At 63.4% G+C, this 57,671-nt stretch carries 48 protein-coding genes and 2 tRNA genes (2 of these 50 cut by a window edge); 15 read left to right on the top strand and 35 right to left on the bottom strand.

The features are described 5' to 3' along the window. The 3 genes from E8E75_RS19990 to E8E75_RS19980 form a co-directional block, all read right to left on the bottom strand. Positions 1-327, bottom strand: the start of a protein-coding gene (locus E8E75_RS19990; RefSeq protein WP_120654272.1) for a branched-chain amino acid ABC transporter substrate-binding protein. Its footprint begins 795 nt before the window's first position; only the first 327 of its 1,122 coding nucleotides appear in the window; it begins with the start codon at positions 325-327; its stop codon lies off the left edge, out of view. Between the two features lie 518 nt (positions 328-845). Further along, positions 846-2,129 carry an FAD-binding oxidoreductase gene (locus tag E8E75_RS19985; protein ID WP_280359656.1) on the bottom strand — a complete coding sequence of 428 codons (1,284 nt, stop codon included), beginning with the start codon at positions 2,127-2,129 and terminating at the stop codon, positions 846-848. 12 nt (positions 2,130-2,141) lie between these two features. After that, entirely contained in the window at positions 2,142-3,632 is a 1,491-nt protein-coding gene (locus E8E75_RS19980) for an aldehyde dehydrogenase family protein (RefSeq protein WP_153918088.1), read from the bottom strand. Positions 3,633-3,839: 207 nt separating this feature from the next. Here E8E75_RS19980 and E8E75_RS19975 point away from each other — a divergent pair, with 207 nt between their 5' ends. Both E8E75_RS19975 and E8E75_RS19970 read left to right on the top strand, forming a co-directional pair. After that, positions 3,840-4,733, top strand: a complete 894-nt coding sequence (locus tag E8E75_RS19975; protein ID WP_120654269.1) for a LysR family transcriptional regulator — start codon at positions 3,840-3,842, stop codon at positions 4,731-4,733. 196 nt (positions 4,734-4,929) lie between these two features. Continuing rightward, positions 4,930-5,949 carry a DUF1338 domain-containing protein gene (locus E8E75_RS19970; RefSeq protein WP_120654268.1) on the top strand — a complete coding sequence of 340 codons (1,020 nt, stop codon included), beginning with the start codon at positions 4,930-4,932 and terminating at the stop codon, positions 5,947-5,949. A gap of 100 nt (positions 5,950-6,049) precedes the next feature. Here the strand turns inward: E8E75_RS19970 and azu are convergent, their stop codons facing one another. Beyond that, positions 6,050-6,499: an azurin gene (azu, locus tag E8E75_RS19965; RefSeq protein ID WP_120654267.1), complete on the bottom strand. Its 450-nt coding sequence runs from the start codon at positions 6,497-6,499 to the stop codon at positions 6,050-6,052. Between the two features lie 123 nt (positions 6,500-6,622). On the opposite strand from azu, the gene E8E75_RS19960 reads away from it, so the two are divergent. From E8E75_RS19960 to E8E75_RS19945, 4 genes are all read left to right on the top strand, one after another. Next, positions 6,623-7,246, top strand: a complete 624-nt coding sequence (locus tag E8E75_RS19960) for a LysE family transporter (RefSeq protein ID WP_120654266.1) — start codon at positions 6,623-6,625, stop codon at positions 7,244-7,246. Positions 7,247-7,497: 251 nt separating this feature from the next. Further along, on the top strand, positions 7,498-8,085 hold the full coding sequence (locus E8E75_RS19955) for a TIGR00730 family Rossman fold protein (RefSeq protein ID WP_120654265.1): 588 nt from the start codon (positions 7,498-7,500) through the stop codon (positions 8,083-8,085). 58 nt (positions 8,086-8,143) lie between these two features. Then, on the top strand, positions 8,144-8,515 hold the full coding sequence (locus tag E8E75_RS19950; RefSeq protein WP_120654264.1) for a DUF393 domain-containing protein: 372 nt from the start codon (positions 8,144-8,146) through the stop codon (positions 8,513-8,515). A gap of 5 nt (positions 8,516-8,520) precedes the next feature. Next, positions 8,521-8,967, top strand: a complete 447-nt coding sequence (locus E8E75_RS19945; RefSeq protein ID WP_120654263.1) for a GNAT family N-acetyltransferase — start codon at positions 8,521-8,523, stop codon at positions 8,965-8,967. Between the two features lie 65 nt (positions 8,968-9,032). On the opposite strand, the gene E8E75_RS19940 is transcribed toward E8E75_RS19945, so the two are convergent. From E8E75_RS19940 to E8E75_RS19910, 7 genes are all read right to left on the bottom strand, one after another. Further along, positions 9,033-9,881, bottom strand: coding sequence for a mechanosensitive ion channel family protein (locus E8E75_RS19940; RefSeq protein WP_120654262.1), 849 nt, complete (start codon positions 9,879-9,881; stop codon positions 9,033-9,035). 188 nt (positions 9,882-10,069) lie between these two features. Then, positions 10,070-11,005, bottom strand: coding sequence for a transglutaminase family protein (locus E8E75_RS19935; RefSeq protein ID WP_153918090.1), 936 nt, complete (start codon positions 11,003-11,005; stop codon positions 10,070-10,072). Continuing rightward, a complete protein-coding gene (locus tag E8E75_RS19930) occupies positions 11,005-13,500 on the bottom strand; it encodes a circularly permuted type 2 ATP-grasp protein (RefSeq protein WP_153918092.1) in 2,496 nt (831 codons plus the stop codon). Before E8E75_RS19930 ends, E8E75_RS19935 begins: the two co-directional genes overlap by 1 nt. Positions 13,501-13,598: 98 nt before the next feature. Further along, complete coding sequence (locus tag E8E75_RS19925; protein WP_280359655.1) at positions 13,599-16,886, bottom strand: transglutaminase family protein; 3,288 nt, start codon at positions 16,884-16,886, stop codon at positions 13,599-13,601. Positions 16,887-17,271: 385 nt separating this feature from the next. After that, positions 17,272-18,381 carry an SO2930 family diheme c-type cytochrome gene (locus tag E8E75_RS19920; RefSeq protein ID WP_153918094.1) on the bottom strand — a complete coding sequence of 370 codons (1,110 nt, stop codon included), beginning with the start codon at positions 18,379-18,381 and terminating at the stop codon, positions 17,272-17,274. Next, positions 18,378-19,607, bottom strand: coding sequence for a parallel beta-helix domain-containing protein (locus E8E75_RS19915; RefSeq protein ID WP_120654257.1), 1,230 nt, complete (start codon positions 19,605-19,607; stop codon positions 18,378-18,380). The genes E8E75_RS19920 and E8E75_RS19915 overlap by 4 nt, the downstream gene beginning before the upstream one ends. 183 nt (positions 19,608-19,790) lie before the next feature. Continuing rightward, positions 19,791-22,076, bottom strand: a complete 2,286-nt coding sequence (locus E8E75_RS19910) for a YgiQ family radical SAM protein (RefSeq protein ID WP_153918096.1) — start codon at positions 22,074-22,076, stop codon at positions 19,791-19,793. A 211-nt stretch (positions 22,077-22,287) separates the two neighbouring features. Between E8E75_RS19910 and E8E75_RS19905 the strand changes: the two genes are divergently transcribed. Then, entirely contained in the window at positions 22,288-24,195 is a 1,908-nt protein-coding gene (locus E8E75_RS19905; protein ID WP_280359654.1) for a diguanylate cyclase, read from the top strand. Positions 24,196-24,288: 93 nt separating this feature from the next. On the opposite strand, the gene alr is transcribed toward E8E75_RS19905, so the two are convergent. From alr to rnr, 8 genes are all read right to left on the bottom strand, one after another. Further along, complete coding sequence (alr, locus tag E8E75_RS19900) at positions 24,289-25,365, bottom strand: alanine racemase (protein WP_153918098.1); 1,077 nt, start codon at positions 25,363-25,365, stop codon at positions 24,289-24,291. A 71-nt stretch (positions 25,366-25,436) separates the two neighbouring features. Then, positions 25,437-26,831: a replicative DNA helicase gene (dnaB, locus tag E8E75_RS19895; RefSeq protein WP_120654253.1), complete on the bottom strand. Its 1,395-nt coding sequence runs from the start codon at positions 26,829-26,831 to the stop codon at positions 25,437-25,439. A 113-nt stretch (positions 26,832-26,944) separates the two neighbouring features. Beyond that, complete coding sequence (rplI, locus tag E8E75_RS19890) at positions 26,945-27,391, bottom strand: 50S ribosomal protein L9 (protein ID WP_120654252.1); 447 nt, start codon at positions 27,389-27,391, stop codon at positions 26,945-26,947. A 21-nt stretch (positions 27,392-27,412) separates the two neighbouring features. Then, a complete protein-coding gene (locus tag E8E75_RS19885; protein WP_120654251.1) occupies positions 27,413-28,306 on the bottom strand; it encodes a hypothetical protein in 894 nt (297 codons plus the stop codon). A gap of 36 nt (positions 28,307-28,342) precedes the next feature. Continuing rightward, positions 28,343-28,573 (bottom strand): 30S ribosomal protein S18, encoded by a 231-nt coding sequence (gene rpsR / locus E8E75_RS19880; RefSeq protein ID WP_016495030.1) that lies wholly within the window; start codon positions 28,571-28,573, stop codon positions 28,343-28,345. Between the two features lie 28 nt (positions 28,574-28,601). Continuing rightward, positions 28,602-29,009: a 30S ribosomal protein S6 gene (gene rpsF, locus E8E75_RS19875; RefSeq protein WP_120654250.1), complete on the bottom strand. Its 408-nt coding sequence runs from the start codon at positions 29,007-29,009 to the stop codon at positions 28,602-28,604. A gap of 209 nt (positions 29,010-29,218) precedes the next feature. Then, positions 29,219-29,965: a 23S rRNA (guanosine(2251)-2'-O)-methyltransferase RlmB gene (gene rlmB, locus E8E75_RS19870; RefSeq protein ID WP_120654249.1), complete on the bottom strand. Its 747-nt coding sequence runs from the start codon at positions 29,963-29,965 to the stop codon at positions 29,219-29,221. Continuing rightward, positions 29,962-32,709 carry a ribonuclease R gene (gene rnr, locus E8E75_RS19865; RefSeq protein WP_153918100.1) on the bottom strand — a complete coding sequence of 916 codons (2,748 nt, stop codon included), beginning with the start codon at positions 32,707-32,709 and terminating at the stop codon, positions 29,962-29,964. The genes rlmB and rnr overlap by 4 nt, the downstream gene beginning before the upstream one ends. A 208-nt stretch (positions 32,710-32,917) precedes the next feature. On the opposite strand from rnr, the gene E8E75_RS19860 reads away from it, so the two are divergent. Beyond that, positions 32,918-33,004: transfer RNA gene (locus E8E75_RS19860), tRNA-Leu, on the top strand. 108 nt (positions 33,005-33,112) lie between these two features. Further along, positions 33,113-33,199: transfer RNA gene (locus E8E75_RS19855), tRNA-Leu, on the top strand. 114 nt (positions 33,200-33,313) lie between these two features. Here E8E75_RS19855 and E8E75_RS19850 read toward each other — a convergent pair. The 13 genes from E8E75_RS19850 to E8E75_RS19790 all read right to left on the bottom strand — a co-directional run bounded on the left by E8E75_RS19850 (position 33,314) and on the right by E8E75_RS19790 (position 48,368). After that, positions 33,314-35,248, bottom strand: a complete 1,935-nt coding sequence (locus E8E75_RS19850) for a methyl-accepting chemotaxis protein (RefSeq protein WP_120654247.1) — start codon at positions 35,246-35,248, stop codon at positions 33,314-33,316. A gap of 155 nt (positions 35,249-35,403) precedes the next feature. Continuing rightward, entirely contained in the window at positions 35,404-36,699 is a 1,296-nt protein-coding gene (locus E8E75_RS19845; protein ID WP_120654246.1) for an adenylosuccinate synthase, read from the bottom strand. 103 nt (positions 36,700-36,802) lie between these two features. Next, a complete protein-coding gene (locus E8E75_RS19840; RefSeq protein WP_120654245.1) occupies positions 36,803-37,987 on the bottom strand; it encodes an ATP phosphoribosyltransferase regulatory subunit in 1,185 nt (394 codons plus the stop codon). A gap of 34 nt (positions 37,988-38,021) precedes the next feature. Further along, positions 38,022-38,207, bottom strand: coding sequence for a DUF2065 family protein (locus E8E75_RS19835; protein ID WP_077523748.1), 186 nt, complete (start codon positions 38,205-38,207; stop codon positions 38,022-38,024). 107 nt (positions 38,208-38,314) lie between these two features. Further along, complete coding sequence (gene hflC, locus E8E75_RS19830; RefSeq protein WP_120654244.1) at positions 38,315-39,184, bottom strand: protease modulator HflC; 870 nt, start codon at positions 39,182-39,184, stop codon at positions 38,315-38,317. Further along, a complete protein-coding gene (hflK, locus tag E8E75_RS19825; protein ID WP_120654243.1) occupies positions 39,184-40,353 on the bottom strand; it encodes an FtsH protease activity modulator HflK in 1,170 nt (389 codons plus the stop codon). Before hflK ends, hflC begins: the two co-directional genes overlap by 1 nt. 96 nt (positions 40,354-40,449) lie before the next feature. Further along, positions 40,450-41,751 carry a ribosome rescue GTPase HflX gene (hflX, locus tag E8E75_RS19820; protein ID WP_153918102.1) on the bottom strand — a complete coding sequence of 434 codons (1,302 nt, stop codon included), beginning with the start codon at positions 41,749-41,751 and terminating at the stop codon, positions 40,450-40,452. A 12-nt stretch (positions 41,752-41,763) separates the two neighbouring features. Beyond that, entirely contained in the window at positions 41,764-42,018 is a 255-nt protein-coding gene (gene hfq, locus E8E75_RS19815; RefSeq protein ID WP_003453015.1) for an RNA chaperone Hfq, read from the bottom strand. 99 nt (positions 42,019-42,117) lie between these two features. Next, positions 42,118-43,092, bottom strand: a complete 975-nt coding sequence (gene miaA / locus E8E75_RS19810; protein ID WP_153918104.1) for a tRNA (adenosine(37)-N6)-dimethylallyltransferase MiaA — start codon at positions 43,090-43,092, stop codon at positions 42,118-42,120. 2 nt (positions 43,093-43,094) lie between these two features. Then, complete coding sequence (gene mutL, locus E8E75_RS19805; protein WP_153918106.1) at positions 43,095-44,972, bottom strand: DNA mismatch repair endonuclease MutL; 1,878 nt, start codon at positions 44,970-44,972, stop codon at positions 43,095-43,097. Then, entirely contained in the window at positions 44,969-46,405 is a 1,437-nt protein-coding gene (locus E8E75_RS19800; protein ID WP_153918230.1) for an N-acetylmuramoyl-L-alanine amidase, read from the bottom strand. The genes mutL and E8E75_RS19800 overlap by 4 nt, the downstream gene beginning before the upstream one ends. Before the next feature lie 8 nt (positions 46,406-46,413). Then, positions 46,414-46,881 (bottom strand): tRNA (adenosine(37)-N6)-threonylcarbamoyltransferase complex ATPase subunit type 1 TsaE, encoded by a 468-nt coding sequence (tsaE, locus tag E8E75_RS19795; protein WP_120654238.1) that lies wholly within the window; start codon positions 46,879-46,881, stop codon positions 46,414-46,416. Beyond that, the gene (locus tag E8E75_RS19790) at positions 46,869-48,368 is read right to left on the bottom strand and encodes an NAD(P)H-hydrate dehydratase (protein ID WP_120654237.1); all 1,500 of its coding nucleotides are present in this window, start codon (positions 48,366-48,368) and stop codon (positions 46,869-46,871) included. The genes tsaE and E8E75_RS19790 overlap by 13 nt, the downstream gene beginning before the upstream one ends. Before the next feature lie 68 nt (positions 48,369-48,436). On the opposite strand from E8E75_RS19790, the gene queG reads away from it, so the two are divergent. After that, positions 48,437-49,507, top strand: coding sequence for a tRNA epoxyqueuosine(34) reductase QueG (gene queG, locus E8E75_RS19785; protein WP_153918108.1), 1,071 nt, complete (start codon positions 48,437-48,439; stop codon positions 49,505-49,507). Between the two features lies 1 nt (position 49,508). On the opposite strand, the gene orn is transcribed toward queG, so the two are convergent. Further along, on the bottom strand, positions 49,509-50,051 hold the full coding sequence (gene orn / locus E8E75_RS19780; protein ID WP_120654235.1) for an oligoribonuclease: 543 nt from the start codon (positions 50,049-50,051) through the stop codon (positions 49,509-49,511). 95 nt (positions 50,052-50,146) lie between these two features. Here orn and rsgA point away from each other — a divergent pair, with 95 nt between their 5' ends. Beyond that, positions 50,147-51,178 (top strand): small ribosomal subunit biogenesis GTPase RsgA, encoded by a 1,032-nt coding sequence (gene rsgA / locus E8E75_RS19775; RefSeq protein WP_153918110.1) that lies wholly within the window; start codon positions 50,147-50,149, stop codon positions 51,176-51,178. A gap of 64 nt (positions 51,179-51,242) precedes the next feature. Here the strand turns inward: rsgA and motB are convergent, their stop codons facing one another. After that, a complete protein-coding gene (gene motB / locus E8E75_RS19770; protein ID WP_120654233.1) occupies positions 51,243-52,292 on the bottom strand; it encodes a flagellar motor protein MotB in 1,050 nt (349 codons plus the stop codon). A gap of 10 nt (positions 52,293-52,302) precedes the next feature. Continuing rightward, positions 52,303-53,154, bottom strand: coding sequence for a flagellar motor stator protein MotA (gene motA, locus E8E75_RS19765; RefSeq protein ID WP_120654232.1), 852 nt, complete (start codon positions 53,152-53,154; stop codon positions 52,303-52,305). Between the two features lie 117 nt (positions 53,155-53,271). Here motA and E8E75_RS19760 point away from each other — a divergent pair, with 117 nt between their 5' ends. From E8E75_RS19760 to E8E75_RS19745, 4 genes are all read left to right on the top strand, one after another. Further along, the gene (locus E8E75_RS19760) at positions 53,272-54,795 is read left to right on the top strand and encodes an HDOD domain-containing protein (protein ID WP_153918112.1); all 1,524 of its coding nucleotides are present in this window, start codon (positions 53,272-53,274) and stop codon (positions 54,793-54,795) included. Between the two features lie 45 nt (positions 54,796-54,840). Next, entirely contained in the window at positions 54,841-55,656 is an 816-nt protein-coding gene (gene rhdA, locus E8E75_RS19755) for a thiosulfate sulfurtransferase (protein ID WP_120654230.1), read from the top strand. Positions 55,657-55,678: 22 nt separating this feature from the next. Beyond that, on the top strand, positions 55,679-56,542 hold the full coding sequence (asd, locus tag E8E75_RS19750; RefSeq protein WP_120654229.1) for an archaetidylserine decarboxylase: 864 nt from the start codon (positions 55,679-55,681) through the stop codon (positions 56,540-56,542). Positions 56,543-56,731: 189 nt separating this feature from the next. Continuing rightward, positions 56,732-57,671: the 5' portion of a molecular chaperone gene (locus E8E75_RS19745; protein ID WP_153918114.1), read on the top strand. It continues 887 nt past the right edge of the window; only the first 940 of its 1,827 coding nucleotides appear in the window; it begins with the start codon at positions 56,732-56,734; the stop codon falls past the right edge of the window.

The raw sequence follows: 57,671 nt of genomic DNA, 5'->3' as shown, positions 1-57,671 counted from the left end.
GGTGGAGGAGGAGCAGAAGTGACCGACAACGGCGATGGCCTTGTCCTGGTCGACGAGACGGTTGGCAACGGCCACGGCCTGTTTCGGCTCGCAGGCGTCGTCGGCTTTCACCAGTTTGATCTTCTCACCGTTGATACCACCGGCGGCGTTGAGATCTTCGGCGGCCTGGGAAGCACCGCGCCAGTATTGTTCCCCAAACGAGGCGTTCGCGCCGGTGTGCGGCCCGGCTACGCCAATGACTACATCAGCCTGTACAACGGAAGAAATGCCCAGCGCGGTGGTAACCGCCAGAGCCAGAAAGCCTTTTCTGAAAATCTTCTGCGACATGGAGTTTTGCTCCTGAGGTTTTTAGGGTTAGCGCTCGTGTTCAGCAAGTGGCGTGCCATTAATTCTTGTAGTTGCTCCGCGCCCTGAAAGGCTGTTCCCACCTCCTCGATTTATTATTTTTATTCTTTTAAATCAATGACTTCCAAATCGAACCGATTAATTTCCGGACGTGTCTGGAAGCTGCACGGCATCAGTGTGCCAGCAGATTCGCTAACAATAGACTCGCGGTACTTATTTGCACATCACTGGTGCGCGAATTTTCCCACTCCGCACTGTTACCGTTCCCCCAATCCTGCAAGAAAATTCCCATCGCCCGAAAGCAGTGCAGGCATTTTTTTTGCGATCTGCATCACGAGCCCAGCGAACCCAATGCACATCGCTCACTTCGACGAAGCGCTGAATGACGGCTTTTCGCAGGGTGGATATCGCTTCTTCATTGCCACCATCCGATGCCAGCCCTGACGCACCATGGTGGACCGGTGAAGCGCGGTCCACCCTACTCCATCCCGCCCTTCCTATCAGATCACCACACGCAGGCACTGCCCCGCGTGGTAGAGCGAAAAACCTGCTTCGTAGAGCGAACTGCGCAACCCTACCGCCGCTACCGCACGCATGGGCTGGAAGGGCATCGGCAGGACCGTTTCGTCACCACTGAGCAGATAGTCGGCGAACGCCTTGCCTACCACGCTGCCGGTGGTCACTCCACGACCGTTGTAGCCGGTGAAGGCCAGCAGTCCCGGCGCCGGCTCGTAGAGGCGCATGAGATGGTCGGGAGTGAAGTCGATACAACCGGTCCAGGTGAACTCCCAGTCCACCTTGCCCAGATACGGGAAGTAGTGGCGCTGGATGCGATCGGCCCAGGCGCGCAGGAACCAGTCCGGCTTGCGCGAGCCATTACCCAGGCTGCCGAGCAGCAGGCGTCCGGCGGCATCGCGGCGGATGCTGCTGAGCACCTGCCGGGTATCCCACGAACCCTGGCCGCCCGGCAGGATGCGCGCGGCGGCCTCACCCGAGAGCGGCGTGGAAGCCACCTGGTAGTAATAACCGGGGAAGAAGTGGCGGCGCAGTTCGGTCCACTCGCCTTCGGTGTAGGCATTGGAAGCGATCACAACCTGCGGGGCGACGGCCACGCCGTGCTCGCTGATCACACACCAGTCGGCGCCCTGGCGCTCCAGGCGCAAAACCTTCGAATGCTCGAAGAGCTGGCCGCCGAGGTATTTCACCGCACGGGCCAGGCCACGGGTGTACCCCATCGGATTGAGGGTCCCGGCGCGGCGATCGAGCAGCGCGGCGGCAATCCTGTCTGTGCCGGTGGCGTCGCGGCAGGCGTTGCCGGTCAGCAGCTCAACCGGCGCGCCACGGCGCTGCCATTGCTCGCAACGGCTGGCGAGATCGGCCTGGCCACGAGCGTTGTGGGCCATATGCAGAGTGCCCTCGCGGCGCAACTGGCAGTCGATGCCATAGCGGTCCACCAGGGAGAAAACCAGTGACGGTGCGGCACCCAGGGTGCGATTGAGGCGCTCGCCAACCGTGCGACCGAGGCCGGCCTCGATCTCATCCGGCGGAATCCACATGCCGGCGTTGACCAGCCCGACGTTGCGCCCGGAGCCGCCGTGGCCAGCGGTATGAGCTTCCAGCAGGCAGACACGCTTACCCGCTTCCAGTAGGTGCAAGGCTGCGGAGAGGCCGGTGAAGCCGGCCCCTATCACACAGACATCGACCTTGACCTCGCCGTGCAAGACCGGGCTTTCCGGCAGTTGTGGCGTCAGATATTCCCAGAGGCATTCCTGGCGCAGGGTCATGGAGTGCAATCCTTAGTCGAAGGTGATGCCCTGGGCCAGCGGCAGCTCGTGAGAGTAGTTCACGGTGTTGGTCTGGCGGCGCATGTAGGCCTTCCAGGCGTCCGAGCCGGACTCGCGGCCACCTCCGGTTTCCTTCTCGCCACCAAAGGCACCGCCGATCTCCGCGCCACTCGGGCCGATGTTGACGTTGGCGATGCCACAGTCGCTGCCCACCGCCGACTGGAACAGCTCGGCTTCACGCACATCGGTGGTGAACGCACAGGACGACAGGCCCTGGGGCACGGCGTTGTTGAGGGCGATGGCGTCTTCGAAATCGCTGTAGCCGACCACGTAGAGAATCGGGGCGAATGTCTCGTGGCAGACCACGGCACTCTGGCCGGGCATTTCAACGATGGCCGGTGATACGTAATAGGCGTTGGGGTAACGATCGGCCAGCTGGCGCTCGCCACCGAACACCGTGCCGCCTTCGGCGCGAGCCTGCTCCAGCGCACGCTGCATGCCCTCGAAGCTCTGCTTGTCGATCAGCGGACCGACCAGGTTGCCCTCCAGCGGATGGCCGATGCGCACCTTGGAATAGGCAGCCTTCAGGCGCTTGACGATCTCGGCCTTCACTGATTCATGGGCGATCAGGCGGCGCAGGGTGGTGCAGCGCTGGCCGGCAGTGCCAACGGCGCTGAAGAGAATGGCGCGTACCGCCAGGTCGAGATCGGCGCTAGGGGCAAGGATCATGGCGTTATTACCGCCCAGCTCCAGCACGCTGCGGGCGAAGCGCGCCGCAACTCGAGGAGCGACTTCTCGGCCCATGCGGGTGCTGCCGGTGGCGCTGACCAGCGCCACGCGCGGGTCATCCACCAGGGCTTCGCCGGCTTCGCGAGCGCCGATCACCACCTGACTGAGGTTGGCCGGAGCGTCACTGAAATTCTTCGCCACGCGCTCGAACAGCGCCTGGCAGGCCAGCGCGGTGAGCGGAGTCTTCTCCGAAGGTTTCCACACCACCGGGTTGCCGCATACCAGCGCCAGCGCGGTGTTCCACGACCAGACGGCAACCGGGAAGTTGAACGCGCTGATGACACCGACCACACCCAGCGGATGCCAGGTTTCACGCATGTGGTGGCCGGGGCGCTCGGAGGCGATGGTCAGCCCGTATAGCTGGCGCGACAGGCCGACGGCGAAGTCGCAGATGTCGATCATTTCCTGCACCTCGCCCAGACCTTCCTGGGTGATCTTGCCGGCTTCCCAGGAAACCAGTTCCCCCAGCTCGGCCTTGTACTGGCGCAGCACTTCACCGTACTGGCGGATCAGCTCGCCGCGACGCGGCGCCGGCACCTTGCGCCAGGCGTGGAAGGCTTCGGCTGCGCGAGCGATCTTCGCTTCGACTTCCGCGCGGCTTTCAAGGCGCACGGTACCGATGCGGCTACCGTCGATGGGCGAATGAACGGCGTGATCGCCTTGTTGGTAGAGGGATGAATCGACACCGAGGCGGTCAAGCAGTGCGGCAACCATGGGAACTCCTGTTTCGGCAAGTAATGGCGCGATCGCTGTAGGAGCCAGCGTGCTGGCGAAGGCTTCGCGAGCGAGCTCGCTCCTACCGGTTCAGCGCTGAATCGGAATGGCACCAGTAATAGCCGCGAAAAGGTCTTGCCAACAAACGACCTTTCCGACACATATCATTCCGTTTACTCATGTACCGGCCCGCCCCGAGAAAACCCGATGCTCAAACGCCACATGCCCTCGATCACCGCCCTGCAATGCTTCGAAGCGGTGGCCCGTCACCTCAGTTTCACCCGCGCCTCAGAGGAGCTGAACCTGACCCAGAGTGCGGTGAGCAAGCAGGTGGCGCAGCTGGAAGAACTGCTCCAGCACCTCCTGTTCCGCCGCGTACGCCGGCGCCTGCAGCTGACCCCGGCGGGCTCGCTGTACCTGACCGAAGTGCGCAAGATCCTCGCCCAGGTGGAGATGTCCACCCACTACATGCTGTCCTACGGCGGCGATACCGAAGTGCTGCGGGTCGCCACCCCGCCCACCTTCGGTGCGCGCTGGCTGATTCCGCGACTCAAGGGCTGGCGGCTGCGACACCCGAATGTGCACCTGGACCTGCGCAATGAACTGGAACCCAATGCCCTGGTCCAGGGGCGTTGCGACGTGGCCTTCTACTTCGGCCATGGCGCGCTGCCTGGCGCCGAGTGCATCCGCCTGTTCAGCGAGGAAGTGGTACCGGTCTGCGCCCCCGGCGCGATGCCGAAGCAGCCTTTCACCGAGCCGACTCAGCTCACCGAACTGGTGCTGCTGCAGAACGCGACCCGCCCGGAAGCCTGGCATGAATGGTTCCAGAGCCAGGACCGGCACACCGAACACAGCTACCACGGGCCACGCTTCGACACGTCCTATATGTGCATCCGCGCCGCCCAGGCCGGCTGCGGCGTAGCCCTGCTGCCGCGATTCCTGGTGGAGGAAGAGTTGCAGGAAGGCAAGCTGGTGATCCCCTGGAATCACCCCATGCCCAGCCGCAATGCCTACTACCTGGCTTACGCCGAGCACGCAGCGGAAGTGCCGAAGGTAAAGGGTTTCGTGCGCTGGATGCTGGAGCAGATGGATCAGGAGTAACGAGCGCTGGCTTGTCAGGAAATTTGCGAACTTCTCTTCCGTAGGGGCGAATTCATTCGCCCCTACATTGAATGCACGTACCACAGCGCGACGCATTCAGGAAAAAACGGAATGAACCCGCCGGATTTTTTCGTTTGCCCCACCGCCGCCGGGCTGCTTGGATAGGCTCACCTTTTCTCCATCCCGGAATCGTTCCATGTCCACCAACCAACGCCTTTTTGCCCTGGTCGCCAGCGTGATCGGCGAGCCCGCCGCCCGCTGGGTCGAAGCCCATGTGGAAATCCCCACGAGCCTGTCTGCCTTTCCATTCAGTAACGCCGCCGTGCACCGCGCCTGGCTGGCCGAGGCACTGAATCTCTGCCTGTTCCACAAGCTGGTGGAGGCGGTGCCCATTGGTCGTACTTATGTGGAAGAGCAAAAAGCCAAAGGCCGCCAGGTGGTGTTCGATCACGGTGCCATCCGCACCGTCGACTGGCCGGATAACGGCGCCCTGCCCCGTGGCCGCCTGGCCTTCGCCCGGTTGCTGGAGCCCCTGGGGTTCGCCGATGTGCGCACCTATCCGCTGACCCGACTGAAGATGACCGGTTATGCCTACCGGCAGATGGACCTTCCCGAGGACATCGCCCAGTTCTTCGTCTCAGAACTCCATCCGGGCCGCTTCGGCGAGAGCTTCCAGCTGGCGGTGAGCCGCGTGGTGGGCGACAGCCGCGACCCGCTGGACGCCAGCCACAAGGCCATCCTCGACACCCTCTGGCGCCAGCGCCAATGCAGCGAGGCCGAGGCTCGGCACCTGCTACCCGCGCTCTATCGCGCCTTTGACCGTCAGCACGGTGTGGTGCAAGAAAGCGACTACCAGTTGCTGCGCGACGAAAGCGTGGAAATGGCCTGGATCGCCACTGAGGGCAACATGTTCAATCACCTCACCGACCGGGTCGCCAACCTGCAGTCGGTGGTCGATGAGCAAAATGCCAAGGGCCGGCCGATGAAGGCCAGCATCGAAGTCTCGGCGTCCGGCCGGGTGATGCAAACCGCCTACCGCGCCGTGCAGGTACAGCGCGACTTCATCGACGCCAACGGCCGGACCGTGCAGCGGGAGGTGCCGGGTTCATTCGTGGAATTCATCCAGCGCGAGCTCGATCCGGAAGAGGCCCGACTGGACCTGAACTTCGACAGCGGCAATGCCCAGGGCATCTTCAAGATGACCGCAGGCCAGTAGGGGCGAATTCATTCGCCCCTACAGAGATGTACGCCCGCGCTCGCTCCAGAAACAAAAAAAGGCCGCTACACGGAGCGGCCTTTTTTGCGTTCACCTGAGGTCAGTCGACCAGGGCCAGGGTACCCTTCATCATCGACACGTGCCCCGGGAACGAGCAGAAGAACTCGTAGCCCTCACCGGCAGTCAGCTTGGACACGTCGAAGGTCACACTGGCGCTCTCGCCACCGCCGATCATCTTGGTGTGGGCGATGATGCGGGGGTCGTCGGCCTTGATGTAGTCCTTGTCGAGGCCGGCGGTCATGCCTTCGGTGGCAATGGCCTGGGCATCGGTGGTCTTGCTCAGCACCCAGTTGTGGCCCATTACGTTCTTGGCCAGCTTGCCCGAGTGCTTCAGGTTCACGGTGAAGGTTTTGCAACTTTTGCTGACCTTGATCTCTTTGGTATCGAAAGTCATCTGGTCAGTGCCTTGCACATCCACGGTACATTCAGCAGCCAGCAGAGGTGCACTGGCCAGGGCCAGCACGGATGCAACGACGAGCTTGCGAATCATGGGAGTCTCCTTGGCAGAAAGGGCAGAAATGCCCAAGAAGGGAGACTGCACCATTTATCCACGAGTTCCCATATCGTGCGGCAACAGGCCGCAACCCGTCTGAAACAAGGAATTTCAAGACTCATGTTGTCCTTCTTCATCGCTGCGATGCTTCTCGGATTCGTCTTCAACGCAGCACCCGGCGCGGTGTTCAGCGAAACCCTGCGCCGCGGCCTGCGCGACGGTTACAAGCCCGCGCTGATGGTGCAGATCGGCTCGCTGGTGGGCGATGCCACCTGGGCCGCGCTGGGCCTTACCGGCCTCGCCCTGTTGCTGGACAGCGCCACCGTGCGCTACCCCCTGACCATCGCCAGTGCCCTGTATCTGGGTTGGCTCGGCTTGCAGTCGCTGCGTGACGCCCATCGCCCGCCGCAGCCCTCGACCGAAGAGCAAGGTGCCAGCGGCGGTGCTTTCGCCTCTGGCGCCGCCCTGTCGCTGACCAACCCGCAGAACATCGTCTACTGGGCCGCCATGGGCGGGGCCATGGCGGCAGTGGGCGTGGCCGAACCGACACCGACCCACCTTGCAGTGTTCTTCGGCGGTTTCATGCTGTCTTCGCTGCTCTGGTGCTTTATCTGCGCCGGCCTGGTGGACTGGTTCCGCCGTGCCGCTTCCACCCTCTGGCACCGCCTCACCTATCTCGCCTGTGGCCTTTGCCTGCTGGGCCTGTCGGGGATGACGGCGGCGGAGCTGCTGAAGCTGGCCTGATCTACCGGATTGATCGATGCAATCACAGGGTGGCGCGACCCGGTGCCGCCCTGGCATGGCGCCACTCGTCCAGAAGGAGATGCGCCACGAACTTCCCGCCAAGCCTGCTCGCCGCTTGTGTCGCCGGGGTTTGCGGCGGCTGCGCCGACTGATTCCGGCGCCTACCGTTCGGAAGTTGACCACTCGTACAGCTTGGAGCCCAAGGACTAAATCGGTACTCTTGCGCGCTTTTTTCGCACGAGGAGTCCCCCATGTCCTTGCGTTCCATCTGCGTGTTCTGCGGTGCCAGCCCCGGCGCCAAGCCTATCTACCGTGAAACAGCCGCCCTCCTGGGTCACACCCTGGCCGAGCGGGGCATCACGCTGGTCTACGGCGGCGGCGCTGTCGGCCTGATGGGCACAGTGGCCGATGCTGCCCTGGCTGCCGGTGGGGAAGTCATCGGGGTGATTCCGCAGAGCCTGATGGACGCGGAGATCGGCCACAAGGGCCTGACCCGCCTGGAAGTGGTGGACGGCATGCACGCACGCAAGGCACGCATGGCCGAGCTGTCCGACGCATTCATCGCCCTGCCCGGCGGTCTGGGCACCCTGGAAGAGCTGTTCGAGATCTGGACCTGGGGCCAGCTGGGCTACCACAGCAAGCCATTGGGCCTGCTGGAAGTGAACAGCTTCTACGACAAGCTCACCGACTTCCTCGACCACCTGGTGGAAGAGCGCTTCGTCCGCGATCAGCACCGCGGCATGCTGCAGGTCGGCGGCCACCCGGAGACCCTGCTGGACCGCCTGGAAGCCTGGCGCCCAAGCAGCGCGCCCAAGTGGGTCGACCGCAAGCACCACTGACCCCGCGCCCGTCCTGGCCTTACACTGTCCGGGACGAACCCACGGCCAGGAGCGGCCCATGGAAGGCGAAGAGCGGATCAAGGTCTACTTCAACAGCGCGTGCCCGGTGTGCAAGGCCGGAATCGAAGGCCAGAAAGGCAAGACCACCGCCTGCCAGGTGGAATGGGCCGATGTCCATCAGGACAACAGTTCAGTGGACGAAATCGGCGAAAACCTCGAATACGTCCGCGAGCGCCTGCACCTTGTGGACGAGCAGGGCATCAAGCGCATGGGCGTGGATGCCTTCATCGTGCTCTGGCGCCACTCGCCAGGGGAACGCTGGAAAGCCCGACTGTTCTCCCTGCCGTTGATCCACGGCCTTGCACAGCTCGCCTACAAGATATTCGCCCGCCTGCTCTACAGATGGAACCGGGCCAAACATCACTGGTGACATGGATGGTTATCGCAGTCGAAACCCTGAACACCCTTTCCCCGGCCGACCGCCAGCGACTGGTCGAAATCTGGGAAGACGCTGTGCGCGCCACCCATGACTTTCTCACCGAGGACGACATCCAGTTCTTCAAGCCACTGGTGCGCGACGCCTACCTGGACTCGGTACAGCTGGCCTGTCTGCGCAGTGCCGACGGACAGATCGCCGGCTTCATTGGCAGCGTCGGGGACAGGGTGGAAATGCTCTTCGTCGATCCAGCCCGGCATGGCCGGGGCATTGGCCGCGCACTGATGGAGCGCGCGATGGCGCTGGGCGCACGCAGCGTCGACGTGAACGAACAGAACCCGCAGGCCGTGGGTTTCTATCTGCGCCTGGGTTTCGTGCAGTACGACCGCTCGGAAGTGGATGGTTCGGGTAAGCCGTTCCCGATCCTGCATCTGCGCAAGGACTGATTCCGGCCCATCTGACTAGCCTCACCCCAACCCTCTCCCAAAGGGAGAGGGGGGGCAGTAAGTGGTTATCCCTGCGGCTGCTGGACGATGATGGTCTGCGCCGGCATTGGTGCAGGGAAGTCCGTGCCCAGGGCCTCCTTGATGGTGCGGTTGGTATCGAAATACACCTGCCAGTAGTTGTCGTTGTGGCAATAAGGCCGCACCGCCAGTACCGGCCCCACCAGGTTGAACTCGAGGATTTCCACATCCACCGGAGGCTCGGTGAGCACATTGGGGATGGCAGCGATGCGCGCCTTGAGAACGGCTGCGGCAGCTTGCCAATCGGCAGCACCGGAGAGCTGGGCTTTCAGCTCCACCCGGCGGAACTCGTTGTGGCTGAAGTTCTGGATGTTGTCGCTGAAGATCTTGTTGTTGCCCACCAGGGTCATCACGTTGTCCGGGGTGTTGATCGCGGTTGCGAACAGACCGATCTCCTTCACCGTGCCGGTCACACCGCCTGCGCTGATCATGTCGCCCACCTTGAACGGCCGCAGGACGATGATGAAACCGCCTGCTGCCAGATTGGCCAGCAGCCCCGACCAGGCCATGCCGATGGCCAGGCCGACCGCCGCAATCAATGCCGCGAGGCTGGTGGTCTGTATGCCGAAGAAGCCGAGGATGCCCACAACCAGGAGGACGTTCAGGGTGACGGTGATGAACGAGCCGACGTAGCGCAGCACCGTCGGGTCCACTTTCTGTCGTTCCAGGGAGCGCTGGACCAGGCCAACCGCAAAACCGATGAGCCAGCGACCGACCACCCAGAAGGCGATGGCCGCGAGAATCTTGACGCCGAAGGTAGTGGCGTACTGCATGACCGTGGTCATAAACGCGCTGACCTTCTCGGTCCCCACATTGACGATGGTTGTTTCATCCATGGCAAAGCACCTTGCAGGAGAGAAGTGGCTCCGAAAAAGCTAGCACGGCGCCGGCAAAGTGCTCGCCCGGCACAGTCCCGCAGGTTGGGTCGGGCGGCGTTCCGCAGAGGTAGGAAACCCAACAATGCGCTGCCTGAGATGGAGCACTACGTTGGGCCTCGCGGGGCTCGGACCAACCTAGGCGGGTTTCAGACGGCCATTTCCCAAAGGGGCATGACGGTGACCCGTACTTCGGGGTCGTGGCTGCCACCGCCGAGGATGACACCGCGCAAGGGCGAGACATCGGAGAAGTCGCGGCCCCATGCCAGGGTGATGTGCTCCAGGTTGGGCAGGATGTTGTTGGTGGGGTCGAAGTCCACCCAGCCATTGCGCGGGCAATAGACCGATACCCAGGCGTGCGAGGCGTCTGCGCCGATCAGGCGGGGCTGGCCGGGCGGCGGCTGGGTTAGCAGGTAGCCACTGACGTAGCGCGCCGCCAGCCCACGGGAGCGCAGGCAGGCCAGCATCAGGTGCGCGAAGTCCTGGCAAACCCCGCGACGGCGCTCCAGCACCTCGGTCAGCGGCGTCGCCACCTGGGTCGCTTCGGCATCGAAGGCGAATTCGCTGAAGATCTTCTCCATCAGCGCCGCCGTGCCCTGCAGCAAGGGTCGCCCAGCCGGAAAACAGCCCGCAGCGAACTCGGCGAATTGACGCTTGATGCGCACATAGGGCGACTCGACGCGATAGCGGCAGGCATCCAGCTCGATGGGCGACAGGGCGCGGCCGGTGAAGCTTAGAGCGGCCGGCACATGCTCCCAGGCCGGCGAGGCGGCAAGGTCCAGCGGCGCGTGGGGCAGGACTTCGATCTGCAGGCGGGCATTGACCTGCAGTTCGTCATGGGGCCGCTCGAAGGCCAGGCGCGTCAGCGGGTTGCCGAAAACGTCAGTGAGGTCTTGGCGCAGTGTGGGCTCGGGGGCGATCAGCAGCTGCTGCCCGCCGCACAGCTGCCAGGCGCAATCTCGCGGCCAGAGATGCAGCAGCTGCTGGGACAACGACACCGGCGCCGAATAGCGGTAGTGGGTGTCGTGGAACACCTGGTAGCGGGCGCTCTGCACGGGGGCGATGGATTGGGCTTGTGCGCGCATCAGGTGGATACCGTTTGCTGGCTGACGTCGTCGACGTGGGCAAAATAGCGCAATCCGAGACGATCGGAGACCTGTCCGACGTTCTGTGCGATGTCCCGCAGCAGTCCCGCCAGGCCGGCCAGCACCTCGGCCAGGCTTTCGCTGCCGAACAGAGGGTCTTCGAGGGTGGCCAGGTCGAAAGCCAACAGGCGCCCGATCAACCCGCTCAGCACCAGTTCCTGTGGCGCACCGAACTCCTGGTGCAAGCGCCCGAGGGAACGTTCCAGCGCCTGCAGCTGGAAGCGCAGGGCATGGGGATTCTGGTCATGCAGCAGGAGCAGGTCGAGCACCGGGATCAACTGCGGCGATGCCAGGTAGCGCGAACGGTAGGTGATGGTGCTGTTGCCCAGCTCCAGCAACCACTCCAGGGCGCCCTGGTCCCAGGAAGCGCCTCCTTCGAGGAAGCCGGCAATGGCGTCGGCGTAGAACTGCACCCGCTCGATACGCCTGCCGATCATCAGGAAGCGCCAGCCATCGTCACGGGTCATGTCGTCCAGGGCGAAGCCGGACAGCGCCGCCAGGGACATCAGCAGGCGATTGAGGAACTCCATTGCCTCGCCGAGATCGGTACGTTTCGGGTCCAGGGCCTGTGCCTCGCGGTGCAGCTCCAGCACCGCGTGCCAGTTCTCCCGCGACAACCGGCCACGCACCTGAGCCGCGGCCCAGTGCAGGCGGCGCAGGTTCGCACTGACGCTGCTCGGCCATTCGTCGTCCAGCAGAGCCGCCAGCAGGCGCTGCTCCAGGGGCTCCTTGCCGACAGGCACGAGGCCGATGGCGCCGGCCAGTTGCAGTGCCGAGCGCAATGCCTGCTCGTCGCCGTCGGCGTCCACATAGCGCGACAGCACCACCCGCAACAGCCGCGCGCCATCGTCGCAGCGCTCGCCGTAGCGGCCGAACCAGTAGAGGTTCTCCACCACCCGCGACGGCAGATAGGGGTCCTGACGGATCAGGTCGCGCGCGCCGATGGTGCGTGGCCGCAACGGCTCGCCCACCACTGGCAGGTCGGCCAGCACCCAGGTGTCCTTGCTGGCACCGCCGCGCTGCATGGATACCACTTCGGCATCGGCCTCCGAGGCCACCCGCGTCAACCCTCCAGGCATCACCCAGTAGCTACCGTCTGCGCCTGCCACGGCGAACACGCGCATACCGATGGCCCGCGAGTGCAGCTCGCCACCTTCTTCATCGCCCTGCCAGACCGGAGCCTGGGAAAGCTGCGCCATGCGCTGGGCGACATAGGCGTGGGGATGGGCCTGCAGGCGCTTGCGCAACGCCAGTAGCGCACCGTCTTCTAGCGCGTGGCCGAACAGCGGTTCGAAGCTCTGGCTGGGAAAGGCCGGCTTGATCACCAATCCAGCCAGGCCGTCCGACTTGCTCAGCACCTGCCCCTGGCCGCACCACCAGGTGCCGACGGTTGGCAGCAGCAGCTCCTCGCCGAGCAGGCGCTGGCTGACTTTCGGGAGGAAGCCCAGCAAACCCGGCGACTCCAGCACGCCACTGCCCAGGGCATTGGCCACCAGCACCCGCCCCTGGCGAACCGCATCCAGCAGGCCCGGCACCCCAAGGGCCGAATCAGTGCGCAGTTCCAGCGGATCGCAGTAGTCGTCGTCGAGGCGGCGCAACACGGCGTGAACGCGCTTCAGGCCGCCGAGCGTCTTGAGGTAGAGGGTGGCGTCGCGTACCGTCAGGTCGTGACCCTCCACCAACGGGAAACCAAGCTGGCGGGCCAGGTAGAGGTGTTCGAAATAGGTCTCGTTGAAGCGCCCCGGGGTGAGCAGTACCACGAGCGGCGTCTCCCCATCGCTGGGCGCCTGGCGGATCAAGGTTTCTTGCAGGGTGCGGAAGTAGCCGGCGAGGTATTGCACGCGCAGGTCGCGATAAAGCTCCGGCAGTGCACGGGACACGATTTGCCGGTTTTCCAGCGCGTAGCCGGCACCGGACGGCGCCTGGGTGCGATCGGCCAGCACATGCCAGCGGCCATCGGCATCCCGGGCGAGGTCCACCGCATAGCTGTGCAGGAATATGCCGCCAGGCGGCTGCACACCCTGACAGGGCCAGAGGAAGTTGGGATGGCCATAGACCAGCTCGCTGGGCAACAGCCCTTCGGCCAGCAGGTGCTGCCCGCCGTAGAGGTCAGCGAGCACGGCATTGAGCAAGCGCGCACGCTGGGCCACGCCTGCGGCGATGGGCTGCCATTCCTCGGCCGAGAGCAGGTTGGGCAACAGGTCCAGCTCCCATGGGCGGTCGGTGCCCTTGGGATCGGCGTACACGTTGTAGGTGACGCCGTTCTCCTGGATCTGCCGCGCCAGCAGTTCCTGGCGCTGCTGCATCTGCGCCGGACTGCTGCGCTCGATCTGCTGGAAAAGGCGTTGCCAATGGGGACGCACCTGGCCCTCGGCATCCAGCAGTTCGTGGTAGGCCGTGGCGGTCAGGGGATAGTTGGCTAGCAGCTCGGACATCAAGGGACTCGGCAGATGGGCGGCAGTGAAACTTTAGCGGACAGCGCGACGCCCGGCCGCTGTACCGTCGGCCGGGGCGACGCACATACCGCCTGAAACTAAGGGCGGCGCAAATCCAGGGTCATCGGCAGTTCGTCATCGAGCACAGGTTGGCCGACCTGCAGCTTGCCTGGTGTATGTCCGTGACGGAAGAAGCGCACAAGGCGCCGGCTTTCGGCCTCGTAGGCGTTCACCGGGAAGCTGTCGTAGCTGCGCCCACCCGGATGGGCAACATGGTACTGGCAGCCGCCCAGGGAGCGCTGCATCCAGGTATCCACCAGATCGAACACCAGGGGCACCTGCACACCGATGGTCGGTTGCAGGCAGGCGGCAGGCTGCCACGCGCGGTAGCGCACGCCGGCGACGAACTCACCGCCCCGCCCGGTGGGCCGCAGCGGTACCGGCTCACCATTGCAGGTCAGCACGTAGCGATCCGGCGCCATGCCGCTGACCTTGACCTGCACCCGCTCCAGTGACGAATCCACATAGCGCACGGTGCTGCCGGCGGAGCCCTCCTCGCCCAGTACGTGCCAGGGCTCCAGCGCCTGGCGCAGCTCGAGGTCGATCCCCTTGACCTGGTAGTCGCCGTACTTGGGGAAGCGGAACTCGAAGTGCGGGGCGAACCATTCGCTGCGCAGTGGATAGCCGGCGGCGTTGAACTCGTGGACCACGTCCTCGAAATCCTGCTGGACAAAGTGCGGCAGCAGGAAGCGGTCATGCAGCTCAGTGCCCCAGCGCACCAGCTTCGGTGGCTGATAAGGATCGTTCCAGAAACGCGCCACCATCCCGCGCAACAGCAGCTGCTGAGCCAGGCTCATACGCGCATGGGGCGGCATTTCGAAGGCACGCAGCTCCAGCAGGCCCAAGCGTCCGCTGCTGCTGTCCGGCGAATAGAGCTTGTCGATGCAGAATTCCGCGCGGTGTGTATTGCCGGAGACATCCACCAACAGATTGCGCAGCAGCCGGTCCACCAGCCAGGGCGGGCAGTCGGTTCCGGGCTGGGGCATCTGGGCGAAGGCGATTTCCAGTTCGTAGAGGGCGTCGTTGCGTGCCTCGTCCACTCGCGGCGCCTGCGAGGTCGGGCCGATGAACAGGCCGGAGAACAGGTAGGACAGCGAAGGGTGGTTGTGCCAGTAGCTGATCAGGCTGCGCAGCAGGTCCGGACGGCGCAGGAAGGGAGAATCCGCTGGCGTGGCGCCACCGAGGACGAAGTGGTTGCCACCGCCGGTGCCGACGTGGCGTCCATCGACCATGAACTTCTCGCTGGACAACCGGCTCTGGCGGGCCGCCTCGTAGAGGAATTCGGTGCGTTCCACCAGCTCGTCCCAGTTGGCCGAGGGGTGGATATTCACTTCGATCACGCCCGGATCGGGGGTGACGCGGAAGTTGGTCAGGCGTGGGTCGCCGGGTGGCTCGTAGCCTTCCAGCAGCACCGGGCAATTCAGCTCACCGGCCGTGGCTTCGATGGCGGCCACCAGCTCCAGGTAGGACTCCAGCTCGGAAAGCGGCGGCATGAACAGGTAGAGACGACCTTCGCGGGGTTCGGCGCAAAGGGCGGTGCGAGTGATGCCAGCGGCGGACTGATGCAGGTGCGGTTCGCGAGCGTCGCCATGGGCAGCCGACACGTCGTCACGCAATTGCTGGCGGATCAGCGCGGCGCGGCGCAGCGGCGGGAACTGCTGGCCGGGATCGGCCGGATTCACGTAGGGATAGTCCGCCTCGCTGACCCAGGGCTGGGAATCCAGCGGCAGGCGATAGCCCATGGCGGAATCGCCGGGAATCAGGCGGCAGTGCTCGTCGCGCAGGAACCAGTGGCCACTTTCCCAGGCATCTCCGGCGGCGCTCCGCGCCAGCGGCAGCACTTGCCCGACGACTTCACCCAGGCCGCGTTCGAACACCCGGCGCAGACGCTCGCGCTCCAGCGGGTCGGCCAAGCGGGAATCTTCCGGGGTGACGTTGCCGGGCAGCTTACGCTCGCGCCAGAGGTAGTAGAACCAGTCCTCGAAGGCCGGGAACTGGTTGTCTCCCGACACGCCCAACCGATTGGCTACCCGACGGAGGAATCGAGCCGCGATATGGGCATCTGCGCCATAGTCGCGGCTTTCATCGGCGTAGAGCGTCGGGTTCTGCCAGATGGGCTCGCCGTCCTTGCGCCAGAAGCAGTTCAGCGACCAGCGCGGTAGTTGCTCGCCGGGGTACCACTTCCCCTGGCCGAAGTGCACCAGGCCGCTCGGCGCATAGTGCCTGCGCAGGCGGTGGAACAGTTCGGCGGCCAGGCGGCGCTTGTTGGCCCCCAGTGCAGCCGTGTTCCACTCCGGATCGTCGGGGTAGTCGATGGCGATGAAGGTGGGCTCGCCGCCCATGGTCAGGCGCACGTCGCCCGCGGCGAGGTCGGCGTCGATGCGCGCGCCAAGCTCACGGATGGACTGCCACTGTTCATCGCTGTAGGGCTTGGTCACCCGAGGCGCTTCCCAGACCCGTTCGATGCGCATGTCGTGGGAAAACTCGCACTCGCACTCATCCACGCCACCGCTGATTGGCGCTGCGGAGGTCGGCTCCGGGCTGCAGGCCAGCGGTATATGGCCTTCACCGGCGAACAAGCCAGAGGTGGGGTCCAGGCCGACCCAGCCGGCACCCGGTAGGTAAACCTCGCACCAGGCGTGCAGGTCGGTGAAGTCGACCTCCGTACCGCTTGGGCCGTCGAGGGACTTCTGGTCGGCGGTGAGCTGGATCAGGTAGCCGGAGACGAAGCGTGCGGCCAGGCCCAGGTGGCGCAGCAGCTGCACCAGCAGCCAGGCGGAATCGCGACAGGAGCCGGAAGCCTTCGCCAGGCTTTCCTCCGGCGCCTGCACCCCCGGCTCCATGCGGATCAGGTAGCGGATGTCCCTGGAAAGCTGCTGGTTGATCGCCACCAGGAAGTCGACACTGCCCTTCGGGGTGAGATCGATGCGTGCCAGGTAGTCAGCGAATAGCGGGGTGGCGGGCAGGCAACTGAGGTAGGGCGCCAGCTCACGCCGGTCATCGGCCGTGTAGCTGAAGGGAATCTGCTCGGCGTAGGGCTCAAGGAAGAAGTCGAAGGGATTGAACACCGCCATTTCGGCGACCAGGTCCACTTCCACTTTCAGTTCGCGGGTCTTTTCCGGGAACACCAGGCGCGCCAGGTAGTTGCCCTGGGGGTCTTGCTGCCAGTTGATGAAATGCTTGCCCGGCGCCACTTTCAACGAATAGCCGAGGATGCGCGAGCGGCTGTGGGGCGCCGGCCGCAAGCGGATGATCTGCGGGCCGAGATTGACCGCACGATCGTAGCGATAGTGGGTGACGTGATGCAGTGCGACATGAATCGACACGGCGTGCCTCCTGCGAGCCTGGGCGATAGCGGGAGTCGCGCAAGACTTGTGCCAGCCCCCGAACCAACGGTTTTCGGCCCTTCCGAGCACCGGAAAAGGGCCACCTTCGCACCTGGATGACCCGGCCGCACAAAAATGGTTCGCGGCGGGCCAACAGGTGAGATTCAAGCCTAGCGGCCGAAGATGAAGGAGAAGGGAATTCGCATCAGGCTGCTTAGGCCGATTGGGTATAAGCGACTACATCCAGGTGAACGCGGCTACATGCTCTTTGTAGGGGCGAATTCATTCGCCAAGGGCGGCGCAGCTGCCTCCAATCGGCACCCACGGGCAGCCCTTCGGACTGCTTGGCGAATGAGCTCCCCCCTACAGGGGAAAACGCCCCCGCTCAGCACCCTCCCGGTAAACCGGCTATCCAGCGTCTCAGCAGCTCCACCCCTTCCCCATGGGCAGTGGAACGTCCCAGCTCCGGCATCATCACGCTGGGGTCGGTGCTCTCGACACGGTAGATCAGCACCGAGGCGTCCGGCTGGCCAGGGTGGATATCCACCAGTCGGTCGCCAGAACCTTTGCCGGCCGCGACAGGCTGCTTGCAGAGCCCATAGGGAATGCCGAGCGGTGTGGCGGGATCAAGGTAGAGGCCAGAAGTGCGCGCCGGCCCCTTGGGGTTATGGCAGTGGGCGCAATTGATATCGAGGTAGCTGCGCGCCTGCCTCTCCAGGTCCTCCCCTTCACGGGGAGCGCTGGCCAGGGCATTGCGCGGAATGCTCTCCGACGCTGGAAGCCCCTGGAGCAAGCCCTTGCGCTGCCAGTGTTGCAGCTGGTTTTCCACAGCCTCCGGATAGGCCAGGTCGCGATTCAGATGGCGCGCTTTCGGTCCCAGGGGCCGCAGGCCTTCACCGTGGTTTTCCTCATGACAGCCGGCGCACTGGTTGGCGTCGGGAACCTGGTAGTCCACCTGCAGTGAACCGCCCTGCTCATCGCGCAGTTCAAGCGCAGTGCTGGCACCGGCCCACTCCAGGTTCGCCTCCCTCTGCGCCTCATCCCAGACATAGGGGAGCGCTACCCAACCCTGCTGCTGGCGCAGCAAAACACGGGTTTCCACCAGCCACACCTTGGCCAGGTCCAGCCCCTTGAACGGATCGCGATCATCGCGGGTGTTCTTCAGCAGGCGGCCCTGCTCATCCTTCGGGTAGTAGAACGTCTTGGTCAGCACCGTGCCGACGGGGAATTCGAGATGCTGCTCGCCATAGCGGGCGGCCTGGCCCGGCGGCAACCATAAGGTGCGCAACTTGTGGGCGTAGTCGCTGAACAGCGGCGTATTCAGGTCGTAGGCCAGCGCCTCTGCTGCGGGCTGCAGCTGGCCATCGGCGCGTTGCAGCATGCCCCAGCCACTGAGCTTTTCCGGGTAGCTCTCGCCGTCGGGCAGGTAAAGCGGCTCCTGCTGCTGGCCACAGCCGGACAGCAGCAGGAACGCCAGACACAGCGCTGCCCTCATGCCCCCTGCCCCGCCGCGGCGAGGATCACTTCCGGCAGCGGTGGCAGCGTGCAGCGGTGGTTGGCCATGTCGGTGCTGATGTTTTTGAAGTTGTTGGGCCCGTCGACGTTGACCAGGGTTGCTGCGCCGTTGTCGACGCAGATGCCCAACTCCACCGGCAACTTGCCATCCACCAGCCGCGCCGGGTTCACGTAACCGTCCCAGAGGATGTCTGGCAGGCGGCCATTGAGACCGAACTTGGCGACCTTGAGGGCTTTCAGTTCGAGGTGGTCGGGGCTGTCGCCGCCGGGCCCGAAGCGATTGCCGTGGATAGCGATGCGCTCCGGGTAGGGGTCGAAGTCGCTGGTGGTAGAGAGGTCGCTGTAGCCGGTGCTGAAGTAGCTGCTGACGATGACGTTGGCGGTGCGATGGTTGCCGATGTCGTTGTCGAAGATTTCCACATCGTCGTTGGAGTTGATTACCACGCCGGAGCCAGCGGGCACGCTGGCCACCGGTGTGCCCTTGTGGCCGAAGTTGTCGTGGTTGTTGCCCTCGACCCGGTTGCGATAGATGCGCGTGCCATGCCCAGGCTGCTGAAGGTTGGGCATGTTGAACACCAGGATGCCGCCGGTATTGCCCGTGGCGACGTTGTCATAGACGTCGGCACCAATGGTGTTCTCGATCTCGATGCCGGCGACATTACGTTCGGCGCGGCTATTGCGTACCACCACGTTGCGCGATTGACCGACGTAGATGCCGGCATCCGATGCGCCGATGGCAACCACGCCTTCGATCAGGGTGTTTTCGGTCTGCACCGGGTAGATGCCGTAGGCGCCATTCTCGGTGGCCGGGCCGTTGGTCCACTCGGTGCGAACATTGCGAATGACGATATTCCTGCCACCGACCACCTTGAGGGCGTCACCCTTGCTGTCCTCCAGTGCGAGGTCTTCGATGGTGAAGTCCGAGGCGTCCACCAGCAGCCCTTCGGCACCAGCCTTCTGGCCCTTGAAGCTGAGAATGGTCTTGTCCATTCCGGCCCCCTTGAGCGTCACGCCACTGACCTTGAGGCTCAGGCCACGATCCAGTTGCCATTTGCCGGCGGGAATTTCGATGACGGAGCCGGGTTTGGCCTTGATCAGGCGGGCCTGCAGGTCCCTCTGGAAGTCAGCGTGAGTAACGGGGGAGTCGGCCTGGTCGCCACAGCCGGCGAGCAGGATGGCAAGGGCCAGGAGGGAGAATGGGCGCATGGGCAGTACCGGGTTCTTCTTATGATTTTGGCACTATAGTGCCAAACAATATCTTGTAGGAAGAACCCGACAGACGACGTAGGAGCAAGCTCGCGAACTTCGCGGTAAGGGTCCTCGCGAGCAGAGCTCGCTCCTACAAGGAGCGCAGAGACGAAAACGCCAGCGCGAAGGCTGGCGTTTTCATCAGCGCGGCGCGACTGGCCGCTTGGCGGGCTTCTTCTTGCCACCCTTTTCGGACGCCGCGGCCTTGTTCTCGGCCTGCTTGCGAGCGAAAGCGGCTGCCTTGGCCTGTTCGCGTTTGTCCCAGGGCTTGCTGCCATCGCTGGCGCGGGGCGGCAGGCCGGTGTGCTGGGTGAGCACCTTGCCGACCTTGTTGCTGCCGGCCGGCGTGGAGTTCTTGCGGCGGGCGCTGTGGTACTCGTCCGTGGCCGGTTGGTAGGTCGGGATCAGTTGGTGCTTGCCATTGCCTATCAGGTCGCCACGGCCCATGCGCTCCAGTGCCTCGCGCAGCATCGGCCAGTTCTTCGGATCGTGGTAGCGCAGGAAGGCCTTGTGCAAACGGCGCTGTTCCTCGCTCTTGACGATTTTCACGCCTTCGCTCTTGTACGTGACCTTGCGCAGTGGGTTTTTGCCCGAGTGGTACATGGCGGTAGCACTGGCCATGGGCGACGGGTAGAAGGCCTGCACCTGGTCGGCGCGGAAGCCGTTGCGCTTGAGCCAGAGGGCGAGGTTCATCATGTCCTCGTCCGTGGTGCCGGGGTGGGCGGCAATGAAGTACGGGATGAGGTACTGCTCCTTGCCCGCTTCCTTCGAGTACTTCTCGAACATCTGCTTGAAGCGGTCATAGGAACCGATGCCGGGCTTCATCATCTTGCCCAGCGGCCCTTCCTCAGTGTGTTCCGGGGCGATCTTCAGGTAGCCGCCAACGTGGTGGGTCACCAGTTCCTTGACGTACTCGGGCGACTCCACGGCCAGGTCGTAGCGCAGGCCGGAAGCGATGAGGATCTTCTTCACGCCAGGCAGCGCACGCGCGGATCGATAAAGCTGGATCAGCGCCGAGTGGTCGGTATTGAGGTTTTCGCAGATGCCCGGCCACACGCACGAAGGTTTGCGGCAGTGCTTTTCGATCTCCGGGCTCTTGCAGGCAATCCGGTACATGTTGGCGGTCGGGCCACCCAGGTCGGAGATGACGCCGGTGAAGCCGGGCACCTTGTCACGGATTTCCTCGATCTCGCGGATGATCGACTCTTCCGAGCGGTTCTGGATGATGCGGCCTTCGTGCTCGGTGATGGAGCAGAACGTACAGCCACCGAAGCAGCCGCGCATGATGTTCACCGAGAAGCGGATCATGTCGTAGGCCGGGATCTTCTCCTGGCCGTACGCGGGGTGCGGAACGCGGGCGTAAGGCATGCCGAAGACGTAGTCCATTTCCTCGGTCGTCATCGGGATGGGCGGAGCGTTGAACCACACATCCACGTCGCCATGGCGCTGAACCAGCGCGCGGGCGTTGCCGGGGTTGGTCTCCAGGTGCAGCACGCGGTTGGCGTGGGCATAAAGCACCGGGTCGTTGCGTACCTTCTCGAAGGACGGCAGGCGGATCACAGTCTTGTCGCGGGTCAGGCGCGGGTTGGGCAGCAACTGCACCACCTTGGCCTCATTGGGGTCCTCGACCGGGCCCTTCTCCTGCTCAATCGCGCAGGCCTGCAGATCCTGAGTGTTGACGTAGGGGTTGATGATCTTGTCGATCTGGCCGGGGCGGTCGATGCGAGTGGAGTCGATCTCGAACCAGTCCGTCGGCGTGTCACGACGGATGAAGGCGGTGCCGCGCACATCGGTGATGCTGTCGATGCTTTCGCCCCAGGACAGGCGCTGGGCGATTTCCACCACGGCCCGTTCGGCGTTGCCGTAGAGCAGGATATCGGCGGTGGCATCCATGAGGATGGAGCGGCGCACCTTGTCTTGCCAGTAGTCGTAGTGGGCGATGCGGCGCAGGGACGCCTCGATGCCGCCCAGCACAACCGGCACGTGGGTATAGGCTTCCTTGCAACGCTGGCTGTACACCAGGCTTGCACGGTCCGGGCGCTTACCGGCAACGCCACCGGGGGTATAGGCATCGTCGGAGCGGATCTTCCGGTCCGCGGTGTAGCGGTTGATCATGGAGTCCATGTTGCCCGCCGCCACGCCGAAGAACAGGTTCGGCTCACCGAGCTTCATGAAGTCGTCCTTCGAGCGCCAGTCCGGCTGGGCAATAATGCCCACGCGGAAGCCCTGGGCCTCCAGCAGGCGGCCGATGATGGCCATGCCGAAGGACGGGTGGTCGACGTAGGCGTCGCCGGTCACGATGATGATGTCGCAGGAGTCCCAGCCGAGCTGATCCATCTCTTCCCGGCTCATAGGCAGGAAGGGTGCAGGACCGAAACACTCGGCCCAGTACTTCGGATAGTCGAACAGCGGCTTCGCAGCTTGCATATTTTTTGACCAGCGGGCTTTTTTACGGGGCGCGGAATATAGCACAAATTTTGAGCAAATCCGACGCTGACGCTAGGTTTCCTCAAAGCCTGAATGCAAGGCTGTAGGAAATCGCGTACAAAGTGATCACAGATTCTCCGGGTCGCTATACTTCGGCCGACCTACAAACCGCCAGGCCGCAGTAGTAAATAACTTACAAGGAGCGTGTGCGGTGCGACGTCCGATCCTGTCCCTCTTCCTGCTCCTTTGTTGGCTGGGCCTTGGCTTGCCAGCCCAGGCAGCTTTTGAACTGACACCCCAAAGCAGCGGCGCGACGCTCAATGAGGCCATCGACCTGCTGGAAGACCCCGATGGCACGCTGGATATCCGGGATATGGCCAAGCCGGAGGTGCAGCAGCGCTTCGTTCCGGCCGATGGCCGCGCCACCGTAGGCCAGAGCCGCAGCACGTGGTGGGTGCGGGTGCAACTCAGCCGCAGCGGCGATGCCCCTGCGCAATGGTGGCTGGAGAACGCCGGCATCACGGTCTATCGGGTCAGCCTGTTCCTGCCGGACGGCAACGGTGGCTGGAGCAAACGGGAGAGCAGCGAGGGCCTGCCATTCGCCGAGACCCGCGACTATTCCTACCGCCGCATGCTGTTCAAGCTGCCGGAAATTGGTGCCCAGCCCCTGACCCTGTACTTCCGCAGCTACGATCCGGCCGGCAACTCCTTTCCCCTCAAGATCTGGCAGGCGGATGACCTGAAAGAGCTGAAGTCCACCGAAAACCTCGGTTTCGGACTGGTCTACGGGGTCATCCTGGCGCTTTTCCTCTACAACCTGTTCATCCTCGCAGCACTGCGCGACAAGGCCTATCTCTGGTACGTGCTGGCCACCGCCTCGGCGTTGGTGTTCATCCTCAGCATGACCGGCCACGGTTTCCAGTACTTCTGGCCGGACCGCCCGGTGCCGATCTGGCTGGACCGCATTACCCTGCCCTCGCTCTGGGGCATCTTCGTGATGCGGTTCACCCAGGAGCTGCTCTATACCCGCCGCGGCCTGCGGTGGGCCGATCGCCTGTTCAACGTGGCCTGCGTGCTCTACGCGCTCGCCATCCTGATCAATGTCTTCGGCTACCGCGCCGAGGGCGCCCTGCTGATCGCCATCACGCCCATCGTGACCGTGCCCACTGCGCTGATCAGCGCAGTGGTCCGCTGGCGCCAGGGCTTCATTCCAGCGCGCTTCTACCTGGTCGGCTATGGCACCGTGCTGATCAGCACCGCCGTGCTAGTCATGCGCGCCGCCGGCCTGATCCAGCCGATCAACTTCACCGCCTACATGTTCCCGGTTGCCGTTGCGGCCGAGTCGATCCTGTTCTCCTTCGCCCTGGCCTACCGCATCCAGATGCTCAAGCAAGAGCGCGCCGCAGCCCTCGAACAGGCCGATCGCGAGAAAGCCGCACGCCTCGCGCAAATGCAGGCCAGCGCCGATGAACTGCAGGCAGCGGTCACTACGCGCACCGCAGAGCTGGCGGCCGCCAACCAGCGCCTCAGCGAGCGTGAACGCGCCCTTGAACATGCCGCCTTCCACGATGCCCTGACCGACCTGCCAAACCGCCGCTACCTGATCGAGCGCACCGAGTCGGCGCTGGCCAACGCCAAGCGCCATGATGAGCAACTCGCTCTGATGCTGATCGACCTGGACCACTTCAAACCCATCAATGACCGATTCGGTCATGACGCCGGCGACGAGATGCTACGCACCATCGGTCGGCGCCTGCGCGAGCACGTCCGCGGCGGAGATGCGGTAGCGCGCCTGGGCGGTGACGAGTTCGCCGTGCTGATCGGCGGGCCGGATGCCGAGGCCGAGGCCTGCAAACTGGCCCAGCGCCTGCTGGAGGAGCTCGCAGCGCCGATGTGCTACGGCGCCGAAAAGCTTTCGGTGAGCATCAGTATCGGCATCGCGCTCTACCCGCAGCATGCGAGGAATTTCGCTGGGCTCTACCAGACGGCTGACCAGGCGCTGTACAAGGTCAAGGCACGTGGCCGCTCAGGCATGGTGCTGTTCGGCGAAGATGGCGAGTTGTCCCGTGAGACGAGCCTGCAACTGGATGTACTGAAGACGCCCAGCGGATTGCTGTAGCGGAACCGCCTCGCGGCTGCTTCGCGAGCAAGGCACCAACCAGGGCGGCACGCCGCCCTTCACGAATGGATTCGCTCCTGCAAAATTGCGGGATCAGGCCAGGTAACGACGCGGCACGCGCGCGGTGACCTTGGTCAGCAGCTCGTAACCGATGGTGCCGCAGGCCTGGGCTAGCTCATCCACCGAGAGTTGCGCGCCCCAGAGTTCCACCGAGTCACCGACACGTGCATCCGGCAACTCGCTGAGATCCACCGCCAGCATGTCCATGGACACCCGCCCTACCAGAGGCACGCGACAGCCATTGACCACCACCGGCGTGCCGCTAGGCGCGTGACGCGGATAACCGTCGGCATAGCCGCAGCTGACGGTGCCAATGCGCGACGGTCGGGTAGCTTCCCAGGTCGCGCCATAGCCCACGGTTTCCCCGACAGCTATCTCACGGACGGCAATCAGCTGGGCGCTAAGGCTCATGGCAGGTTTCAAGCCCAGTTCGGTGGCGCTGAGGTCCGACAGCGGCGTGGCGCCGTAGAGCATGATGCCGGGACGCAGCCAGTCCATATGGGAGGCGGGCATGGTCAGAATCGCAGCAGAGTTGGCCAGGCTGCGCTGGTCGAAGTCGAGCTCCAACAGGTCGTGGAAGGCTTCCAGCTGAACCTCGTTGAGCGAATGGCCACGCAGGTCGGCGCAGGCGAAATGGCTGATCAGGTTGAGCTCCGCCACTTGGGCGGCAGCACGCAGGCGAGCGTGCCAGTGACGCAGCGCGTCCGGGGTGAACCCCAGGCGGTGCATGCCGGAGTCCAGCTTCAGCCAGACATTCAGCGGCCGCCCGATTGCGGCGGCGAGCAATGCCTCGGCCTGCTCGGGACCTTGCACAACTATGTCCAGCCCGAGCTGGGCGGCGAGGTGATACTCGGCCGGCTCGAAGCAGCCCTCCAGCAACAGCACCCGCGCTTCGTCGTCGAGGGCGCGCACTTCGGCGGCTTCTTCCAGGCAGGCAACAGCAAAGCCATCGGCTTCACCGCGCAGGCTCGCGACCACTTCACGCACGCCATGGCCGTAGGCATTCGCCTTGACCACCGCAAAGGCCTGCCGCCCTGGGGCACAGCGCTTGGCAATGGAGTAGTTGTGGCGAATGGCGGAAAGGTCGATGGCAGCGATCAGCGGGCGCATTGAGACGGGCTCATGAACGAAAACGGGCGCCCATCATACCGCCTGGGCGCCCGCATTCATTGACCTGCAGCTTATTCGTCTTCGAACTGATAGGCCCCCGGCGCGAGGTTCTCGAAGCGAGAATACTTGCCGAGGAAAGCCAGTCGCGCGGTACCCAGCGGGCCGTTACGCTGTTTGCCGATGATGATTTCGGCCACCCCCTTGAACTCGGTCTCGGGGTGGTACACCTCATCCCGGTACACGAACAGGATGATGTCGGCGTCCTGCTCGATCGCACCGGATTCGCGAAGGTCGGAGTTGATCGGGCGTTTGTTCGGACGCTGTTCAAGACCCCGGTTCAGCTGGGACAAGGCGATCACCGGACAGTTGAACTCCTTGGCCAGAGCCTTGAGCGAGCGCGATATCTCGGAGATCTCGTTCACCCGGCTGTCGCCACTGGAACCGGGAATCTGCATCAGCTGCAAGTAGTCGACCATGATCAGGCCAATCTCGCCGTGCTCGCGTGCCAGACGGCGGGTACGGGCGCGCATCTCGGAGGGCGAGATGCCGGCGGTGTCATCAATGAACAGCTTGCGATCATTGAGCAGGTTGACTGCGGAAGTCAGGCGCGGCCAATCGTCATCGTCCAGGCGGCCGGCACGGACTTTGGTCTGGTCGATGCGCCCGAGCGACGCGAGCATACGAATCACGATGGATTCGGAGGGCATCTCCAGCGAATACACCAGGATCGCCTTGTCACTGCGCATCAGGGCGTTTTCCACCAGGTTCATCGCGAAGGTCGTCTTACCCATGGATGGACGGCCGGCGACGATGATCATGTCGGCCGGTTGCAGGCCGCTGGTCAGATTGTCCAGGTCATTGAAACCGGTGGACAGGCCGGTGATGGCATCGCCGTTGTTGAACAGCTCGTCGATGCGGTCGATGGCCTTGACCAGGATGTCATTGATGCCCACCGGGCCGCCGGTCTTGGGCCGCGCTTCGGCGATCTGGAAGATCAGCCGCTCGGCTTCGTCGAGGATCTCTTCGCCGGTCCGCCCCTGAGGCGAATAGGCGCTATCGGCGATGTCCGTGCTGATGCCGATCAGCTGGCGCAGGGTGGCGCGCTCGCGAATGATCTGGGCATAGGCCTTGATGTTGGCCACGGACGGGGTGTTCTTCGCCAGTTCGCCGAGGTAGGCCAGGCCGCCGACCTGTGACAGTTGGCCTTCCTTGTCCAGCTGTTCGGACAGGGTGACCACGTCGAACGGCATGTTGCGTTCGGCCAGCTTGAAGATGGCGCGGAAGATCAGCCGATGATCATGGCGATAGAAGTCGCCGTCGGACACCTGGTCGAGCACACGCTCCCAGGCATTGTTGTCCAGCATCAGGCCCCCGAGGACGGCCTGCTCGGCCTCGATGGAGTGCGGCGGCACCTTGAGAGCAGCGGTTTGCAGGTCGAACTGTTCCGGGACAGTGATTTCGTTCATGGGCTCGGAAAATTCTCGGGCTGGAAAGACATCGGGCACGTCACCGCTTTCGCAATGACGTGCCCGATGTTAGCGAGCTCGCACCTGAGTGCAAGCTCACTTCGACGGCTTGCTTAGCCGGCAACCACGATCAGCTTGACCGCAGCTTCAACGTCGGTGTGCAGGTGCAGAGCAACGTCGTACTCGCCAACTTGGCGAATGGTGCCGTTCGGCAGGCGGACTTCGGCCTTGGCAACCGGAACGCCAGCGGCGGTCAGGGCGTCAGCGATGTCGTGAGTGCCGATGGAACCGAACAGCTTGCCTTCGTCGCCGGCGCTGGCAGTGATGGTCACTTCCAGTTCGGACAGCTGGGCAGCGCGGGCTTCGGCAGCAGCCTTCTTGTCGGCAGCCTGCTTTTCCAGCTCAGCGCGGCGAGCTTCGAACGCAGCAACGTTCGCAGCGGTAGCAGCGGTGGCCTTGCCTTTCGGCAGCAGGAAGTTACGGCCGTAACCGGCCTTTACGTTCACCTTGTCGCCCAGGTTGCCCAGGTTGGCGATTTTTTCCAGCAGGATGACTTCCATTTGGGTCTTACCTCTTAACTTTTAACCTTCACCGTTCGCGGGACCGGCGCCATTCTTGCGCGCCTTGCGACCGCGAAAATCAATCAGACTGTCGACGATGGCCAAAACCACCAGCAACGGATAGACCAACTGCATGAACAGCAACAGCGACACGTACAGACCTACCAGCCAGAAACCGGCCAGCCCACCCTGCTTCGCCAGACCATGCACCAGGGCAAGGCCGGCAAAAGCCAGCGGCACGCTGCAGATCGGTGTCAGCATCGCCAGCTCCAGGCCCAGGTTCGGACCCAGCAGCATGGCGGCCAGCAGGCCGAATGCCAGTGCCGGCGGCAGTTTCAGTGCGCGAAACTCGCTGCCGAAACCACCGGGGTTGTACAAGGCTGCCTGCCAGTAGCGGCCGAGCGTCAGGCTCAGCACGCTGACCAGCTGCAGCAGCGCAGCGATCAGGCCGGTCAGGACCGGCGCGACCATGGCTCCGAGACGCGCTCGCTCGTCATCCGCCAATTGCGAATAGACGCCACCCATCACCTGCGGCATGAGCTTCTGCAGCTCACCCGCCATGGCGGCAATGGGTTCGCGGAACACCGCGCCCAGCACCAGGCCGTACAACAGACCAAGCGCCACGCTGATCATCAGCACCCGCGTCCAGGACACGCTGGAACGCAGTACCAAGGCCAACCCCAACGCACCGACCAGCACCATCAAGGTGCGCGGTTCGCCGAAGTACCACCAGCCAAGAGCTGGCAGCAAGGCCCAGGCAATGATGCCGAGAGCATCGTTCACACCACGCCGCAGCAGCACCAGGCAACCTGCGGCTGCGCTCAGCCAGAACATCAGGGGCAGTGCCGCTGCACCCGCCACCACGAGGGTGGCCTGCACACGGCCGCGCATGATGAATTCCGCCAGAGCGCGCATTGCGATCTATCCCTTACCTAGGTCGACCGACCGAGATCAACGGCCGTGGCTGTCGGTGTAGGGCAGCAGGGCCAGGTAGCGGGCGCGCTTGATAGCGGTAGCCAGCTGACGCTGATACTTGGCTTTGGTGCCGGTGATACGGCTCGGAACGATCTTGCCGGTTTCGGAGACGTATGCCTTCAGGGTGTTGAGATCCTTGAAGTCGATCTCTTTCACGCCTTCAGCGGTGAAACGGCAGAACTTACGACGACGGAAGAAACGTGCCATGAACTTGGCTCCTCAATAGATCCGTGGATTACTCGTCAGCGTTGTCGCTGTCTTCGCCTTCGGCGACAGCGTCAGTCTCAACGCGCTCACGGCGCTCACGGCGCTCGTTGCGGTTTTCCTCGGCCTTGAGCATCTCGGACTGGCCAGTGATGGCTTCGTCGCGACGGATGACCAGGTTACGGATGACGGCGTCGTTGTAGCGGAAGTTGTCTTCCAGCTCGGCGAGGGCTTTGCCGCTGCACTCAACGTTCAGCATCACGTAGTGAGCCTTGTGAACGTTGTTGATGGCGTAGGCCAGCTGACGACGGCCCCAGTCTTCCAGGCGGTGAACCTTGCCACCGTCTTCTTCGATGAGCTTGGTGTAGCGCTCAACCATGCCGCCAACCTGCTCGCTCTGGTCCGGGTGAACCAGGAAGATGATTTCGTAATGACGCATAAATGCTCCTTACGGGTTGTAGCCTGCCAACATCGTGGTCAGGCAAGGAGTGAATATCTCGTTTGGGCTTGCCGGGCCGGGGACGTGCGCAAGCCTGCCCCCACGGCAAGGGGCGACATTCTAGAGAAGGGCTGCATGCCGCGCAAGGTAAATTGGCGAAACTTTGAACAGCCCCGGACAGCGGCGACGCTGCCCGGGGCAAGCCTGCATCAGGCGCGGGTGCGGCGCTGACGTACTGCCTCGAACAGGCAAACGCCGGTGGCGACAGAGACGTTGAGGCTGCTCACGCTGCCGGCCATGGGCAGCTTGACCAGGTAATCGCAATGCTCGCGGGTCAGGCGGCGCATGCCCTTGCCTTCCGCGCCCATGACCAGCACCGTCGGCCCGGTCATGTCCTGCTCATAGACTTCCTGCTCCGCTTCACCGGCAGTGCCAACCACCCACAACCCCTTCTTCTGCAGCTTCTCGAGGGTACGTGACAGGTTGGTCACCGCCACCAGCGGCATGACTTCCGCCGCGCCGCAGGCGACCTTGCGCACCGTAGCGTTGAGGGTGGCGGACTTGTCTTTCGGCACGATCACCGCCAGCACGCCGGCTGCATCGGCGGTGCGCAGACAGGCACCGAGGTTGTGCGGATCGGTGACACCATCCAGGGCCAGCAGCAAGGGCGCGCCCGGGGTGCGCTCAAGCAGTTCGTCGAGCATGTTCTCGCCCCAGACCTGGCTGGGGCTGACTTCGGCCACCACGCCCTGATGGACGCCTTCGGCCCACTCGTCCAGTTCGTGCCGATCCTTGTGGCCAACCGCGATGCGATGCTGCCCTGCCAGGTCGAGAAGAACCTGGACCCGCGGATCATGCCGGCTTTCCGCGAGCCAAAGCTGCTTGACGCGTTTGGGGTGATGGCGCAGCAGCGCCTCCACGGCATGTACTCCGTAGACCTTTTCCAACTGACTCATTTCTTGACCTTGCTACCAGGCGCCTTGGGTTTTGGCGGACCTTTGCGGTGTTTCGTGGGTTTGCTGGCGGCCTTGGCCTTCGCCGCCTTGGCTTTCTTCTTCGGCGGCCTGGGTTCAGCCTTGGCTGCGCCATTGCCTGGTTTTTCCAGGGCCTTCTGCGCGGGGCGCGTACCTTTACTGGCCTTGGCACCCTGACGGGCCTCGCTGAGCAGCGCCTGTTTCATGGCCCTGCTCTTGTCCACATCGGTATTGCCAAGCATTTCCTCAGCCTGGGCGAGCATTTCCGGCGGAACCGCCGGCAGCGCCTGCACCTTGCCGGTTCGCTGGCGACGCGACGCCACGGCCGCCCTCGGTTCCTGCTGGGGAGTGTCCCGCTGGGCGTGGCGAGCAGCACCCTTAGCACCTCGACTGCGACCCTTGCCGACCTTGGGCTCTGCAGCCTTGGCCTTGCCTTTGACCGGGGCGGATTTGTCGGTGCCACGATTCTTGCGGCCGACCGGTACGGTGAGGACGTTGTCGGAGAGTTCGAAATCGATCTTGCGCTCATCCAGGTCGACCCGCGCGACCACCACTTCCACCTCGTCACCCAGACGGAAGCTACGGCCAGAACGCTCGCCGGACAGGCGATGATGGATGGGATCGAAGTGGTAGTAGTCCCCCGGCAGGGCGGTCACGTGCACCAGGCCCTCGACATAGATGTCGATCAGCTCGACGAAGATGCCGAAGCCAGTCACCGCCGATATCACGCCGGGGAACGTCTCGCCCACGCGATCACGCATGTACTCGCACTTGAGCCAGTTGGTGACATCGCGCGTCGCCTCGTCGGCACGCCGCTCGGTCATCGAGCATTGCTCGCCGAGCTGGACCAGGCGCACTTCGTCGTAGGGGTAGATACGCGCCTTGGGCATGCTCGGCGCACCGGCCCGCTGCACATGCACGCTCTCGCGCTTGGAGCGGATCAGGCTGCGAATGGCGCGATGCACCAGCAGGTCCGGGTAGCGCCGGATGGGCGACGTGAAGTGGGTGTAGGCGTCGTAGTTGAGGCCGAAGTGCCCCTCGTTGTCCGGGCTATACACGGCCTGACTGAGTGAGCGCAACATCACCGTCTGGATCAGGTGATAGTCGGGACGCTCGCGAATCTTCTCGAGCAGCGCCTGGTAGTCGCTCGGCGTCGGCTCGTCCTTGCCGCGGTTGAGGGACAGCCCCAGTTCGGCGAGGAATTGCCGCAACTTGTCCAGGCGCTCGCTCGGCGGACCGTCATGGACGCGATAGAGCGCCGGAATCTCGTGCTGCATGAGAAAGCGCGCCGTGGCCACGTTGGCGCACAACATGCACTCCTCGATCAGCTTGTGCGCGTCATTGCGCTGGGTCGGCAGGATCTCGGAGATCTTGCGGTCGGCGCTGAAGACAATGCGGGTTTCCTGGGTTTCGAAGTCGATGGCCCCACGCACCTGACGTTGCGCCAACAGTACCTTGTAGAGCTTGTAGAGCTGCTGAAGCGGCTTGACGAGATGCGGCAACTGCTCGGCGAACTGCTCAGCCTCGGCGGATTCCGGGGTCTCCAGGAACTGGCTGACCTTCGTATAGGTGAGCCGTGCATGGGAGTGGATGACCGCCTCGTAGAACTCGTACCCGGTCAGCTTGCCAGCGCGGGAAATGGTCATGTCGCAGACCATCGCCAGGCGATCCACCAGCGGATTCAGGGAGCAGAGGCCATTGGAAAGCACCTCGGGCAACATTGGGATGACCTTCTCCGGGAAGTACACCGAGTTGCCACGATTGGTCGCTTCTTCATCCAGCGCCGAGCCCACCTTTACATAGTGAGAAACGTCGGCAATGGCGACAACCAGGCGCCAGCCGCCGCCCTTGCGGGCCTCGGCATAAACGGCATCATCGAAGTCACGGGCGTCTTCGCCGTCGATGGTGACGAGAGGCAGGTCGCGCAGATCGATACGCTTTTCCTTGTCCTTCTCGGCCACTTCGGGCTTTAGCTTGGCCGCTTCCTTGACCACGGCGGCCGGCCATTCGTGCGGGATGTCATAGCTGCGCAGGGCGACTTCGATCTCCATGCCCGGCGCCATATATTCGCCCAGCACCTCGACCACTTCGCCCTGGGCCAGGCGGAAGCTGCTCGGCCACTGATCGATCTTCACCTGGACGAACTGGCCGTGCTTGGCCGCGCCCTGCTTGCCTTGGGGCACCAGGACTTCCTGCTGGATCTTCGGATTGTCGGCCACCACCCGGGCAATGCCACTTTCTTCATAGAAGCGGCCGACCAGGGTTTCGTGAGCGCGCGCGATCACTTCCACCAGGGCACCTTCGCGGCGACCACGGCGGTCAACACCGGAAACCCGCGCCAGGGCACGGTCGCCATCGAACACCAGGCGCATCTGCGCGGGGCTGAGGAAGAGGTCTTCGGAAGCGTCGTCAGGAATGAGGAAGCCAAAACCATCGCGGTGACCACTGATGCGACCACAGATCAGGTCGAGCTTGTCCACCGGTGCATAGGTCCCGCGGCGGGTATAGATAAGCTGTCCATCGCGCTCCATGGCGCGAAGTCGACGACGCAGCGCTTCGAGCTGCTCATCGGTGGTCAGGCCGAACTCCTCCACCAGTTGCTCCCGACTGGCCGGGGCGCCGCGATCGTCGAGGCGCTGCAGGATCAATTCGCGGCTGGGGATGGGATTCTCGTATTTTTCCGCCTCACGAGCGGCCTCGGGGTCGAGGTTCTGCCAATCGGCCATCAGGGGGTGATCACCTTTTTATCCATAGATGTATTTGCCATGTGTCTTATTGAAGCGCGAATTCCGATTGTCGGTCAGCTTAGTCCGAAGAATAATTTTTTTCGCGCTCAGGGGTTTACAACACAAAAGTCGGCTCGTATAGTTCGCGCCCACAGCGTCGCTGAGACGTTGTGAAGGAAGCAGATGAGCGATCATCGCATCCTGAAGTGCCCAGGTGGCGGAATTGGTAGACGCACTAGGTTCAGGTCCTAGCGGTGGCAACACCGTGGAAGTTCGAGTCTTCTCCTGGGCACCATTTTCAAAAACCGAGCCGCAATGCTCGGTTTCGCATTTAACGGACTGTACGGTTCCGTGTCGTTCAACGATGAACACCGTATAAGTCGATGAGCAATCATCGCAATGTGCCCAGGTGGCGGAATTGGTAGACGCACTAGGTTCAGGTCCTAGCGGTGGCAACACCGTGGAAGTTCGAGTCTTCTCCTGGGCACCACTCTTCAACAAAGCCGAGCTATGCTCGGCTTTGTGCTTTCTGGCTTCCAGGAATTCCGCAACTACCGCCAGATTCGGGGCCAAGCCTGCGCCTCGCCCCCTCCGACCACCCCTATTACGCCTTGAACTGACCCAGGCTGGCCTTCAGCTGATCAGCCAAACCAGCGAGCACACGCCCGCTGCTGGCAGTCGCCGCCACCGCTTCGGCGGCCCGGCTCGCCTCGATATGGATGACATCGACCCGCCCACGCACGCCATCGGCCCCCGTCGCTTGGTGCTCCGCCGCACGAGCGGCCGCCTGCACTGCACCATGCACCTGCTCCACGGCCTGCTGCACGCTCTGCTGCAGGCGCTCGCTGTCACGTAACGCCTCCAACCCCTCTACCGCACGCTCACGCGCCTGGGAAATCGCCGACACCGCCTCACGCGCCCCCGTCTGCAGAGCCACGATGTGCTCCTGGATATCGCCCGTGGACTGCTGAGTTTTGCTGGCCAGCGCCCTCACCTCATCGGCGACGACGGCAAAACCACGCCCACTTTCTCCCGCCCTCGCCGCCTCGATCGCCGCGTTCAGCGCTAGCAGGTTGGTCTGTTCGGCAATGCCATGAATCACCGACAGCACCATTTCTATCTGCTGACTCTGCCGCGCCAGTCGCTCGATTACTTCGGAACCGTTCTGCACGCGCGCCTCCAGGTTCTCGATCAAGCCTCCAACCTTGCGCGCGATGGCTGCGTTGTCCTGGGCCGCCTGACGGATCTCGCCCACCTGGCGCAAGGCATCCTGCATCGCCTGGCTCTCGGCCTGGGCTTCCGCCGCCATCCCGGCCAGCGCACTCAGGCTGCCCTCCACCTCGCTGCGCTGACGGTGTGCAGCGGCCTCGGCCGACTGGCTGCGCTCGGACAGCGCCCGGATCTCCACCCCAGTGCGCTGCGCCACATCACCCGCCTCACGAACTATGGGCTGCAACTTGTCGACAAAACGGTTTACCGCAGTGGCCATCTCACCCACCTCATCGCGACTGTCGAGCTTGACGCGACGCGTCAGGTCGCCCTCGCCCGCAGCCAGATCGTTCAAGGCATTGATCAGCAAACGAAGTCGCACTACCACACGGCGCCCCAGCACCACGGCCAGCACCAGCAGGACGCCGAGGCCGACCAACGCCAGGCCCAGGCCGATACGCCAACGCAACTCAGCCGCCGCTGACTCCACCGCCTGGCGTGTGCCCACACTCATGCTGCCGGCGGCTTCGCGAGCCGACTGCAGGCGAGCAGTCAGGACCGCACTGCTCTCGCTGGCAGCACCAGAGAGACTCTCACTCACCAGTTCACCGCCGCTTGCGATCAGAGCGGCGAATCGCTGGTCCAGCGCCTTCAACTGCTCTTCCACCGCCGCGGTCGAGACGCCCATGCGGACTTTGCCGATCTCGACACCATTGGGACTGATGGGCGCCTCCACCAGGTAGACGGAAGAATCGCTCGCCGCCGCACTCAACACCTTGTCCAACGCACGATCGCCCTGCCCCTTGGCCAGCAGCGCCTTGATCTGCGGGTTCTCGCGATTGAGGTAACGCGTCAGGTGCTGACCATTGGCATCATCGTAGACAACGAAGAGCACATTGGGATTGCGCTGAGCTCTACGGGCGAACTCGGAGAGGGTGGGCACATCGTTGTCCCACATGGCCCGAGGAGCCACAGCCGCAAGCAATTGGGCGAGGTCGTTGGCCGACTCCTTAAGGCTCTGCTCCAGAGTCTGGCGCAACTGCCCCTGCTCCTGCTGGAGTCGCCCACTCAAGGCAGCCCCCAGGCGCTCACGGGTCTTGGCGGAGAGAGCGCTCAGGCTACCGGAAACTTCTTGTCCGGCCTGTTCGAGATCCCCCGTCAGGCGCTGGGTGTCCCCACCCAGGCGCGCGCCCAGTTCATCCACCAGAGAGTTCACGGTGCCCCGCGTAAGGGCAACGGCCACCAGCACCTGCACCAGCAGGGCAATGCCCAGAGCAATGAAGACCGGACGAAGCAATCGGCTTTGCAACAACGACAGGATGGCTGACACGACTTGTGACTCCTTTACGACCGTTACCGCTATAACGGCGACAACCTGGATTTATAAAGTGCCAGCAAGGTACGTGCCGACCGGTAGCGCGACATTCGCGGTCACCGAAACGACGAAGGGCCGCACATGGCGGCCCTTCGGGGGAGTCAGGAGACTCAGGCGTAGGGGTGGCGCAGGACAATAGTCTCGTTACGGTCGGGACCGGTGGAGATGATGTCGATGGGCGCCCCCACCAGCTCTTCCACACGCTTGATGTAGGCGCGGGCATTGGCTGGCAGTTCTTCCAGGCTCTTGGCGCCGACGGTGGATTCGCTCCAACCCGGCAGCTCTTCGTAGACCGGCTGCAGGCCGATGTAGCTGTCGGCATCGGTCGGCGCGTCCACCAGAACCTCACCGTTCAGGTCCTTGTAGCCCGTGCAGATACGGATGGTTTCCAGGCCGTCCAGCACGTCCAGCTTGGTCAGGCACAGACCCGAGATGCTGTTGATTTCGATAGCGCGACGCAGGATCACTGCATCGAACCAGCCGCAGCGGCGGGCACGACCAGTAGTGGAGCCGAACTCGTGACCACGTTTGGCCAGGAATGCGCCGGTCTCGTCGAACAGCTCGGTCGGGAACGGGCCAGAACCCACACGAGTGGTGTAGGCCTTGGTGATACCGAGGATGTAGTCGAGGTACAGCGGACCAAAGCCGGAACCGGTGGCGGTGCCGCCAGCAGTGGTGTTGGAGCTGGTGACGTACGGATAGGTGCCGTGGTCGATGTCCAGCAGCGAGCCCTGAGCGCCTTCGAACATGATGTAGGCACCTTGCTTGCGCAGCTGGTGCAGGCGTGCAGCGACGTCGATCATCATCGGCTTGAGCAGCTCAGCGTAGGCCAGGGCCTCGTCCAGGGTCTTCTGGAAGTCGACCGCCGGCTCCTTGTAATAGTGCTGCAGGACGAAGTTGTGGTAGTCCAGCAGCTCGCCCAGCTTGGCCGCAAAGCGCTCACGGTGGAACAGGTCGCCAATGCGCAGGCCGCGACGAGCGACCTTGTCTTCGTACGCCGGGCCGATACCGCGACCGGTGGTGCCGATCTTGGCGTCGCCGCGAGCCTTCTCGCGAGCCTGGTCCAAGGCCACGTGGTACGGCAGGATCAGGGTGCAAGCCGGACTGATGCGCAGGCGCTCACGCACCGGCACACCTTTCTCTTCCAGCTTGGTGATTTCACGCATCAAAGCATCGGGCGCAACGACTACGCCGTTGCCGATCAGGCACTCGACATTCTCGCGCAGGATGCCGGACGGGATCAGGTGCAGCACGGTCTTCTCGCCGTCGATCACCAAGGTGTGGCCAGCGTTGTGGCCGCCCTGGTAACGCACTACGGCGGCAGCCTGGTCGGTCAGCAGATCGACGATCTTGCCCTTACCCTCATCACCCCACTGGGTGCCCAGGACTACGACATTCTTACCCATAACACTTGTCCTCTTCGCAGAAGCTCGATGCCGGCAGCTGCCGGCGGAAAACACGGAAACTCGTTAATGGCCGGCAGTTCTGCACCGACCCTGAAACCACTTCCTAGGAAAGCGACTCCACCTGCCAGCGCCCAGCACTCAAAACGAGCTGGCGGTCGCAGCCGGCTTCCTGCGCGCTCGCCGCTTCCTGGCCCGGCAACGCCTGCACCACACGCTGACCATCAGCGCGGAGGCGCTTGACCTCGTACCACAGGTACGGGTCATGGCTGTCTGGCGCCCAGATACCGGAAATTTCTTGCTCCAACGACATGCTGCCCAAGGTCACAAGGGTCTTCAGGTCGGTGGAGAAACCGGTGGCGGGACGGGCACGACCGAAGTCGGCGCCGATGTCGTCATAGCGCCCGCCTTGAGCAATGGACTGCCCAACGCCCGGCACGAAGGCGGCGAAGACCACCCCGGTGTGATAGTGGTAACCGCGCAGCTCACCCAGGTCGAAGTACAGCGGCAACTCCGGATAACGCAGTTCCAGCGCGTCAGCGATGGCAATCAGCTCATCCAGCGCGCGGTGGACGTCTTCCGGGGCATCCATCAGCACCCCCTGAGCCAAGTCCAGAACCTCACGACCGCCGCAGAGTTCGGCCAGCGAGCGGAGCATGGAGGCCAGTTCGCGGGGCAGGTCTTCGGTGAGCTCGGCCACCTCGTCCACTGCCTTGCGCTGTAGGGCGTCGAACAGGCTGCGCTCGACTTCACCAGACAGGCCCGCGGCCTTGGCCAGCCCGCGATAGATGCCGACATGGCCGAGATCCATATGCACGTCCGGCACGGCGGCCAGCTCGAGCATCTCCAGCATCAGGCTGATGACTTCCACGTCGCTCGCCGGGCTGGCGTCGCCGTAAAGTTCAGCGCCCAGCTGTATCGGACTGCGCGAAGTGGATAGTGCCCGCGGCTTGGCGTGCAGCACGCTGCCGGCATAGCACAGGCGGTTCGGACCTTCGCGACGCAGGGTATGAGCATCGATGCGCGCAACCTGCGGCGTGATGTCTGCACGAAATCCCATCAAGTGACCCGACTGCGGATCGGTCACTTTGAATGTGCGCAGGTCGAGATCCTGGCCGGCACCGGTCAGCAGGGACTCGAGATATTCGATGTGCGGAGTGACCACGAAGTCGTAGCCCCAACGCTGGAACAGGTCCAGCACCTGGCGGCGGGCTGCCTCGATGCGTGCCGCCTCGGGCGGCAGTACTTCTTCGATACCGTCTGGCAGCAGCCAGCGATCTACCGTTGCCATTTCGCCAATCCCCTCTCAGCCGGGCGGCAAGCCATCAGTGAAGCAGATAAAGGAGGCCAGTCCCCAGCAACATGCTGGACAGGCCCATCAGGCGGAGATGGCGGTCCTTGAACTCTGCCACCCCAAGTACCGCGGCGCGCCAACGGCGCGGATAGAGGAAGGGCAGGATGCCTTCCAGCACCAGCATCAGACAAAACGCAATGCCGAGTTCCTGCCACATGATTCCCGCGGACGCAAAAAAGCCGGGATTTCCCGGCTGACCCATGATAACACGTTTTCCCTGGCGGTCACCCCGGCGGACGATGAGCGTCCGCCGGGAGACTTGTGTCAGCGCGTGGCCTTGTCCAGATAGCGGAAGAAATCGCTATTGGGATCGAGCACCATCACGTCGGTCTTGTTAGCAAAGCTTTCACGGTAAGCCTGGAGGCTGCGGTGGAAAGCGTAGAACTCCTGGTCCTGCCCATATGCCTTGGCATAGATGGCAGCCGCCTTGGCATCGCCATCACCACGAGTTTCCTCTGCCTCACGATAGGCCTCGGCCAGCAGGACACGGCGCTGACGGTCGGCGTCTGCACGAATACCCTCCGCCAACTCGGAGCCCTTGGCGCGATGCTCACGAGCCTCACGCTCCCGCTCGGTACTCATTCGCTCGAATACGCTGCGGTTGACTTCCTTGGGCAGGTCGATGGCCTTCACCCGCACGTCCACGACCTCGATGCCCAACTCCTTGTTGGCCATGCGATTGAGGGCGGACGTGATATCTGCCATCAGCGCATCACGCTCACCGGACACCACTTCATGCAGGGTACGCTTACCGAACTGGTCGCGCAGACCTGCTTCCAGACGGCGAGACAAACGCTCGTCGGCAATCTGCTTCATGCCGGAAGTTGCAGTGTAGAAACGCTCGGCATCAGCCACTCGCCATTTGGCGTAGGCATCCACCATCACCGCCTTCTTCTCGAGCGTGAGGAAGCGCTGTGTCGGCGAGTCCAGGGTCAGCAGACGGGCATCGAACTTGCGCACCTGGTTGACGTACGGAATCTTTAAGTGAAGGCCGGGCTGAACATCAGCCTCGACGATGCGGCCGAACTGCAGGAGCACGGCCTTTTCGGTCTGCGACACGATGTACAGGCTGCTCCACAGAAGCAGAGCCACAACCACGCCGCCGATCAGGGCAAACAGCGATTTATTGCTCATCAGCGACTCTCCCTGGAACGCGAATTGCGCTGCTGTAAGTCAGTGGCGACACGCGAACCGAGATCGCCGCCGCTACCAGCGGCCGAGGCTGCCGGAGCAACCGGAGCCTGACCGGCGCCGCGGCTGTCGATCATTTTATCTAGCGGCAGGTAGAGCAAGTTGCTCTGCCCGTCCTTACCGGAAACCAGCACTTTGCTGGTATTGGCCAACACGTCCTGCATGGTTTCGAGGTACAGACGCTGGCGCGTGACTTCCGGCGCTTTGTGGTACTCGGTTAGCAGCTTGGTGAAGCGGTCAGCCTCACCTTCGGCGCGGGCAACAACTTCATCGCGGTAGCCGTTGGCATCCTCGATGATACGCTGAGCCTGGCCACGAGCCTCGGGGACCACTGCATTGGCATAGGCCTCTGCCTGGTTCTTGGCACGCTGTTCATCCTCACGAGCACGGATCACGTCATCGAAGGCTTCCTGAACTTCACGAGGGGCAGCCGCGCTCTGTACGTTGACCTGGGTGACGGTGATACCGGTGCGATAAGTGTCGAGGAAACGCTGCAGGCGCTCCTTGATCTCGCTGGCCATCAGCTCACGACCCTCAGTCAGCACCTGGTCCATCTCGGTGGAACCCACTACGTGGCGCAGGGCGCTTTCGGTGGCGTGCTGCAGACTGACTTCAGGCTGATCTACGTTCAGCACGAAGTCCTGGAGGTTGCTGATCTTGTACTGGACGGTGAGCGGTACTTCGACGATGTTCTCGTCCTCGGTGAGCATCTGCCCCTGCTTGCTGTAAGCACGCTCGCGGGTGACATTCTCCTGGAACTTGCGGTCGAACGGCGGGAAATAGATGTTCAGGCCAGGACCAACAGTCTCGTAATACTTGCCGAAGCGCAGCACCACGGCCTGCTCCTGCTCGTCTACCACATAAACCGCGCTGTACAGCCAGACCACGGCAAGCAAGGCCAGGCCGATGCCGAGCAGACCGAAACCGCCCGACCTGCCGCCACCTTCGTCGCCGCCGCCACGTTTCTTGCCGCTGCCAAACAATCCGTTCAGGCTGTCTTGCAGCTTGCGGAAGGCCTCGTCCAGATCCGGTGGCCCTTTGCGGTCGCCACCGCGGCGCCCACCCCAGGGATCCTGGTTATTCGAGTTGCCACCCGGCTCATTCCAAGCCATAGCGCTCTCCATACTGATAAAGCAAAGACGCGCCCACGGCGCGCCCGCCCATGCTACCCAAGCCCGAGGCCCGCCGCAAAACCACCTCAGCGGGCTTTATTGCAAAGTGTGTTGCTCAAGAAACTCGTTCGGCTGCCAGCCTTCCCGACTGACCAGTCGATTCAGTTCAACGCGCGGAAGACGCACTGCGAGAAGAGCGTCCCCAGCCTCATTGTGCTCCTCGGTCTGCACCGCACCCAAGGCGAAGAACTGCGCCCGCAACCGACCAAAACGCTGTGGCAGACGCAGGGTACCGACGAAGAGGTCGTCGCCCAGCAACTCTGCCACCGCCTGTTCCAGCAACTCGAGGCCACTACCATCGCGCGCCGACAGCCAAACCCGCTCGGGCTTGCCGTCCTCGTCGCGCTGGATATGCGGCTCGACGTTCACCAGCAGGTCGACCTTGTTGTAGACCTCCAACATAGGCAGGCCTTCGGCACCGATTTCACCCAGCACTGCCAACACCTGCTCGATCTGCGACATGCGCTCCGGCTCGTGAGCATCGATAACATGCAGCAGGAGATCGGAGTTGGACGATTCTTCTAGGGTAGCCCGGAAGGCTTCCACCAGCTTGTGCGGCAGGTGACGGATGAATCCGACCGTGTCGGCCAGAACGATCGGCCCTAGGTCATCCAGCTCAAGCCGACGCAGGGTCGGGTCGAGGGTCGCGAACAACTGGTCGGCCGCGTAGACCTCGGAAGCGGTCAGCGAATTGAATAACGTGGACTTGCCGGCGTTCGTGTAGCCAACCAGGGACACCGATGGAATATCCGCGCGCCTGCGCCCCCGCCGGGCCTGTTCGCGCTGGCTGCGTACCTTTTCAAGGCGCTGCTTGATCTGGCGAATGCGCACACGCAGCAGACGACGGTCGGTTTCCAGCTGGGTTTCACCCGGACCACGCAGACCGATACCGCCTTTCTGGCGTTCAAGGTGAGTCCAGCCGCGCACCAGGCGGGTACTCATGTGCTCAAGCTGGGCCAGTTCGACTTGCAGCTTGCCTTCATGGGTACGGGCACGTTGGGCGAAGATATCGAGAATCAGACCGGTACGGTCGAGGACCCGACATTCAAAAGCGCGCTCAAGATTGCGCTCCTGACTGGGCGTAAGGGTGTGATTGAAAATGACCAGTTCAGCTTTCTCGGCCTTGACCAGGTCATGCAACTCATCGACCTTGCCGCTGCCGATCAGATACTTGGCCGTTGGCTGGTGACGGGAAACAGAGACGAAAGCCACTGTATCCGCACCGGCCGAACGAGCAAGTTCCAGGAATTCCTGCGGGTCTTCGCGCGCCTCGGGATCTTGGCCTTCCAGATGAACCAGGATGGCTCGCTCACCACCACCAGGGCGTTCGAAAAACAAAGCAGTCTCCTATCAGGCGTTACCCGGCTCAGGCTGCTCTTGCTCGGAAGCGCTGGGCAGACGTACTGGGCGGCTCGGTACCACAGTGGAAATGGCGTGCTTGTAGACCATTTGGCTGACAGTGTTCTTCAGCAGAATCACGAACTGGTCGAAGGATTCGATCTGGCCCTGCAGCTTGATGCCATTCACCAGATAGATGGAAACCGGTACGCGCTCCTTACGCAGGGTATTGAGGTAAGGGTCTTGTAGCGAATGCCCTTTTGACATGTGCCGCACTCCTTTAGGGAAAAATTTTTAGTTTTCAAATGACAAGAAAAATGACTGGTCCCGCCCTACCCCCAAGGATAGACGGTAACCGGCGAGGTCTCAGTTCAATATGGAGACCGACTTCAGGTATTTCAAGGTGCGCGGCAGATTGTCGCAAGCCAGACTGTCCAACCAGAACAGATCGGACCAACTACGCAACCAGGTGAACTGTCGTTTGGCGAGTTGGCGGGTAGCAATGATGCCGCGCTCTTCCATCTCGCTCCAGGTCAGCGCGCCATCCAGATAATCCCAGGCCTGGCGATAACCAACCGCTCTTATAGACGGTAGCCCTGCATGCAAGTCACTTCTGCAGCGCAGCGCTTCGACCTCTTCGATGAACCCCTGTTCCAGCATCAGGCGAAATCGTTGCGCAATTCTTTCGTGCAACACCTGACGCTGTGCCGGCGCAATAGCCAAGTGCGCGACAGTATACGGCAAATGTGCCGTTCCTGGCGCGTTCCCGGCCGTATTTTGCGCAGCCTGCTGCTGTCGGTGGGCGGTCATGGTGAGCCCGCTGACCTTGTAGACTTCAAGCGCCCTGGTCAATCGCTGGGGATCGTTGGGATGGATACGAGCTGCGGACTCCGGGTCGACCTCCGCCAGTTCCCGATGCAGCGCATCCCAACCATCGCGGGCGGCACGAGCCTCCAGCTCGGCGCGCACATCTGGATCGGCGCTGGGCATGTCCGCCAAACCCTCCAGCAACGCCTTGTAATACAGCATGGTCCCACCCACCAGCAGTGGAATCCGTCCCCTGGCCGTAATTTCTGCCATTGCAGAGAGGGCATCGCTGCAGAACTCCGCAGCCGAGTAACTCTCGACTGGGTCGCGGATATCGATGAGGCGATGGGGAAACTCGGCCAGGGTCGCCTTGTCCGGCTTGGCGGTACCGATATCCATGCCGCGATAGATCAATGCCGAATCGACGCTGATCAGCTCGCAAGGCAGGGTTCGCGCCAGCTCAAGGGCGAGGTCGGTCTTGCCAGCGGCCGTGGGGCCCATGAGGAAAATTGCCGGCGGCAGTCTTTCAGCCATGCTCAACGACCACGAAGGAACAGCTTGTCCAGATCATCCATACCCAATTGCGTCCAGGTCGGACGCCCATGGTTGCACTGGCCGCTGCGCTCCGTGTGCTCCATATCGCGCAGCAAGGCATTCATTTCCGGCTGAGTCAGGCGACGATTCGCGCGTACAGCTCCGTGGCACGCCATGGTGCCCAGCAGCTCGTTAAGGTGCGCCTGAATGCGGTCGCTCGTACCGTACTCGAGCAGATCGGAGAGCACATCTCGCACCAGTTGGGAGGCTTCTGCCTGCTTCAGCAGGGCCGGTATTTGGCGGATGGCCAAGGTTTCCGGACCAAGACGCTGCAGCTCGAAGCCAAGACGACGGAACCACTCGCCATGCTCTTCGGCGCAGTCCGCCTCACGTTGGCTGACCGCAATGGATTCCGGCACCAATAGCGGCTGCCCCTTGAGCCCTTCACTGGCCATGGCCACCTTCAGGCGCTCATAGGTAATGCGCTCATGGGCCGCATGCATATCCACCAGGACCAACCCCTGGGCGTTCTCCGCAAGGATGTATATACCCTTGAGCTGCGCCAGGGCATAGCCCAGAGGCGGAACATCACCTTGGGTTTCGGGCAGCGCAGCTGGTGTGGAAACCGTCGACAGAGGTGCGAAGAACTCACGGTAGGCACCCTGGGCCTCTGCAATCGGCATGGATGGCTGAGGACGCGGTGCCTGGTAGCCACCGGAGGGCGGGCTCCAGACCTGTTCGGCTGACGGCCGCTCCAGCACGTTGGCCGCCAGGCTCATCTCGCCCTGCGGACCGAACTCGCCCGCTGCAAGACCACTCGGACGCACTACTGCGTCGGTGGCGGCTGGTGCCGCAAGCTGGTCTTCCGGACGCACTTCGCCCAGAGCACGGTGCAAGGTGCCGTAGAGGAAGTCATGGACCATTCGGCCGTCACGGAAGCGCACTTCGTGCTTGGTCGGGTGCACATTGACATCGACCACGGCCGGATCGACTTCGAAGAACAGCACGAAGGTCGGATGCCGGCCGTTGTAGAGGACGTCCCGGTACGCCTGGCGTACCGCGTGGGCCACCAGCTTGTCGCGCACCATACGGCCATTCACATAGAAGTACTGCAGATCGGCCTGACTGCGGGAGAAGGTGGGCAGGCCTACCCAACCCCAGAGATGCAGGCCGTTGCGCTCGATCTCGATGGGCAGCGCCTGCTCCAGAAAGGCAGGACCGCAGACCGTTGCGACCCGGCGGGCGCGAGCGACGGCGTCGCGCGCCTCGTGGAGAGCGAAGATGGTCTTGCCGTTGTGCCGCAAATGGAAAGCCACATCGAAGCGAGCCAGAGCCAGGCGCTTGATGACTTCCTGCAGGTGGTCGAACTCTGTTTTCTCGGCACGCAGGAACTTGCGCCGCGCCGGGGTATTGAAGAACAGGTCGCGAACTTCCACCGAGGTACCCACCGGATGCGCAGCAGGCTGGACCCGGGCCTCCATGTCGCGCCCCTCGGCTTCTACCTGCCAGGCCTGGTCGGCATCGGCGGTACGAGATGTCATGGTCAGCCGTGCAACGGAACTGATCGAAGCCAGTGCTTCGCCACGGAACCCCAGGCTCATCACCCGCTCCAGGTCCTCCAGGTCGCGAATCTTGCTGGTGGCGTGGCGCGCCAACGCCAGGGGCAGGTCGTCCGCTGGAATGCCACCACCATCATCACGCACCCGCAGCAGCTTGATCCCGCCCTGTTCCACCTCGACATCGATACGCCGGGCGCCAGCATCCAGGCTGTTCTCCAGAAGTTCCTTGATGACGGAAGCGGGACGCTCGACTACCTCGCCGGCGGCGATCTGGTTCGCCAGCCGCGGGCTCAGCAGCTGGATGCGCGGCAGATCACTCATGGCTGTGCCGCCAGAGTCGCGGCAGGGATGTTCAGGGTCTGACCGACCTTGATGTTGTCGCTGGACAGCGAGTTGGCCTTGCGCAGGGCGGCCATGCTCACCTCGTAACGTTGCGCAATCAGCGCCAGGCTCTCGCCGGAGGTGACGACATGCTCGCGCGGGCCGATGGCGATCTTGCCCTGATCACGCAGCCAGGCGATGTAGGTACCGGGCGGCGGATTCTGCTGGAAGAACTGCTTCACGCCGGTCTTTATCGAGCGAGCAAGCGCCTGCTGGTGGCTCGGCGATGCCAGCTTCTGGGATTCGTTGTGATTGGAGATGAAACCAGTTTCCACGAGGATCGATGGAATGTCTGGCGATTTCAGCACCATGAACCCCGCCTGTTCCACCCGACGCTTGTGCAGCGAAGTGACCTGGCCGACGTTGGACAGCACCTTCTGCCCGACATTGAGGCTGGAAGACATGGTTGCCGTCATCGACAGGTCCAGCAGAACGCCGGCAAGCATGCGGTCCTTGTCGTCGAGGCTGACACTGCCCACGCCTCCGATCAGGTCGGAGCGGTTTTCGTTATCGGCCAGCCAGCGCGCGGTTTCCGAGGTGGCGCCACGGTCCGACAGGGCAAATACCGAGGCGCCAAAGGCACTGCGACTGGGGGCGGCGTCGGCATGGATGGAGACGAACAGGTCAGCGCCTTTCTTGCGGGCGATCTCCGTACGTTTACGCAGCGGGATGAAGTAGTCGCCGGTGCGCACCAGTTCGGCACGGAAGCCTTTCTCCTGGCTGATCTGGCGCTGCAGCTCCTTGGCGATCGCCAGAGTCACGTTCTTCTCGTGCTGGCCCTTGGGTCCGAGGGCACCCGGGTCTTCCCCGCCGTGGCCGGCGTCGATCGCGACCACGATGTCGCGCTTGCCACCGGGCACCGGCGGCAATTTGCTGGGTGCCGGCTGGGTAGGCGTCACTGGCGGTTGCGGCGTGCTCGGCGCGGTGGCCACTTCAGGTGAAACGGCCTCGTTGGCGGCGGCTTCCGGATCGAACAGGTCCACCACCAGGCGGTTGCCGTACTGCTGGTTGGGTGCCAGGGAGAAGCTTTTCGGCGTAACAGCGGCCGATACGTCGATCACCACCCGCAGATCGGTCGGGGTGCGCTGGGCAGAGCGAACGCTGGTAATCGGCGTATTGCTAAGGGACAACTGCTCCAGTTTGGTAGCCAGCTGAGCCCCATTGATATCAATGACGATGCGGTTGGGGGCCGTCAGGGTGAATACGGAATGCTGCACCGGTCCGGACAGATCGAAGACCAGGCGGGTATTGTCAGGCGCGCGCCAAAGCCGCACCCCGCGGACCTCCGCGGCAGCCAGGACATCAGCGGCGAACGCCGCAAGCAGAACCCCAATCCCGGCAAACAGTGCGCGCGAGCGCATACCCCACCCCATCTTTGTTTTCATGCTCCCAAGGCCAGGGCGGCACACCATGCTTCGCCACGCTCGGTATGTGGCGAAAAACGCAGCGAACGGCCGCCCGCTTGCGGCGTAATGTTAATGTCCAGGTCGGCCTTTGGCAAAATGCCGGCGCCCCGCTGGGGCCACTCGATCAGGCACAAGGCGTCGCCTTCGAAGTAGTCGCGGATACCCAGAAACTCCAGTTCTTCAGGGTCCGCCAGGCGATATAGATCGAAATGGAAGGCCCGCTTTTCGCCTATTTCATATGGTTCGACCAGGGTGAAAGTGGGACTTTTCACCGCACCGGCATGGCCCAACCCCCGCAGGAGCCCGCGAGATAGTGTGGTCTTGCCCGCTCCCAGATCCCCATGCAGGTAAAGAATGCCGTGCCCTTCGGTCAGGTTCGCCAGACGGGCACCGAGGGCCAGCATGGCTTCCTCGCCCTCGGCATAAAGGATCACTTCAGGCACGGTGCAAACTCCTCGAGCAACTGACGAATGGTTGGAATCAGATCACTAGCAGCGAGCCCCCGGCCTGCCCGGGCCAGATTCTCGCCCGCATTGGCATGCAGCCAGACAGCAAGACAAGTGGCGGCATAGCCGTCCATACCTTGGGCCAACAGGGCGCCGGTCAGCCCAGCGAGCACATCGCCAAGCCCCGCCCCAGCCATCACCGGATGGCCGCGATCACAGAGTGCGAGGCGACCATCAGGGGTCGCCACAAGACTGCCAGCGCCCTTGAGCAGGACGACGGCCTTGTACTTTTGCGCCAGCGCCAGGGCCGCGCGCGGTCGATCAGCCTGCACCTCGCCGGTCGTAATACCCAGCAGGCGTGCGGCCTCGCCCGGATGCGGCGTGATCACCCCATCTGCAGGCAATTGCGTTTGATTACTGGCTAGCAGGTTGAGCGCATCGGCGTCCCAGACCTGAGGAACATTCAGACCAGCCACGGCGCTGATCAGGCTGCGCCCCCAGGCGCCCTGCCCCAGCCCGGGCCCCACTACCAGTACATCGGCCTTTTCTGCCAGGGCCAGCAACTGATTGGCCGAGCTAACCCCGGCACACATCACTTCCGGACGCCGCGCCAACGCCGCGGCAACATGCTCAGGACGGGTTGCCAGCGACACCAGCCCGGCCCCACTGCGCAGCGCACTCTCCGCCGAGAGCAATGCTGCGCCACCGAGGCCACGATCACCCCCCACCACCAACAAATGTCCAAGCTGCCCCTTGTGTGCAGTGCGCGACCTTGGAGCCAGGCGCTGGAGACTGCCTGCCGCCATGCGCTCGGCGACTCGAGGTGTTGCAGCGACCAGAGCAGGTTCGGCCTGCAAGTCATCGAACACCAACTCCCCCACTTGATTCGGCGCATCGGCGGTGAAAAGGCCGAGCTTGAGCCCGATAAAGGTCACGGTCAGGTCCGCGCGTACCGCGACGCCCAGCACACGACCAGTATCAGCACAGAGGCCGGATGGAATATCCACAGCCAGCACCGGGAGGCCACTGGCGTTGAGCAGGCGGATGGCCTGCGCGTAGGGCTCGCGCACAGTGCCGGCAAGGCCAGTACCCAATAGTGCGTCGACTACGACGCCTTCAAGCGCTGCGCATTCGCTCCAAGGCTGGACGACTACACCGGCGGCAATGGCTTCATCCCGCGCCAATGCGGCATCACCAGCCAACGCATCGGCAGCACCTACAGCCAGCACCTTCACCCGCCAGCCGGCGCGCAGAGCCAAGGCAGCTACCAGGTATCCATCGCCAGCGTTATTGCCGCGCCCGGCCAGCACGCTGAGGCCGCCCGCCCCCGGCCAGCGCCGGCGCAGGGCGCGCCAAGTTGCATGGGCGGCACGCTGCATCAGCTCGAAACCCGGGGTGCCAGCCTCGATCAGGCGAGCGTCGAGATCGCGCACCTGGGCGGCGCAATGGAGTGAAAGTGGCAGGTCGTCGCGAGAAGAGAGCATCGGATTCGGTTACGGCTGCGAGGTCTGGCAGAATTATATCCACCTCTACACCGGTTTCCCGCCCCAGCATGACCCTTTCCACGCAAGATCTCGCCTCTCTCGCTCAATCCATCAAGGAATGGGGCCGAGAACTGGGCTTCCAGCAGGTGGGCATCACTGGCGTGGAACTCGGCGAACATGAAAACCATCTGCGACGGTGGCTGGACGCTGGCTACCACGGCGAGATGGACTATATGGCCGCCCACGGCAGTAAGCGTTCGCATCCTGACGAACTGGTGCCAGGTACCTTGCGCGTGATTTCCCTGCGCATGGATTACCTGCCCGGCGACACGCGCATGGCCAAGGTGCTGGGTCAGCCGGAAAAGGCTTATGTGTCGCGCTATGCCCTGGGGCGTGATTACCACAAACTGATCCGCAAGCGCCTTCAGCACTTGGCCGAGCGCATCGAGACGACCATAGGCCCGCTCAGTTACCGCGCCTTCGTCGATAGCGCACCGGTGCTTGAAAAGGCCATTGCCGAGCAGGCCGGCCTGGGCTGGATCGGTAAGAACACCTTGGTGCTCAACCGCAAGGCCGGCAGCTATTTCTTCCTCGGCGAACTGTTCATCGACGCGCCCCTTCCGGTGGACGAACCGCACGGCAGCGAGCATTGCGGCCGCTGTTCAGCCTGCCTGGATATCTGCCCTACCGCCGCGTTCGCAGGCCCATACCAGCTGGATGCGCGGCGCTGCATCTCTTACCTGACCATCGAATACAAAGGCAGCATTCCTGAAGACTTGCGTCCGCTGATCGGCAATCGGGTGTTCGGCTGCGACGATTGCCAGATGGTCTGCCCCTGGAACCGCTTCGCCCGCCCGTCCGACGAAGGCGATTTCCAACCGCGCCATGGCCTGGACAACGCCGAACTGGCAGAGCTGTTCCGCTGGAGCGAGGAAGAATTCCTGAGTCGCACCGAAGGTTCGCCACTGCGCCGCGCCGGCTATGAGCGCTGGCTACGCAACCTGGCGGTGGGATTGGGCAATGCCCCTTCGAGCATTCCGGTGCTGGAGGCGCTGAACCTGCGCCGCGAGTATCCGTCGGCACTGGTTCGAGAGCATGTGGAGTGGGCGCTTGCCCGACATAAGGCAAGCGCGGCCTGAATCAGATCTTGAAGAAATGCTCGCGGTAGTGCTGAAGCTCCGCGATCGAGTCGCGGATATCATCCAGCGCCAGGTGACTGCTGCTCTTCTTCACCCCGTCACGCACCTTTGGCGACCAGCGCGCGGCCAGTTCCTTGACGGTGGAAACATCCAGGTTGCGGTAGTGGAAGTAGGCTTCCAGCTGCGGCATGTGACGATAGAGGAAGCGGCGATCCTGGCAGATGCTGTTGCCGCAGATCGGCGATTTACCCTTGGGCACCCACTGATCGAGGAAGGCCAGGGTCTGCGCCTCGGCTTCCGCCATGCTGATACGGCTCTCGCGCACGCGCTGGGTCAGGCCGCTCTGGCCATGCTGGCGGGTATTCCACTCATCCATGCCGGCAAGGATCTCATCGCTCTGATGGATCGCGATGGTCGGGCCCTCGGCCAGCACGTTCAGCTCGCTATCAGTCACGATGGTGGCCATCTCGATAATGACGTCCGTATCAGGGTTCAGGCCGGTCATTTCCAGATCGATCCAGATCAGGTTCAGGGCATTCTGCATATTCGGTCTCCAAGGCGAAGCGCGCATTCTAGCTTAGAGCCTGCGGATACGGGCCGCGTGCTAAACTCGCGCGGTTTTTTCCAAGCGGAACCACCATGGCCAAACGCCAACTTACCCGCCGGCAGAGCTGGCGCATCGAGAAAGTTCAAGAGGAACGCGCTGCTCGCGCAGCCAAGCGGGAGACGCGCGCGCTCGAAGAACTCGAGGGTGGCGACCTTGGCCCCGAGCAGACAGGCCTGGTGATCGCCCACTTCGGCGTCCAGGTGGAGGTCGAAGCACTGGAAGGCGAGCAGGCCGGCGAAGTGGTGCGCTGCCACCTGCGCGCCAACCTGCCGACGCTGGTCACCGGCGACCGAGTCGTCTGGCGCCACGGCAACCAGGGCAGCGGCGTGATCGTCGCCCAGCTGCCGCGCCGCTCGGAACTTTGCCGGCCGGACATGCGTGGTGTACTGAAGCCGGTGGCGGCCAACGTCGACCAGATCGTCATCGTCTTCGCCCCGCTCCCGCATCCGCACGCCAACCTGATCGACCGCTACCTGATCGCCGCCGAGCACGCGGGCATCCATCCACTGCTGCTGCTGAACAAGGCCGACCTGGTGGACGATGAAAACAGCGCCATGCTGGACGACCTGCTCGGGGTCTATCGCCAACTGGGTTACCCGCTACTGGAGGTGTCGGCTCGCGAAGGCGGCGGCATGGAAGACTTGATGACCCGCCTCGATGGGCACATCAGCGTGTTCGTCGGCCAGTCCGGCGTAGGCAAGTCGTCACTGGTCAACAGCCTGCTGCCGGGCGTGGATACCCGCGTCGGCGCGCTCTCCGAACTCACAGGCAAGGGTACTCACACCACCACCACCGCGCGCCTGTTCCACTTCCCGGGCGGAGGCGAGCTGATCGACTCCCCCGGCATCCGCGAGTTTGGCCTGGGACATGTCAGCCGTGGCGACGTCGAGGCTGGTTTCATCGAGTTCAACGAGCTGCTTGGTACCTGCCGCTTCCGCGACTGCAAGCACGACCGGGAACCCGGCTGTGCCTTGCTGAAGGCCCTGGAAGATGGCCGCGTGCATCCGCAGCGAATGGCCAGTTACCGGCACATCCTCTCCGGCCTGCCCAGGGACGAGTACTGAGTCGGCAGACATCCGCCCCCAAAAAAGGCCACGCATTGCGTGGCCTTTTTACTTCATGGATGGGTCACTGCCCCTTGGGCTCGTCCATCTTCAACACGCCATTTTCGAAGATGTTCAGCTTTTCCCGTAGCTCACGCGGTTGGGCGGGCACTGCCGGATCATTCACCGGTGCCTCCGGCGCGACGCTTCCGCTGGCTGGCGGCTGGGGCTGCGACTGCGGTTCTTCAGGCTTGGCAGCATCACCCTGCTCACCCTCGATGGCGCGCTGGGCCTTCTTGGTCAGGACGATGATGTCGATGCGGCGGTTGACCGGGTTGAACGGGTCCTTGCGGTCGAACAGCGCCGACGAGGCATAGCCCACCACCCGCGCAACCTGCTCTTCCGGATAGCCGCCAGCGATCAGGGTCCGTCGCGCGGCGTTGGCGCGACCGGCGGAAAGCTCCCAGTTGCCGAACTCGCCATCCCCCGCATAGGGCTTGGCGTCGGTATGGCCGCTGATGCTGATCTTGTTCGGTACCGCCTTGATGGTCTCGGCGAGGATCAGCAGGATGTCTTCGAAATAAGGCTGCAGGCGCGCGCTGCCGAGGTCGAACATGGGCCGGTTGGCGGCGTCCATGATCTGGATACGCAGACCATCCTGGGTGATCTCGAAGAGGATCTGGTCCTTGAACTTGCGTAGCTCGGGGTTCTCTTCGACCTTGTTCTGCAGCTCCTGCAGCAGCAACTCCAGGCGCTCCCGCTCGATCTGATCGGCAAGGGTCTCCACTTTGCTGGCATCCACGGGCGCCTTGTCGGAGGAGTCGACCGCCGACTCCTGAGAGTCCGGAGCGTCCTTCAGTTCAGGATTGAGCGTGCGATCAGGTGCAGGCGTCGGCGTCCCGCCCAGGTCGATGACATAGGGGCTGGCGCTCTCTGAGAAGCCGATAGGGTCCTTGAAGTAGCCGGAAATGGCTTTCTTCTGTTCCGGAGTCGCCGAAGACATCAGCCATAGCACCAGGAAGAAGGCCATCATCGCGGTGGCGAAGTCGGCGAAGGCGATCTTCCATGCGCCGCCGTGGTGCCCGGCAGCGTAGCGCTTGACGCGCTTGACGATGATCGGCTGATTGTTCTCCATGACTCAGCCTTCAGCTGCCACGTACGGCCTGCTCCAGCTCGCTGAAGCTCGGGCGGTGAGCCGGGAACAAGGTCTTGCGGCCGAATTCCACCGCCAGGGACGGCGGCATGCCGGAGGCCGAGGCGACCAGGCAGGCCTTGATGGACTCGAACACGTTCAATTCCTCGCGAGCGTCATGCTCCAGGGACACCGCCAGCGGTCCGAAGAAGCCGTAAGCCGCGAGAATACCAAGGAAGGTACCTACCAGCGCCGCGCCCACGTGCTGGCCAAGGGCTGCCTGCTCGGCCTCGCCCAGCATGGCCATGGTCACCACGATGCCGAGTACCGCCGCTACGATACCGAAGCCCGGCAGGCCATCGGCAATGCGGTTGACCGCGTGAGCCGGGTGTTCCAGCTCTTCCTTCAAACTGGCCAGCTCCATGTCGAACAGGCCTTCCAGCTCATGAGGCGCCATGTTGCCGGAGGACATGATGCGCAGGTAGTCGCAGATGTAGGCAGTCATCCGCTCATCCTTGAGGATACCGGGATACTTGCTGAAGATCGGACTGGCGGCCGCGTCTTCGATATCGGCCTCGATGGCCATCATCCCCTCGCGACGGCTCTTGTTGAGGATTTCGTAGAGCAGGCGCAGCACCTCGAGGTAGAAACCGTGAGTGAAGCGCGTGCCGAACATCTTCAGCGACTTCTTGAACACGATCATTGTCGTGCTGCCAGGGTTGGCCTGCAGGAAGGCGCCCAACGCAGCACCGCCGATGATCATTACCTCGAAAGGCTGGATCAGTGCGGCGAGTTTGCCGTGTGACAGGAGGTATCCACCGAGCACACTGGCGAATACGACGATGATGCCGATGATTTTTGCCATAGGAAGGAAGCTTGAAGAGTCAGTAGAAAGGGTTATGAAAAGAGACCCTTCTAATTATCGGAAAATATGCGCCAGACTATAGCCTGTTCAGGCGAAAAGCCAGATTGGCGGCCCCCTATGTCAACCGCAAAGCCCATGCCACGCAGCCTCGAAGGCTGGATCAAGCACCTCGACGGGGTGCGCCTGCCCGTTCCCGCTGCCGCCCATGAGAAAGTTCGCCGGGCCCTGGGGGACAACCGCCGCTCCCTGCGCGACATCTCCGACCTCACCCAGGACAGCCCCGCCCTGGCCCTCAGCCTGCTGCGCGAGGCCAACGCCAGCGGCAGTATGCTGAGCAGCCCTGCGGAAAGCCTGGAAGTGGCCCTGAGCCGCCTCGGCCTGAAGCGTGCGGAAGTGCTGCTCAATCGCTTGCCAGCTGTACCTGAGGATGAAATTCCCCACGGTCTGCGTCAGCTGCAACTGATCAGCCAGCATGCCGCCCAGCAGGCGAACGGCCTGTTCGCCGCCCGCCTGGCCCGTCTCTGGCAGGAAATCCACTGGTGCAGCCTGCTGTTCCTTTCTCCCCTGTGGCCGTTGCTGGCCAGCCACCCTGAGCTCTTCGACATCTGGGAAAGACGCGTGCTGGGCGAAGGCGAGCCGGCCATCAAAGTCGAGCGCGAACTGCTCGGCGTGCCACTGCTCCGCCTCTGCCATGGCCTGGCCACGCACTGGAGACTGCCCGACTGGATCGTCCAGGGCTATCGCCTGCTGAGCGACGATCGCCGCTTGCTGGTTCAGGCCTTGCACATCGCCCGCGACAACGAGCACCCACTGCACCAGCAGCAACAGCTGGACAGCAATCCCGCCCTGGCTCGTTGGCTGACCCAGCCGGGCAACTCCGTGCTGCTGGCCAACGGCCTGGCGATTTCCGCCCATGCTGGCTGGGGCGACGGGCACAGCCTGCGCTGGCAGCGTCTCACCGGCCTATTCATGAAGATGCCCCTCGACGAACTGCAACAGCAGGTCCACCAACACGCAGCGCAGAGCGGACGCCTGCATGCACGCACCGATCTCTGGCACCCCGCCGAAGCGCTGCTCTGGCCCTGGAACGAGCATCGACTGAGACGCGAACCCGCCGCCGTACCAACCCCCACCAGCGCGGCCCTGAAAGACTGGCGCCGGTACTGCGGTGAACTGCTTCGCGAGCCCAGCCCCTTCACCAATGTCGTGCAACTCTCCGCATGCGCCCGGGACGCCTTGGAAAGCAGCGGCATGCGCCGTGTCTTGCTGCTGTTGGCTGACCGTAACCACAGCCGTCTACTTGCCCAGCAGCAAGCGGGACTGCCAAAAGAGGCCAACGGCTTACAGCTGGACCCCGGCCAGAGCCAGTTGCTGCGGCGCTTGCTCGCGCAACCCGGTCAGCTGCGCCTGGGGCCTGACAACATGGCGCAATTCTCCGCACTTCTGCCCGGCCAGCTGAAAAGCCTGTTTCCGGGGCACCATCTGCTGTTGCGCTCCATCGCGGTGAACGGCCGGGTGGCCATGCTGGTGGTGGCTGACCAGAACGGAGCCCCCTTCGCCGAGCTCAGCCTGCGCGCCTTCGCCAAGACCGCCCAGTGCATCGAGCGCGCCCTCGCCAGCTTCGCCAGCCGCGGCCGCTAGGCTTTCCTATACAATCTGCCACTTTGTCCATTCATGGAGGCTTACATGTCCGCCTTCTCCAACCTGCCGCTGGTGATCGAGCCCGCCGAACTGGCTCCCCTGCTGAATGCTGGCGAGTTGATCCTGGTCGACCTCACCAGCGCAGCCCGTTATGCCGCAGGCCATATCCCGGGCGCCCGTTTCGTTGACCCGAAACGCACCCAGCTGGGCCAACCACCCGCGCCTGGCCTGCTGCCGGCCAAGGCTGACCTCGAAGCACTGTTCGGCGAACTGGGCCACCGCGCCGATGCCACCTACGTGGTCTACGACGACGAGGGCGGCGGCTGGGCCGGCCGCTTCATCTGGCTGCTGGATGTCATCGGCCACCACCGCTACCACTACCTGGATGGCGGCCTGCATGCCTGGCTGGCCGAGAGCCGTGAAACATCGGACACCGTTCCTGCAGCAGCTGGCGGCCCGATCGCCCTGACCCTGCATGACGCGCCCACCGCCACCCGGGAATACCTGCAAGGCCGACTTGGCGCCGCCGACCTGGCAATCTGGGACGCTCGTGGTCCTAGCGAGTACAACGGCACCAAGGTGCTCGCCGCCAAGGGCGGGCATATCCCCGGCGCGGTCAACTTCGAGTGGACCGCCGGCATGGACCCTGCTCGCGCCATGCGCATTCGCACCGACATGGCCGAGATCCTCCAGTCCCTGGGCATCACCCCGGACAAGGAAATCATCACTCACTGCCAGACGCACCACCGCTCGGGCTTCACCTATCTGGTCGCCAAGGCCCTGGGCTACCCGCGCGTGAAAGGCTATGCCGGCTCGTGGTCCGAATGGGGCAACCATCCGGACACCCCGGTCGAGCTCTAAAGCTCCCCATCAAGGAAAACCAATGAAAGAACGCCTCTTCATCATCAGTCAGTACCTGCTGCCGCATCACCTGATTTCGCGCCTGGCAGGCTGCATCGCCGAGTGCCGCGCGCCCTGGTTCAAGAACGCCTTCACTGCCTGGTTCGCCAAGCGCTACCAGGTGAACATGGGCGAAGCGCTGGTCGAGGACCTCACCGCCTACCAGCACTTCAACGACTTCTTTACCCGCGCGCTGAAGCCTGGCGCCCGGCCGCTGGACGAGAGCCCCGGCGCCATCCTCTGCCCGGCCGACGGCGCCATCAGCCAGATCGGCCCGATCGAGCACGGCCGCTGCTTCCAGGCAAAAGGCCACAGTTTCAGCGTGCTCGAACTGCTGGGCGGCGACGCTGATCGCGCAGCACCCTTCATGGGAGGCGAATTCGCCACCGTGTACCTGTCGCCCAAGGACTACCACCGTGTGCATGCGCCGCTGGGCGGAACCCTGCGAGAAATGGTCTATGTGCCTGGCCGCCTGTTCTCGGTGAACCAGAGCACCGCCGAAAACGTGCCCGAACTGTTCGCCCGCAACGAGCGTGTCGTGTGCATCTTCGACACTGAGCGCGGCCCCATGGCCGTGGTGCTGGTGGGAGCGATGATCGTCGCCTCGATCGAGACCACCTGGGCCGGTCTGGTCACGCCGCCCAAGCGCGAACTGAAAACTTTCAGCTACGACGAAGCCACACGCGCACCCATCACGCTGGAGAAGGGTGACGAAGTCGGTCGCTTCAAGCTGGGCTCCACCGCCATCGTCCTGTTCGGTCCGGACCAGGTGCGCTGGGCCGAGAGCGCCTGGCCCGGCAGCCAGGTACGCATGGGTCAGTTGCTGGCAACGCCGAAGAGCGCCTGACCTGGTACTCATCCCGGCCGAACCGCTGTGTTCGGTCGGGGTCGGATCAAGAAAGCGGCACACTTCCGCAGGAATCTGCCAACGCCTCTACACCCCTGCCATAGATAGGCTGCGACCGGGTAAAGATGCTGATAGAGTGCTGAGATTCAACCTCATCCCCAGTACGAGAATTCGGAGAAACCGATCCGGATGGAGCACCAGAGCCCTCACCTGCTGTTGCGCGTACCAGCGCCTAGCAAACAGAGCCTGTCCTTCTGCGATGCCACCCCTCGTGAGCTGAAACGCTGGATCTCCCACCTACCCAAGGCCAACCTCGGCGAAACCGCTCGCCAGCTTTACCAGGCCCTGGTGGAACTCAACCAACTGGTCACTCCGACTGAGAACCGCCTGCAACTGCTGGAACTGATGCGCCCTGAGGTGCATTTCGTCTGCCAGCACCTGGAACGGCACTTCCTTGGCCAATCCATCGTTCTGGATGAACGTCCGCGCAAGGTTGCCAACCTCTGCCAGGCCCTGCAGAACCATTTGGCGATCGGTTACAAACTGATCATCGTGCAGGAGTCGCCACGCCCGACCCGCGACCGCGACCGCGCCCAGCTCCTTGCCATCGCCCTGCAACGCGCAGCGCACAGCCTCAACGGGCCCCTGATCCGCTCCAGCCAACTCTATTGCCCGGTCCCCGAAGGCCTCTGGCTGGAACTGCACCAGCTCTACCAGCTGGCTCAAAGCCGTCAGCTCCATCGCGTGACCGTGCGCGACCCGCTCGCCCGCCACACTGAGGGCCTGAGCGTCGAGCAGACCTACCTGGTGGCGCTGCTTCTGGGCTGCGCCCGCTGTAACCAGATGCGCCAGAACGGTATTGCACGCTTGGCGGAAATCCTCGAACCCTGGAGTTCCCTGGTACGACTGCAGTCGGCAGAACTGCCCTCCAGCCTCTTCGCGGTGGCGCCACAGCTCGACGGCCCACCTCGTTACAAGTCGCTTTTCCAGGAAGTCGAGCCGCGTATCCTGCTGGGCCTCGACCCACTACCGCTGGTGGACGCCATCAAGGAATACCTGCAGTTGCCGATCGAGCAGCGCGGCCAGTCGCGCCTGCCGATGGCCGAAGGCTTGACCCTCGACCTCCTGC

The organism is Pseudomonas sp. BN606 (genome assembly GCF_029873115.1).
Lineage (GTDB): Bacteria > Pseudomonadota > Gammaproteobacteria > Pseudomonadales > Pseudomonadaceae > Metapseudomonas.
Note: the sequence above shows the minus strand (reverse complement) of the source record. Positions and strands in the feature narration are given on the sequence as shown.

Coding starts and splice junctions, on each gene's coding strand:
- E8E75_RS19985 (WP_280359656.1), bottom strand. CDS start 2,129: ATGACCCTGCGCCAGGAATGCCTCTGGGAATATCTGACGCCACAACTG.
- E8E75_RS19980 (WP_153918088.1), bottom strand. CDS start 3,632: ATGGTTGCCGCACTGCTTGACCGCCTCGGTGTCGATTCATCCCTCTAC.
- E8E75_RS19975 (WP_120654269.1), top strand. CDS start 3,840: ATGCTCAAACGCCACATGCCCTCGATCACCGCCCTGCAATGCTTCGAA.
- E8E75_RS19970 (WP_120654268.1), top strand. CDS start 4,930: ATGTCCACCAACCAACGCCTTTTTGCCCTGGTCGCCAGCGTGATCGGC.
- azu (WP_120654267.1), bottom strand. CDS start 6,499: ATGATTCGCAAGCTCGTCGTTGCATCCGTGCTGGCCCTGGCCAGTGCA.
- E8E75_RS19960 (WP_120654266.1), top strand. CDS start 6,623: ATGTTGTCCTTCTTCATCGCTGCGATGCTTCTCGGATTCGTCTTCAAC.
- E8E75_RS19955 (WP_120654265.1), top strand. CDS start 7,498: ATGTCCTTGCGTTCCATCTGCGTGTTCTGCGGTGCCAGCCCCGGCGCC.
- E8E75_RS19950 (WP_120654264.1), top strand. CDS start 8,144: ATGGAAGGCGAAGAGCGGATCAAGGTCTACTTCAACAGCGCGTGCCCG.
- E8E75_RS19945 (WP_120654263.1), top strand. CDS start 8,521: ATGGTTATCGCAGTCGAAACCCTGAACACCCTTTCCCCGGCCGACCGC.
- E8E75_RS19940 (WP_120654262.1), bottom strand. CDS start 9,881: ATGGATGAAACAACCATCGTCAATGTGGGGACCGAGAAGGTCAGCGCG.
- E8E75_RS19935 (WP_153918090.1), bottom strand. CDS start 11,005: ATGCGCGCACAAGCCCAATCCATCGCCCCCGTGCAGAGCGCCCGCTAC.
- E8E75_RS19930 (WP_153918092.1), bottom strand. CDS start 13,500: ATGTCCGAGCTGCTAGCCAACTATCCCCTGACCGCCACGGCCTACCAC.
- E8E75_RS19920 (WP_153918094.1), bottom strand. CDS start 18,381: ATGAGGGCAGCGCTGTGTCTGGCGTTCCTGCTGCTGTCCGGCTGTGGC.
- E8E75_RS19915 (WP_120654257.1), bottom strand. CDS start 19,607: ATGCGCCCATTCTCCCTCCTGGCCCTTGCCATCCTGCTCGCCGGCTGT.
- E8E75_RS19910 (WP_153918096.1), bottom strand. CDS start 22,076: ATGCAAGCTGCGAAGCCGCTGTTCGACTATCCGAAGTACTGGGCCGAG.
- alr (WP_153918098.1), bottom strand. CDS start 25,365: ATGCGCCCGCTGATCGCTGCCATCGACCTTTCCGCCATTCGCCACAAC.
- dnaB (WP_120654253.1), bottom strand. CDS start 26,831: ATGAACGAAATCACTGTCCCGGAACAGTTCGACCTGCAAACCGCTGCT.
- rplI (WP_120654252.1), bottom strand. CDS start 27,391: ATGGAAGTCATCCTGCTGGAAAAAATCGCCAACCTGGGCAACCTGGGC.
- E8E75_RS19885 (WP_120654251.1), bottom strand. CDS start 28,306: ATGCGCGCTCTGGCGGAATTCATCATGCGCGGCCGTGTGCAGGCCACC.
- rpsR (WP_016495030.1), bottom strand. CDS start 28,573: ATGGCACGTTTCTTCCGTCGTCGTAAGTTCTGCCGTTTCACCGCTGAA.
- rpsF (WP_120654250.1), bottom strand. CDS start 29,009: ATGCGTCATTACGAAATCATCTTCCTGGTTCACCCGGACCAGAGCGAG.
- rlmB (WP_120654249.1), bottom strand. CDS start 29,965: ATGAGTCAGTTGGAAAAGGTCTACGGAGTACATGCCGTGGAGGCGCTG.
- rnr (WP_153918100.1), bottom strand. CDS start 32,709: ATGGCCGATTGGCAGAACCTCGACCCCGAGGCCGCTCGTGAGGCGGAA.
- E8E75_RS19845 (WP_120654246.1), bottom strand. CDS start 36,699: ATGGGTAAGAATGTCGTAGTCCTGGGCACCCAGTGGGGTGATGAGGGT.
- E8E75_RS19840 (WP_120654245.1), bottom strand. CDS start 37,987: ATGGCAACGGTAGATCGCTGGCTGCTGCCAGACGGTATCGAAGAAGTA.
- E8E75_RS19835 (WP_077523748.1), bottom strand. CDS start 38,207: ATGTGGCAGGAACTCGGCATTGCGTTTTGTCTGATGCTGGTGCTGGAA.
- hflC (WP_120654244.1), bottom strand. CDS start 39,184: ATGAGCAATAAATCGCTGTTTGCCCTGATCGGCGGCGTGGTTGTGGCT.
- hflK (WP_120654243.1), bottom strand. CDS start 40,353: ATGGCTTGGAATGAGCCGGGTGGCAACTCGAATAACCAGGATCCCTGG.
- hfq (WP_003453015.1), bottom strand. CDS start 42,018: ATGTCAAAAGGGCATTCGCTACAAGACCCTTACCTCAATACCCTGCGT.
- miaA (WP_153918104.1), bottom strand. CDS start 43,092: ATGGCTGAAAGACTGCCGCCGGCAATTTTCCTCATGGGCCCCACGGCC.
- mutL (WP_153918106.1), bottom strand. CDS start 44,972: ATGAGTGATCTGCCGCGCATCCAGCTGCTGAGCCCGCGGCTGGCGAAC.
- E8E75_RS19800 (WP_153918230.1), bottom strand. CDS start 46,405: ATGGGGTGGGGTATGCGCTCGCGCGCACTGTTTGCCGGGATTGGGGTT.
- E8E75_RS19790 (WP_120654237.1), bottom strand. CDS start 48,368: ATGCTCTCTTCTCGCGACGACCTGCCACTTTCACTCCATTGCGCCGCC.
- queG (WP_153918108.1), top strand. CDS start 48,437: ATGACCCTTTCCACGCAAGATCTCGCCTCTCTCGCTCAATCCATCAAG.
- orn (WP_120654235.1), bottom strand. CDS start 50,051: ATGCAGAATGCCCTGAACCTGATCTGGATCGATCTGGAAATGACCGGC.
- rsgA (WP_153918110.1), top strand. CDS start 50,147: ATGGCCAAACGCCAACTTACCCGCCGGCAGAGCTGGCGCATCGAGAAA.
- motB (WP_120654233.1), bottom strand. CDS start 52,292: ATGGAGAACAATCAGCCGATCATCGTCAAGCGCGTCAAGCGCTACGCT.
- motA (WP_120654232.1), bottom strand. CDS start 53,154: ATGGCAAAAATCATCGGCATCATCGTCGTATTCGCCAGTGTGCTCGGT.
- E8E75_RS19760 (WP_153918112.1), top strand. CDS start 53,272: ATGTCAACCGCAAAGCCCATGCCACGCAGCCTCGAAGGCTGGATCAAG.
- rhdA (WP_120654230.1), top strand. CDS start 54,841: ATGTCCGCCTTCTCCAACCTGCCGCTGGTGATCGAGCCCGCCGAACTG.
- asd (WP_120654229.1), top strand. CDS start 55,679: ATGAAAGAACGCCTCTTCATCATCAGTCAGTACCTGCTGCCGCATCAC.